This window comes from Dyella sp. ASV21 (assembly GCF_016428975.1).
Lineage (GTDB): Bacteria > Pseudomonadota > Gammaproteobacteria > Xanthomonadales > Rhodanobacteraceae > Dyella.
The window spans coordinates 1-42399 of sequence record NZ_JAELTT010000036.1 but is presented as its reverse complement, the minus strand read 5'-3'; the positions used below and the strand labels follow the sequence as shown (position 1 = coordinate 42399).

Annotated in this window: 25 protein-coding genes and 1 pseudogene; 7 read left to right on the top strand and 19 right to left on the bottom strand. The window is 60.0% G+C overall.

Features of this window, described 5'->3' with window-relative positions; translation table 11 throughout:
* Positions 1-817 precede the first annotated feature (817 nt).
* From JHD67_RS13200 to JHD67_RS13190, 3 genes are read right to left on the bottom strand one after another with little or no spacing between them, the layout of a single operon-like run.
* Positions 818-3034, bottom strand: a complete 2217-nt coding sequence (locus tag JHD67_RS13200) for a hypothetical protein (protein ID WP_199099688.1) — start codon at positions 3032-3034, stop codon at positions 818-820.
* A gap of 14 nt (positions 3035-3048) precedes the next feature.
* Positions 3049-7251, bottom strand: a complete 4203-nt coding sequence (locus JHD67_RS22900) for a DEAD/DEAH box helicase (RefSeq protein WP_199099686.1) — start codon at positions 7249-7251, stop codon at positions 3049-3051.
* Positions 7238-9631 carry a hypothetical protein gene (locus JHD67_RS13190; RefSeq protein ID WP_199099685.1) on the bottom strand — a complete coding sequence of 798 codons (2394 nt, stop codon included), beginning with the start codon at positions 9629-9631 and terminating at the stop codon, positions 7238-7240. Before JHD67_RS13190 ends, JHD67_RS22900 begins: the two co-directional genes overlap by 14 nt.
* 167 nt (positions 9632-9798) lie before the next feature.
* Between JHD67_RS13190 and JHD67_RS13185 the strand changes: the two genes are divergently transcribed.
* Positions 9799-9975 carry a hypothetical protein gene (locus JHD67_RS13185; protein ID WP_199099683.1) on the top strand — a complete coding sequence of 59 codons (177 nt, stop codon included), beginning with the start codon at positions 9799-9801 and terminating at the stop codon, positions 9973-9975.
* A gap of 24 nt (positions 9976-9999) precedes the next feature.
* Here the strand turns inward: JHD67_RS13185 and JHD67_RS13180 are convergent, their stop codons facing one another.
* Complete coding sequence (locus JHD67_RS13180) at positions 10000-11535, bottom strand: N-6 DNA methylase (protein WP_199099682.1); 1536 nt, start codon at positions 11533-11535, stop codon at positions 10000-10002.
* Between the two features lie 856 nt (positions 11536-12391).
* Positions 12392-13285, bottom strand: a complete 894-nt coding sequence (locus JHD67_RS13175) for an Abi family protein (RefSeq protein ID WP_343214358.1) — start codon at positions 13283-13285, stop codon at positions 12392-12394.
* Positions 13286-14321: 1036 nt separating this feature from the next.
* On the opposite strand from JHD67_RS13175, the gene JHD67_RS13170 reads away from it, so the two are divergent.
* Positions 14322-15374: a hypothetical protein gene (locus tag JHD67_RS13170; protein ID WP_199099680.1), complete on the top strand. Its 1053-nt coding sequence runs from the start codon at positions 14322-14324 to the stop codon at positions 15372-15374.
* Between the two features lie 26 nt (positions 15375-15400).
* On the opposite strand, the gene JHD67_RS13165 is transcribed toward JHD67_RS13170, so the two are convergent.
* Complete coding sequence (locus JHD67_RS13165; protein WP_199099679.1) at positions 15401-15757, bottom strand: DUF1428 domain-containing protein; 357 nt, start codon at positions 15755-15757, stop codon at positions 15401-15403.
* 599 nt (positions 15758-16356) lie between these two features.
* On the opposite strand from JHD67_RS13165, the gene JHD67_RS13160 reads away from it, so the two are divergent.
* Positions 16357-16929 carry a DNA-3-methyladenine glycosylase gene (locus JHD67_RS13160; RefSeq protein WP_199099691.1) on the top strand — a complete coding sequence of 191 codons (573 nt, stop codon included), beginning with the start codon at positions 16357-16359 and terminating at the stop codon, positions 16927-16929.
* Positions 16930-17004: 75 nt separating this feature from the next.
* Here the strand turns inward: JHD67_RS13160 and JHD67_RS13155 are convergent, their stop codons facing one another.
* Entirely contained in the window at positions 17005-17385 is a 381-nt protein-coding gene (locus tag JHD67_RS13155) for a DUF5329 family protein (RefSeq protein WP_199099677.1), read from the bottom strand.
* Between the two features lie 260 nt (positions 17386-17645).
* On the opposite strand from JHD67_RS13155, the gene JHD67_RS13150 reads away from it, so the two are divergent.
* The gene (locus JHD67_RS13150; RefSeq protein WP_199099675.1) at positions 17646-19199 is read left to right on the top strand and encodes a phospholipase D family protein; all 1554 of its coding nucleotides are present in this window, start codon (positions 17646-17648) and stop codon (positions 19197-19199) included.
* 20 nt (positions 19200-19219) lie between these two features.
* Here the strand turns inward: JHD67_RS13150 and JHD67_RS13145 are convergent, their stop codons facing one another.
* Positions 19220-20023, bottom strand: coding sequence for an SGNH/GDSL hydrolase family protein (locus JHD67_RS13145; RefSeq protein WP_233171876.1), 804 nt, complete (start codon positions 20021-20023; stop codon positions 19220-19222).
* A gap of 391 nt (positions 20024-20414) precedes the next feature.
* Here JHD67_RS13145 and JHD67_RS13140 point away from each other — a divergent pair, with 391 nt between their 5' ends.
* Positions 20415-23492: a ligand-binding sensor domain-containing diguanylate cyclase gene (locus tag JHD67_RS13140; protein WP_199099673.1), complete on the top strand. Its 3078-nt coding sequence runs from the start codon at positions 20415-20417 to the stop codon at positions 23490-23492.
* A gap of 17 nt (positions 23493-23509) precedes the next feature.
* Here JHD67_RS13140 and JHD67_RS13135 read toward each other — a convergent pair whose 3' ends face one another.
* Entirely contained in the window at positions 23510-24205 is a 696-nt protein-coding gene (locus tag JHD67_RS13135) for a response regulator transcription factor (RefSeq protein ID WP_199099668.1), read from the bottom strand.
* A 104-nt stretch (positions 24206-24309) separates the two neighbouring features.
* Between JHD67_RS13135 and JHD67_RS13130 the strand changes: the two genes are divergently transcribed.
* Positions 24310-24975: a response regulator transcription factor gene (locus JHD67_RS13130; protein ID WP_199099666.1), complete on the top strand. Its 666-nt coding sequence runs from the start codon at positions 24310-24312 to the stop codon at positions 24973-24975.
* Positions 24976-24990: 15 nt separating this feature from the next.
* Here the strand turns inward: JHD67_RS13130 and JHD67_RS13125 are convergent, their stop codons facing one another.
* Positions 24991-28395, bottom strand: coding sequence for a hybrid sensor histidine kinase/response regulator (locus JHD67_RS13125; RefSeq protein ID WP_199099664.1), 3405 nt, complete (start codon positions 28393-28395; stop codon positions 24991-24993).
* A 178-nt stretch (positions 28396-28573) separates the two neighbouring features.
* Positions 28574-29932 carry an amidohydrolase gene (locus JHD67_RS13120; RefSeq protein WP_199099662.1) on the bottom strand — a complete coding sequence of 453 codons (1359 nt, stop codon included), beginning with the start codon at positions 29930-29932 and terminating at the stop codon, positions 28574-28576.
* Between the two features lie 458 nt (positions 29933-30390).
* Here JHD67_RS13120 and JHD67_RS13115 point away from each other — a divergent pair, with 458 nt between their 5' ends.
* Positions 30391-34020 (top strand): transporter substrate-binding domain-containing protein, encoded by a 3630-nt coding sequence (locus JHD67_RS13115; RefSeq protein WP_199099660.1) that lies wholly within the window; start codon positions 30391-30393, stop codon positions 34018-34020.
* A gap of 151 nt (positions 34021-34171) precedes the next feature.
* Here the strand turns inward: JHD67_RS13115 and JHD67_RS13110 are convergent, their stop codons facing one another.
* The 8 genes and pseudogenes from JHD67_RS13110 to JHD67_RS13075 form a co-directional block, all read right to left on the bottom strand.
* Complete coding sequence (locus tag JHD67_RS13110; protein ID WP_233171875.1) at positions 34172-34915, bottom strand: DUF2968 domain-containing protein; 744 nt, start codon at positions 34913-34915, stop codon at positions 34172-34174.
* Between the two features lie 135 nt (positions 34916-35050).
* Positions 35051-37177 carry a TadG family pilus assembly protein gene (locus tag JHD67_RS13105; RefSeq protein WP_199099656.1) on the bottom strand — a complete coding sequence of 709 codons (2127 nt, stop codon included), beginning with the start codon at positions 37175-37177 and terminating at the stop codon, positions 35051-35053.
* Between the two features lie 4 nt (positions 37178-37181).
* Positions 37182-37583 carry a DUF3613 domain-containing protein gene (locus JHD67_RS13100; protein WP_199099655.1) on the bottom strand — a complete coding sequence of 134 codons (402 nt, stop codon included), beginning with the start codon at positions 37581-37583 and terminating at the stop codon, positions 37182-37184.
* Positions 37580-38419: a tetratricopeptide repeat protein gene (locus JHD67_RS13095; protein WP_199099654.1), complete on the bottom strand. Its 840-nt coding sequence runs from the start codon at positions 38417-38419 to the stop codon at positions 37580-37582. The genes JHD67_RS13100 and JHD67_RS13095 overlap by 4 nt, the downstream gene beginning before the upstream one ends.
* Before the next feature lie 2 nt (positions 38420-38421).
* Positions 38422-39378: a type II secretion system F family protein gene (locus JHD67_RS13090; RefSeq protein ID WP_199099652.1), complete on the bottom strand. Its 957-nt coding sequence runs from the start codon at positions 39376-39378 to the stop codon at positions 38422-38424.
* A gap of 56 nt (positions 39379-39434) precedes the next feature.
* The gene (locus JHD67_RS13085; RefSeq protein ID WP_199099647.1) at positions 39435-40364 is read right to left on the bottom strand and encodes a type II secretion system F family protein; all 930 of its coding nucleotides are present in this window, start codon (positions 40362-40364) and stop codon (positions 39435-39437) included.
* A complete protein-coding gene (locus JHD67_RS13080; RefSeq protein ID WP_199099641.1) occupies positions 40361-41725 on the bottom strand; it encodes a CpaF family protein in 1365 nt (454 codons plus the stop codon). The genes JHD67_RS13085 and JHD67_RS13080 overlap by 4 nt, the downstream gene beginning before the upstream one ends.
* Positions 41710-42399: pseudogene (locus JHD67_RS13075) on the bottom strand (fimbrial protein); the annotation flags it as partial. The gene JHD67_RS13080 and the pseudogene JHD67_RS13075, both read right to left, overlap by 16 nt.

The window sequence follows — 42399 nt, the reverse complement described above, 5'->3', positions numbered from 1 at the left end:
CGACTCCACGCGCTTCAGCGCGTCCATGATCTGGCTGTCCGTAAATCTCGACTTCTTCATTCTGTAGAATCCTCTCAACGAGAAAATTCTACTTCTGATCCCGAGGGTTCTGCGGGGGGACTACCCGTCCTCCACCTGCTTTTGCGATTGAGTAATTGAATACTCGGATCCCTTCTTCTTTCAGCCAGCGCGATATTAGGTCAAATCCGACGGGATAGTCTTTTCGCGCCGGCTCTTCCAAGCTTCGAAGAATTAGTGTGCGATCTATCCCGGGCGAGGTGTACGAAAGTAGCTCTCGCAGCCAGGTGGCACCAACATTGTCCAAGAATGGCGTCATGACGACCACGCGCCGAAGAGCAGATTGAACCATGCCATGAAAGGCATGCTCTGTAGGATCAAGGTTGGCCACTCGCCAGCCCAAGTCTGACAGTTTCTGTTCCAAGACACTGGGTCTTGGGGGTTTTGTGAGAACCACCTGCGCCACGGTGGCATCTCTGTGAACCGCGGAGCGATAATGTTCGATGGAATACAAGGCTAGGGCGAGGCGTGGGAATAGCGTCTTCGCGTTGCCACACGCTCGAAAGCCGGATTGCTCTTTACTAATCAGTCCGAGGCTAACTGCCCGAACCAAAAGCTTTTCAGTCGCACCCTCGTCAGTGAGGCTAAGTTGCGCTGCGTCCACGAGTGATCGAGGAGATTGCACCGAGGCAATTGGTAGATCGGACCAGGTATCGAGAATCGAGGCAGCAAGTCCAGCTTGGTCAGCCAGACCTGCGACGATAGTTTGCTCAAAGGCAGTCAGTTTCTGCGTCGACATTCAGGGAGTCGAGGGCTTGATGGTATCCAGGAAACCGCGAATCGGCGAACTGCGTTTGTCGAGGCGCGGCTTGCCACCGATAGATCTCAGAACAGATCGCGAGAGAAGCTTGTTGCTAGCAATGCATGAAGTTTCCGGCATCATCAAGCAGTCTGGGCATGCGCCGCCCCGCTCGGTGCATAGGGAGCCCGTGCCGCAAAGAGTCGCTTTGGAACTCAGCATGGCCGTTAGCATTGAAGAGCCGGCGTTGCGCCAGAGCGCAGAAAGATTACCAAGGTCCATGGTTGTTCCATTCCGGTAGACGACAAATGCCAGATCGGCCGGGAATATGTACTCACCTAACGATCCTAAGTCCAAGCCGGAGTACTCCGACATATGCTTCATTAGCAGATGCGAGTAGCTATGAAGCAGCGTGTAAAGGTACAGGTAGACAGGCGGGGCCGCGGACTCGGGCAAATTGTCTAAGAACGAACTCATTGGCTGCGCCGAACTGAGCAGTCCGGCCCCAATTCTCTCGCCAGCGTTCAAGTCGAACATGTCGGGGCAATCTAGATCTCGCAGCCATTCGAGAACAAGTTCTTCCTTGAGGCGAACATAGATGGCCTCGTTGCCCTGTTGTACGACATACACAGGATATCGCGTGCTGTCATTCTGCCTAACTGGAGGAAACAAGTTTAGACGGACCGGCATGTCCATGCCGCGCTTGTCTCGAAGAATGGGCGCGGATTCCATGCGAGAGTAGCCAAAGCTAAAGCGGCATAGATCGAACTCTCGTATGAGGCCCATATCCTCCAAGCCGAGCTTATCCAAAAGGGAGCGAGTAGCGTCCTGCACCTCGCCGGTCTTGTCCTTATCTTCCGGTGCTAAGTCTTCATCTAGCCTGGTAAAGGATACGTAGGGTTTCTTACCGTTCGTCCTTGTTTCAACATCGAGACGTGTGCTTTTAAGTGCGGCGTGCTCAATGGCAAGGCGAAAGGGGTCGAACTTAGACGCAAACTTGGATTGTCTTTCCCGAATGTTCGATACGACCGCTATCGGGAGATCAATCTTTGGCAAAAGAATCTGCCTTTGGCGAAGGTCATCGACAATGCGTTGCCGGTTATTGTATGCAGTATCAAGGAGTCCCCTCATTGCTGCGCGTAGAGACTCGGGCATGGCGTCGATTTGCAGCTCGATCGTCTGAATTGCGTTACCGGCGGCCAAGTAGTCCAAGAGATCCTTGGTGCATTCGGGTTTTCCGTCGCATGCCCTCCTTACGTCATCCTCGGTAATTGGCTGAGATGCAAAACCGTATAGCCTAGCTATAACGTCCTTCAGCTCAGCATCACGGCCTGGGCGAAGTCGTGTTAGAAGTTGCTGGCTTCCGTCTTTAAAATCGATAAAGAGGTCTGACTTCACGTAGTACGCGCTCGACGCCCGATAGGGGGTCGCCTGCATACGGACTTCGGTCAGTCGGTCGGATTTCATCGCAGGTCCGATGATGCGCAGAGTGTCTCGGTCGTTCTGTAGCCACTTGGGCGATAGCGGCTTGTCGCAGGCGGCACATTCGAAGAACCAGTCACCAATTCCCGCTGAGCGACGATTTAGCCGGAACTGAGAGCTTCCGCAAACGCAGCTGTCATATCGCTTTACGACCTTGGCATCGCGGTCACTCCAGTACCATTGGCCAGGAAATGCAGCTTCCCAGTGGCCCGACCAATGCACGAAGATGACATCCAGCTGCTCCCAGTCACAAACGCTTTTCCTTTTTGGATTGCGGCAGTGGTCGGGCGTCAAGTACTTCAGGTCATCGTCAAGCCTAGCTAATGACTCATAGTCTTGAAACAATCCACAGGTCCTGCACACGAACGTTAGTGGCGCCGGCGTGTACTCCATGTGGGATGGCCGGCAAAGGTAGAAGCGATCTCCGCCGGGAAGCTGAAATTCTGTTCTGGAGGGATCCAGGAGTGCCTGATCGACACACTGGCCAGGGAGAATGCGCGGCTTGGTTGGGTCGCCATCTCTTGCTGACAAGGCGACGTTGAACCAGGCTCGACCGAGTTCGTTTATCCGCTCAAAGATCAAGTCTATAGTCGGCTCTGAGAGCTGTATGGTTTCGCCAGCAGCTGATCGGGCAATGCAGGCACCCATTCCTCCCTCGAAGGTGAAAAAGCTTTCCGGTGCATACGCGGTCGCCAGCTGGTTGCGGGACCGGTTCATCGATTTTGCCTTGGCCACTCTAATTGTCTCCGTCAGCTACGAGCTTCGGTGGCATTGTCCGTCGAGTCGATGTCAGCCCCTGAGCCACGCCGTATGAAGGTCATTGCTCGTGCAGTCACCCCATCTTTTACGAGCTTGTAAGAAACATCCAAGCGCGACTCATGGATCAGCCCAGGCTGATCTACGTCGCGTAGCGATGTCATCGGACGGAGGAGGCTGTTACGGGCACCGAAGAACCTAACCAGCGGGGTTGAGTTGACCAGCCGCTCGACATCAAGATCCTGCTGGTAGTGTGTTAGTTGCCCTTTCAGCATTGATCGATAGTAATTCTTGCCCTCAGGAGAGGGCGAGAATGATAGACCGAGCGCCTTCTCCATAAACGCCTCAGTGGCTTTCATGTTGGCCGGCAAGGCTAAGAAGTCGCGTACTTCGGCTGCCATGGAATACGTGTAGCTATTTCGCTTCTTGTCGTCATCAGCTGCGCACAGGAGCTCGATGGCGTTTATGCCGCAAACGAACTCTTGGAAAAAGCTCGGCATTACGCGAATGTGGGCATTCTCCGCCCAACGATCAACTGCTGCTGGCAGAATCATTCGCTCGAGGAACCGGTGGAAGATGTCATGAATTTCGAGAACAAATCGATCTCGATATCGTTGAGGAACTGGGACCAGCAACGAAAAGCCAACATGGGTGCGACCCACACGTGATGAAGCTTGGACGTACTCAGCGATGTCGGACGGGATGCCCGCGAAAAACATCGCATTGAACTCTTCAACGTCAACACCGTGAGATATGGCGGACGTGGCAATAACCGACCGCAGGGTCTCGTTTAGCTCGGGAAATGGCTCTTTGGTTCCAACGCGGGTTTCGGCGCGTCGGACTATGTCCTGAATGTCTGCAGCTGAAACCGCTCCGGAGATGAGCTCAGAGTTCAGTACATGATCCGGGTATCCCTGGTCACGGTGAAGCTTCTCGAATTGTACTCTTTCGGTGTCAATAACCTGGTCGCCACCCTTTTTGTTGGTGACGTAAGTCAGGGCGATGCGGTGCAGGTTCACCAATGTAAGAAGCGTTGCAGCATTAGCAGCGGTCAGGAGCCGAGCGAATTGATTCTCCAACGGGCCAGGTGATACCCAGCGGACCAATTCTTCGCGCGCGGCTTCTTCCTTGGCTGCATCTCCGCTACGAAGGGACTCATAGAGCGCCGTGAGCATGAGATGGTAGTGCCCAAGGACCGACGCCATCGCTACTGTGTGGCGGTGTCCATTGGTCAGAATGGACGCGTAAACGCGCGCCCAGTGACTCCGCAGTTCCACGTCGTCGACCGCAATGGCGGCCCGCTCTGCGTCTTCAGGGGCGTCGTTTGGCTGAAGAGGAGTTGCGTAGAACGAATCGTAAAGAGTTGGCCCCGGGTACGGAAACTGCACTGTGTTGTCGCGCTGATAGAGGTTGCGCATTTGCCTCTGTGGTTCGCTAACAGTGGCAGATGCTGCGATAACCTTGATCTTTCTGCGCGCCGTTGAGTTTGGCTCAAACGCCAATTTGCCCTTTAGCAGGGGGGCAAGTTGATCGAAACCTGCTTCAAGGGCGGATTCGAACAGTCCAGAGAACGTACCGAGCGACTCATCAAGGAGATGTGCTTCGTCCTGAATAAGTAAGGCTGGGAAAGGATCAAAGAATCGAATGTCCCCAGAAGAATAGGACGGAAACAAGGGGGCAGTGCCATTGCCAGGATGGCCATCCCAGTCCTTAAATTTCATCGGCACATACAGTCGATCGCTCGCTATCTTAACTAGCGGGGCAAAACCGAACATCGCGAAGAATCGTCGGATAGTACCCTGCGACTGGCCGATGGCTGCGAGTTTATCGACCGTACCAAGAAGAACTGATGGGGCTAGTTCATAAATGTCCTCGTCAACAATGTAGAAGGGCAATGGGGTCGGCTTGGTGAACCGAGCGTTCCACGAGCAAATTTCCTTGGGTGAAGAACAATAGTGACCCATTGCATTGGACCCACTACCGGAATGTCGTCGCAGAGCGAGCAAATTGCCATTCCTGCTTCCACAGAACGGGCAGGACGATAGCTTCAGCCAACGCTCTCGAGCACTCTTGTAGGGCTGGATTTCTAATTGCTTGGATTCCTCGCTTGGAAGGACCTCGTTATCGCAAGGGACCTCGTCGTATCCTTCATCCGAGTGCCAATTGGGCGTATTGCTTCCGCCCACCCAGAATCCCAATGAAAACGGGTTGCCGGGGTGCCCCCGCGAGTGCCGAACCTCCTCGGCAGCACCCATTGTGGTGAAGGTTCGGCGTGCCTGTTGAAGCGTTAGCAAGCGCAGCGGGTAGCGCATCAACGCCGTCACGCCTCTGTCCTTACCCCTAAGGCGGTCAAGGAAGAGTACGTATACAAGAAGACCAAGGAATGCCTCAGACTTGCCGCCGCCGGTCGAGAAATACAGCAGTGTCACGGCATTGGCGTTCTTAGCAACCTCAGGCGTATAAAAGTCGTGGAACTCCGGAATGCGCGTAGCGAATGCAGGAATGGACGCGAGGATAAATGCGAGCTGGAATAGCCGCCAGTCTTTATAGCCCTTCGACCTGGCCACTTTGGCCATGGCGGTATTCATCGATATCCACGCCTCGAACGGGATTCCAAGCGAAGACTTCTGCGGGCCAGGTCCACTCCAACTTGCGCGGGATTTCTCGAGGATTTCCAAGCCGCAGCGAATGGCTGCTAACTCCCGACGCCACGCCGCGAGATCAAGATGGAGCTTCTCGCGTTCTGCTGCGATTTGTTCGGCGGCATTGGGACCCCCTACCCCATGATCCACCGGGTGCTGCTCAACTTCCGTAAGCCATGCTTCGTAGGCCGCAATGAGTGGCCACAGACCATTCAAGCAATCCGGATGCGATAACTTTTCGATATCGCATTGGATCGCGCCGTCGGTCGGCCGGATTCTGGGAAGCACATAGCGGGGTGCCCAATTAGTCTTGAGTCGGTGTAGCGAGCCCTCGGTGGTGAGGGTGACGCCACCGTTGAACCCTAATGCTGGATACTTCAAATATTGGTTATAGCGATAGGACGGTTTGACGCGATCGAGATGCAGGAATTTGTGATCGGCAGATGGCACATCTACGACAACAGAAACCTGAAAAAGTGAAGGCTCAAGTTCCTTAAAGTTGGCCTTTGTCAGCGGTGTCGTCCAGTTCTCTAATGCCACATGGATGGTCGTGCGGTCTTTGTCGATTGGATCTTGCGCAGCCTGAACAACCCAGCGCAGCTCAATCTTTGGTATGACAACTGGAAGGTTGGAGGTGCGTACCCTATCCAGGTAGTTCTTCCAGTCACGGACGTCAGACGGCAGCACTCGGGTCCGGCGGTATCCCCAAGTCTTTCCGCCCGTACTGGGATCTGTACTCGCTGCCCAATCTGAAAGCTGCTTATTGATGGCTTCGTTTAAGGCATCGGTTGCTCTTTTGGCGTCGTCTTCTGCCGTCATCGGCGTGAAGTCGAACGAAGGGAGAGCGAGCTCGATGCGCAACCATTTCGGTGGAGGTGGGATGTCTTCCGCCAACCTGTCCGGTGTGCTTAGCTCCGCGGTGATCTCCTGAATTGGACGTACTTCGCTCTCGTCCGCCTCTTCCAAACTCGCTTCTTCTACACCTTCGGCCTCGGTGCCTTCGCGCTCCGACGCACGATCGAGCCGGTTGTCGAAGGGTAGTCCCATTGACTCGTAGGCGGCCCTGCGAGCCTCATAACTCCTCATTGCCCAGTCCGGATGGGATTTGCCGCCAGGCAGCGCTGCAATGAGCTCGGTTAGTGCGTCCTTCACCTTGCTGCGGACAGTGGCGCGTGCCTCTCTGGTTAACGGAAAAGTCGCCTCCAGACGGCCTCCAGGTCCAACCTCTTCCTCAGTAGGTAGGATGCGGACATATACCGCGCCGGTTAGCGATACCCCAAGCGAAGCGTCCTTGGCGGCCGCCCGAATCTGGAAATCCATACCATGCGCGCTTATGCGAATTGGATCCGCTTCCTCGTCGCCGCCGCGTTCTTCTGCGGGCATCGGTACGATGAATTCTGACATCAGCGTGGCGCTGGGTTTTGCCCCGTAAATTACCTCATAAAAACTGCCGCGGCCGGCGAGTCGTGCGGACAGATTATTAAGCAAGCTATCAACCACCGCCTCTTTGTAGGCAGGGTGAATGCCGTGCGAGTTCTCACTAAGAATGGACACTTGTCTTTCCCTTTGGATGCGAAGGTGGTTCCACGCGTTCCACTCTATAGACGCAACGCAGCGCTTCCTGCTGGAGCTCTTGAATGACGTCCTTTGGCACCTTGCGATAGGCGACAGCGCTCTCTGGCTGGAAGAGGATTTCGGCGTATCGAGCTACTAGCTCGCGGCCAAGGTACTGATTTAGGCGTCGCGCGCTGCGGACAAAGGTCCAATGCTGCTCGGCTTCCTCGTCACCGATACCCAACGCTCGACAAAAGACCTTGAAGTAGCTTGAGTCTTTCGCCGCGTGGGGTCGCGTATCATCTTTGGCCTGTAAGGCGAGCCAGTAGTAAACACGGCCAAGTCTGCAGCTTTCAGCCCTTGCGTCGAGCTCGATCATCTTCGCGTGAATGTCGCGCGCGAGGGCAGACCGCCTCTTGGCGCCAAACAGTAGCGCACAACGCCTTTGGACATCGTCGTGATACAACTTGAGCAGCATACGTACTGGATCGACGATTGAGTTCACCCCGGCGCTATTCAGCTGGAGAGACGATTCCACCTTGGCACGAAGCTCGTCACTCATCTCGAAGACGAAATCACCAGGTTGAATAGTGCTCGCCAACGAACGCCTGAAGGGCGGATCTTCGTCGGGTAGGTAGCGATAGACCCATGAATAGGCGTACGTTCTTCCGCCGCCTTCCAAATCAAACTTGTAATCCGCTTGCTGGTCGCTCTGTCCATTGCTCTGAACGCCATCAAGCTTAAAGGTCATCGACATTTCGCGAAGCTTGCCGATATCAATTGGATTGGGGACCTCGGATAGTCGTTGTTCAAGTTGCTGAGCAAGCAGTCCGATGCGCCCTCTATAAGCTTTGAACGCTTCGATCTCCTTCATGGACTTCAGCGTCTTGAGGGAAGATTCGGCCTGCTGATAAGCGACCAGGATAGTCGTTCCGTGTGGAACATTTGAATTTGTAACTAGGATGCGAAGAACGTCCGCATTTATGCCGACAAAGGCAAAGTGTCTACCATTCTGTTGATCAGCTGGGATTCTGTTGATTGTTGCTAGCGTATGCCATTCCATATGCGGCTCTACTGCATCCCAATCATTCGCTAACTTGCGCTGAAGGAAGCGTCGGGCTAGCAACACATACTTATTGCTTGGAAGAACAAGAGCAAATGATTGACGGCGGCTCGTCGAATGCTTTTTAACCTCGACTAGCAAGCGCGACGCCAAGGGAGTTGCATCGCTCCAGTCATCAATTAGCTTTTCGGCACGTTTAATGACGTCTTCCACCTTGGGGCGGACGCTGTTCAACGATCCGGACGCTAGCGCCGTTTGAAGCGCCAATTTCACTGCCGTCCAAGAATTATGGTTGCTGAGTTTGTCGAATCCTTCCTCCGTCGCTGCGGCGCTCAGATCCGTATATCCAGCAGGCATGTTGGATAGGCGAAGTATGTACATACAGGCCTGCAACAGCGCTTTATGAGCAGGATCATCTTCGCTTCCGGCGAAAGCCGTGAGTCGCTGAAATGCGAGCGCAACTTGAGAAGCATCGCGATCAACAATGCACACGCTGAAGTTTGAGTTGCTTCGTTGAGCGGGCTCCCAGTCGGACGGAACTGGTTGGGCCGAAAGCAGTGCCTCTTGTGCTTCCGCTGCCCATACCTTCGTTGAAAAATCCAGTTTTGAGTCAGCCATCCTGGCGCGAAGGATGAAAAATGTCTTCGGGTCATCGGTAACGATGACAGCACCGGCTTCGTCCATGCCAAACTTTCTTGCGGCGAGGAGGAAATCGGGGATATGCATGGAAGCGCTGTAATCAGAGCGGGCTGATGCGTCGGTGGCATCTAGAAGAAGTACTTCAGGGCGCCCCTGAGCACCTAGCGCATTAAGCGAAGTGCGCCATGTTGCTCGCTTCGCCGCATGATGCATAACAAGTAGCGCTCCCGGAGCCTTTGCGGGTACGCCCCATTCCATGTTCACCTTTTCTCGAAGGTGACGTCGAATTGCCAAATTCTTGACTTTCGATAGCGTTCGTTCGAGGGGATTGGCTGCGGCCGCTTCCCAGGACTGATTACTCCGGCTAAAGACAAAGGTGGGAATCAGTTCTGCCAACGATGGATCTGATATTTGTTGGTTGTGCTGATCCAGGTCGTTGAGTGCGGACAGGGCCGCGAGAAATGCTGGAGATGAAGTGTGCGTTTCCAGTTCGTGCGAAGCGTTGCCACCCATGACCCAAAGGCTGCAGAAGAGCTTGTTGAGATCCCTTCGATCGGCGAGAACGCTATGAAGGGGTGTGCGGCAGGCGTAGTTGCCTGGATAGAGCAGGGTTCTTAGGCCCCGCAGATCCTTTGCAAATACTCGCTCGATATTTGATAGCGCATGAAGTAGCGGCAAACCCGCAAGCTTGGCAGGCCAAGCGAGGCAAAGGGTAATACCACCATGGTCCGCAGCAGTAAGCAGCGTGTTAACCAGGTCTCTTGCCCATGGCTGTAGCGTAACGGGCTCACTCGAGGTACGCGCTTTGTACCGTATTGAAGCATCACCTGATCGAGCATGTGCCCATGGCCGATCTGGTCGAACCGGTTGATCCGGCACGTCACGCGGAGATATCGCAGGTGGCTTACATTTCGGCGCTCGTTCTTTTGGCCCTGTCGAGCGCAACGATATTTCTTGCACACGCTCACTGGTCTTGTTTCGGGCCTTGGCTCGATCCGATTGGCGTTCCGCTAGAGATCTGAATTTGGCCATTGCAAGCACTCAGCTTAGTTGGCGGGGCCTGACACGTCAGATAGGTTGAAGGCACGCTTCACGGCTTCTTCCATAGTTACCCTCTCAGCGAGGGCATCTTTAACAGCCTGTGGATCTGGCAGCGACAACTGATTCAGTTCAAATGCTGAGACATTGGTAGCGCCTGAGATGCAACGAAAATTCCGGTCCACTACATATGTGCTGAGCAAGCTCGCCAGTTTGGTGGGCGAGAGAAGAGGCTTATCGCTCTTGGCCTCGACTATGACGACATGGTTCTCGCCGATAAACCCTCCGTGCCTCCTGTAGACCTCAGGCGACACAGCAGCAGCAACTAGGCGTCGCGGCTGATCATTCGACGTGACACGCTGTATCACGACACACGGTGACGACACTACGGAGGTGTGCTTTTTGTCGCCCATGTCTACAAATCGGTGCTCACCATCACGGGCTGATATGGAATCCAGTTGAACGGCCTTTCCTGGAACGATATCTCTCGACCAAAGCAATGGCATGGCAGTACGGGCCTTGGCTTTTCGCACTTCCTGTTGTGTCTCGTATTTCGGGCGTTTGTCTCGATTCCAAACGTAAGCGCCAATTCGGACTCTGTATCCATAGTGAGACAGTCGAAAAGCTGTCGCTGATGCGGCTTTAAGTAAGGGCACGTCAGTGGTTGCACGCGGAACTGGCCAAACCGCTCCGTTGCTTGGCAATAGGCACTTTCCTACGTTCCTGTACTGGCCGGAACTTGACACCACTGAAACACTAGTCTGCAACCGAGCTTTCTCAGAGCGCCGGCGCAGAACTGTCATGGCTGTTTCTTGCTCAACATCAATAAATATGCCCTGTCTGTCACTGACCACTCCGATGTGCTCAATCACCGAATTTCCAATGAGAAACTTTCGTAGGCTCGTGAAGTGCTGGCCGGATAGAAAGCTCGTCGGCGTGACTAACGCCGCATGGCCACCGACTCGGAGAAGTCGCACACAAAGGGCGATGAACAAGCAATAGAGGTTCGGCTGACCTTCAATGACTTCAGCATATGTGCCTCGCAAAGGTTCCAGCTCCGCGGCTTTCATCTTGCGATAGGGGGGGTTGCATACAACGACGTCAATTTTTCCCAAACATGCACGAAGTCCGCTTAGCGAATCAGTCCGGCGAACTCGGAAAGACGGGGAGTAGCCCGTCTTCTGGATATCGTCGTGAAGTGCCATGCATAGGAAGAGCTTGGAAAGCTCACAAAGCGTGGCGTCGAGATCAGTTCCCGAAAGGTGTTTTTCTATATGTCTGAGTACCCTTAACGGCTTGAATCCGCGCTCCTTTAGGGCGGCACGCATCCTCAGGGCTATGGGGGCTAGAAACGCGGCACCACCGCACGCTGGGTCCATGAAGGACTGGCGGCCAAAATCCACCCCTTGTGCATCCAGGTCGTTAAGGAGACCTTCCGTTAGCGATGCGGGTGTAAAGAACATCGCTAACTCCTTCTGATAGCCCTGGGTAGTCAACAGAGCGTACGAGGAGCTAAGCCAGTATGTGGCGTCGAGAAAACTCATGCCGCGTAAGATCGCTACAAATTCTGCAGCCTCTGATTCGGCGGCGAGTTCTTTGGAGTAGCGAAGGGCCGGCTTTCGGAGTGCAGGAAAGGCTGCTCTGCACCAAAGGTGCGAGAGTGTCCCTACAACGGTTGCAGCGTCGCAGTGATGTCGCTCGGCTACCTGACCGAGCGTGCGAATGCGTCGTGTGATTGAAACCTTGGAGAAGGGAGCTAGCGGTTTGTCGGGCACCGGTTTCCCCTACCCGAACACGATGCCCAAACCGTCGATGCTAGGTACCGGAGAAGGGCGAGGCCCCCATGGTCGTCAAGTGCCTTGGATGTTGGCGCGTACCGGTTTGGGCGGATGATTTGGGAACTAGCGGTGACAGGCCGTTGAGCTCGGAGCTTGATTCTGGGCGGCGCAGCGCATTGGGGGAGTTCGTCACCCGCCGTAACCCTATCCAGGGGTGCGCACCGGGCTTCAGCTTCCCTGACCTCGGAAACGGTTGGTTTGGCCATTTAGGTTCCTTCCCCTGGGGCACTTAAGTAGCAGGCCGTTTCGATAGAATAACCGCGGTTCTACGGTGGTGACACCCCCTATTGTTGGGTGGCTTGACCCTGGTCCGAGCCCGGGCACGCTCCGCTGTCACGGGACTCTAGGACCTCGATCTCAAGGCAACTGTATTGAGCCCAATCGGCCCATGGAGGTCGTAGGTATGGCTAGGGCAGTGAGGGGTGCAAATTTCTTGGGTCCGGGGTTGCGGGTAGCGTCTTTCTGCCCAGTATGGGTGCTTCGCCCCGTTTCATTGCCCGTGTCACTGCTCGCTACGATGAGAATCTGTTGCTCAGGTACTGGCCCTTGAGCCGCATATGAATCAGTGCCACAGGGGATGGAATTCCCAATTTGCAGGCGCCCCGATGCGCTGTAAATTACTTTGATCAGCTAGCAGCGGGCGAAGGATCGCGTTGACACTTCCCCGCCACCTGTCTACATCAATAGCGGTGTGAGATAGCAGTGCGTGCAAAACACACAGCATAAAGAATGATCGATCATTCGGGATCAGATGCGGCATGTTCTGCCAACTACCTGACCGTGGCCGCTTCGGTCGTACACCGAAGACGCGGTTCCACAAGCGTCCGTGGTGCGCACAAATGTTGCGTACGACTGCCACTGCGTGAATCCAGCTCTCAAACGTTACGTCCGCGAGGCCGAAGTGTGATGCGACGTTCCACTTGTCCTTGCCGTGCATGGCTTTTACGAGCTTAGATAGCGCGCCAAGCGACATGACTTCGGAAGCCATCCATATCGGTAGATCTGGGTAGCCGTCATACTTCCTTCGATAATGATCGATGAAGGTCTCGCGAGCTCGAGTCACCTCGTAACGCACGCCGTCGAGCCAGTTCGCGTGCCAAGCCTGCGTTTCGTTAAGGTTGAGGTGGTCGCAATGGGCAAACGCGCCATATGCGTGAGCCAACTCGTACGTGACAGCCGTACGTACGGCGACTTCAATGTGACCGATGGCTTCCAGCATAAGATGCCGCAATGCCTGATCAAACTGATAATACTCGACTGCTTTGCCGAACGTAGAATCGGCCTCGAAATGATCGCTGCCTGGCGTCCTTAGGGGAAACAGGTATCCCATGAGGCGGTAGTAGCCCACTCGGCGTAAGTACTGCGTCGCGAGCTCCGGGTTATCTATGACTAGCCCGCGCTGCGTCATGAGCGCAATTTGGTCGGCGAAGGTAAGCGCGCCTTTCGTATATTGCACGGTGCCTCCTTGCAATAGGCAAAAAAAACCCGCCAAATTGCGCTTTTCGACGGTGTTCTGTCGCAGAGGCGTGGCGGGTGTGTTAGGGAAATCCTAACACCGACCCCGGTTTTTGCAAGGTTTTTCGTTCGTAGGGGGCGTCTGGGTTCAGCATCGTGAGGTCTCCCCCCTCCCTGGCGGGCGTCATATGGCCAATTAAACTGGGGGAAGCACACGAGATCTGGTAGCTACGGCCTTCGTGTCAGCTGGCATGGGGCCCGCACCGCCCCTCGTCAGGGTGGCAATTCGACCGAGAAAACGGCCCTTCGCGCGCGAGCTATCGTCTCAGCCTCTGAATGCAAAGGAGCGAAAATCTATCCTTTAACCGGGGCGAAAAATTGGCCTTTAGCGAACACCCATGTGGCTGAAAGCATAAGTTGGCCGTTTTGGCCAACTTATGATTGAACGTAACGCATTGTTTGGCCGCGTGTAGCCGCGAGCATGAGCCCTCGCGCCCGGTGAAATCGCCAATTCACCGCGCCGCTTTTAACGTGTCCAATCGACGCTATCGGCCACATCGGAATCTGAACGACATGATGCTAGGTGTCCGGTGGCTTACCACCCTCTTGTCACCCTCCGGCAGAGGCAACAGACGCTAGATTTTGAGTCCGTCGATCTAGCCCAGTAACTCGCACGCTGTCTTCAAACGAATGGTCCAGACGAGAGATCGTAACCTCCGGTGGCTCCTGCTCCTCATCTAGGCAGGAACGGCTGTTGGGACATTTGCCCTGAATAATCTTCCTGTCAGGGCCACTCGGAGGGGGTCAGACCAATGGCACATCCACCGTACCCGGCTGACAGTTAGCCTCCGTTTTTTGCTATGCGTAGGATGTCGATGCTTCTTCGAAACCTTCTCCCCCTAGCATGTCTCACTCTTACTGCATCCATGAGTGTTGCGGTGCGCGCCGTCGATACCGCTACCTCTGCGCCTACCCGTGTCATCATCTTGGGAGTCGATCACGCCGCTCAGTTGGTTGCGCGTGGGGATCAGCCCGCTATGCTGGACGCATTTCTTGATCGTGCGAAGCCAGATGCCATCTGTGTAGAGAGGGCGCCAGAGGCATTTGCACGCAACGACTTCTACGAGTTCACCTACGAAGTCCAAGGCGTCGTAGTGCCCTATGCGCGACGCAACGATGTGGATCTGTGCCCGATCGATTGGACTCCTTCGCGCGATGATGAGCTACTTGGTTTCGGGCTGGATCTGGAAACGCCTCCCGAGCTGCGCCCAAGGCAAGGCTTTCAGCAGTTTCTGACTTTTCCTGATGCAAAAAAACTAGAGCGTCGTCTGTACGACGCCGACGATCGAGCCAACCTCAGCAAAGTCGACCAGTGGGCCACGCAAGCCGCACCTAAGGCAGTCAATGATCTGCCTCGCCGACTGTATCTGTATCGAACTTACATGCAGGCCAAGCGGGTGGCCCAGGCAGCACATGCGCGCCAGGGCGCCACCTTGGTGGTGGTCGTTGGCGAGTTCCATAAGCATGATATTGAAGCCATCCTGGCGGACGACAATACGATACGGATCGTCCAGCCATCCACGCTTGGTGTACCACACGAAGCCGAAGTCGAGCAGCACAATCGCCGCGAGTATCGGCTGGCTGTAGCCAATTTCAACCTGCTTGGTGAACAGGCGAGCACGGGCAATCTGGATATTCCTTGGCTACGGGTTCTGATCAACCAGTTGTCCCTTGAGGACGATAGCGCAGAGGTACAACTTCTCGCGACCCGGCTTGATCTGCTGGAACATCGCATCGATGCCACGGAGGCGATTGCGCGTTACAGCCGTATCGCTGCCGGCGATAGTGCTCACGCTTTTACGTGGAATGGCGTGCAGGATCGTAGCCGAGTCGACTCTTACTTCGATCCCTTCGGCAACCTCAATGTGCGTCAGCGTGCTTGGCTTGAATCGGCACGGGAATCGTATCGACTGGGTGACACCGCGGCCGGCGATTTGCTACTGCCGCGAATCAGCGAAGGATTGAGTCCGCGCAAGGCCGCGCAGCTGCATGCTTACTGGCAACGCGAGCTACTGATCAAACGCGGCTAGGCATGGCGGCTAGAATCCGCACCTACCTAGCCTGGCAGACTGACCACTGGCACGAAGCCGCCGAAGATCATGCGCTTTCCATCGAAAGGCATGGCGCTGGCAGCATCCATGCGCGGATCTTTCATCACTTTCTGCATGCCGGCATCGCGGGTGGCCTTGTCGGGCCATTCAATCCAGGAGAACACCACCGATTCGTCTTGCTTTGCCTGCACGGCACGGCGGAAATCGGTGAGCTTGCCGTCGGGCACGTCGTCACCCCAGCACTCCACCACGCGGATGGCGCCGAACTCCAGGAAAATGGTGTCGAAAGTACGGGCGTATCCGATGAATTGCTCGCGGTTGGCATGTGGTACGGCGATCACGAAGCCATCGATGTAGGACATGGCAGTTTCCTTGGGGAAAGGGCGACCGCCATGGTCGCCTTCATGCATGCGACGAACGAGCAGGCGCGGGATCGACACAGGCCCGCTCATCGCTCCGGTGCCGCAGGAAAGCGCAACGGACGCTTCTTTGGCGTGAAGGCATGCCTCACAGCGACATGTCTTACTACCGGTTACCCGCCGACCTTGATCACGACCTTTCAGCTGCGTTTGCCTTGATGGCCAAGCTAGATGCGGCCGTGGGCCTATACCCAGCGCTCCAAAGGCACGAACAACGCACCGATTTCATGGAGCAAAGGGCGCGGTATGAACCAGGACGAGTCGCACTGGTCAAGGGTCTGGTCGTTGCGAGTGCAACGGAGGGAACGGCGGGTGGGTGAACGATGATGTCACCTACCTTCGACGCTCGCCGCCGGGTTGCCATCAGCGATGGGGTGGAGGCGCTCGCGCGTCCCTATGGCGGCCCGCCCGTGCACCGCGTAACCAGGACTCGCGCCGGTGTCGGTGGGCACGTCGGGTTACCATGGGGTTCTTGATGGCACGGGCGGAGCCGGTGTATGTCGCATGGGGTGGATTCCGCCGTGGCGTGGCCGGGGCTGTTGTTGCCGCGCTCGTTTTTCGAGCGGCCGGCGACGGTGGTGGCGCCTCAACTTCTGCATAAGATCCTCGCCCGTGCGGATGGGCGCGCGGGGCGCATCGTGGAGGTGGAGGCCTATGAGGGCGCGGTGGACCCGGCGGCGCATTCATTCCGCGGGAAGACTCCGAGAAATGCCGTTATGTTCGGGCCGGCCGGGCACATGTATGTGTACTTTACCTACGGCATGCACTGGTGCTGCAACTGTGTGTGCGGCCCGGATGGTCACGGTGTGCTTATCCGCGCGCTGCAGCCCCTGCATGGCGTGGACCAGATGCGGCGCGCTCGACCCGGCGGCATCCCGGATCGCGACCTTTGTCGTGGGCCGGCACGGTTGACGCAGGCGCTCGGCATTACGGGTGCGCAGAACGGTATTGACCTTGTGCACCCGCAGGCGGGGTTCGCCGTGGTGGATGACGGTATGCCTGCACCGGATGCGCCGCTACGCAGCGCGCGCATCGGCATTCGCGTTGCCATCGATTGGCCGTGGCGATGGAGTGTGCCTGGCAGTCGATATGTCTCGGGGCCCTCTCGGGCTTGATGTCGTCGCGATCAGTGATGCATGGCAGGTGAGTTCATTAGCTGGACGCTTGCCGGGGATGGCGGCATCGCTCGATCAAGGCGGCGTTGAGCGGATGCGCTGCAGTTCGGCACGGAGCCACGCCGCGGATGTTTGTTGTCTGCCGTCGCAGTTCACCAGGTACGGCTCGCCACTCACGCTGCTCTGGGTACCGGCGCGTGTGATGAACTCGTCGGTGCTATGCACCTGGTCGAGGCGTTGCAGATAGCGGAGTTTGTCCTCGAGGTGGTTTTCGGCCCGTATGGCGTCGTAAGGCTTACCGTTGCGTATGAACGTGCAATGGCTATGGGCGACGAAATCCAGCAAGGCGTGTATTTCGCGCTGGCTGGTGGCGTTGGACAGGCCCTGGCTTTGGGCCGCCCAGCTCAGGGCTATCAGCGAGGCGGCAAGGACGTGCGGCGATCGGTAGGAGTACACAAGGTGGCCTCGTGGCATGTTGCGTCGGGTATGCCCGGGCTTCATGGTGCTGCCGCGGACGAAGTGCGCTGTCGCATGGCGTTTACACCAGCAGTGATACCGGCAGTGTCAATGCGATGTGCATGCAGAGCCGACCTCCCGGCGTTGCCGGCACGTTGCCGGGCAGTCAGGCCGTAGCAGGTACGGCTGTGCTACATCGGTGGTCGGCGGCCCGAGTTAGTGGCCGAAGCTGGATGGTTCAACCCAACCGGGGTGGAAACATGCGCGCAGTGGGCTGGATGGTTTTGCTGTCGGTGGCGCTGTTGCAGGCCTGTTCGACGTTGCCACCGAGTACCGACAAGGTGGCGACGCATCACCTAGCGCCGGCCAAGGATACGCCTGCGGCGCAATACGCCCACGCCGAGGTGAATGCGCACGGCCAGCAGTCGGGCTTTCGCCTGCTCACGCTCAGCACCAATGCACTGCTCAGTCGCGTGGCGCTGGCCGATCATGCCAAGCATTCCATCGATCTGCAGTACTACATTTTTGCGAACGACATGACCGGTCACCTGCTGATGCAGCACTTGCTTGCGGCGGCAGATCGGGGCGTGCGCGTTCGCATGTTGATCGATGACAACAATTTCGACGACAAGAACCATTTGTTCGAAGCGATCAACCTGCATCCGAATATCGAGGTGCGCTTGTTCAATCCGTTGGAGACACGCAACCCATCACTGTTGTCGCGCGCCACGCAGTTCATGATCGAATGGCAGCGCTTGAATCGACGCATGCACAACAAGTCGTTCATTGTGGACAACGAAGTGGCGGTGATCGGCGGGCGCAATATTGGCGACCCTTACTTCGACGCTGGTAGCGATACGCATTTTCGCGACCTGGATGTGGTGGCGATCGGGCCCGTGGTGCCCCAGGCATCGGCGGCGTTCGATGCGTATTGGAACTGTGATGCGGCCTATCCGCTCAATAAGCTTGCCAAGACGGATATGTCCAATGAGCGTTTGGCGAACGTGCGAGAGACCTTGAAGAAGGACGCGCGCGTATTCGCGCAATCGGACTATGCACAGGCCGCGCTGGATGAGTTGCCCCAAGGCCCCACGGCGGACAAGCGGGGTGAGTGGTTCTGGGGCAACGCCACGCTGGTGGCCGATCAGCCGGAGAAGATCGATACGTCGCGTGATGTGCCGGCGTTGCGCATCGGCCCCGATATCAAGGCGATGCTGGATGGCGCGCAGCACGAGATTTTGGCAACCACGCCGTATTTCGTTCCTGGCGAGGAGGGCAGCCAGCATCTGGTATCACTGGCGCAGAGCGGTCTATCTATCAAGATTCTCACCAATTCGCTGGCATCTACGGATGAGCCGGCGGCGCATGCCGGGTACGTGCACTATCGCAAAGCCCTGGTGGAGGGTGGCGTGCAGCTCTACGAGCTGAAGCCTCAGAGCGGCCAGAGTCAGCAGTCCACGGCGTTGGGCAAATCCTCCGGCATCAGCCTGCATGCCAAGACCATTGTGGTAGACGAGCGCGAGGTGTTTATCGGTTCGCTGAATATGGATCAGCGCTCAAAGCTGCTCAATACCGAGATGGGTGTGATCGTGGATTCGCCCGGTCTGGCGCACGCCATCAGTGATTTCTTCGCAACCGCCACGGAATCGTCCAATGCGTACAAGGTGGCGGTTGATCCTCGCTCGCACCACTTGAGCTGGTCCGCGCAAGAGGGTGGAAAGCCCGTTACCTACCAGCGCGAGCCCGATGCGACCATGAAGCGACGCATGGAGGTGTCGTTACTGCGACTTCTGCCGATTGAAAGCCTGTTATAAGCGCATGGCGCTTCGCTAGCTCAGTGCTCGTCGTGTGGGGGCGATGCAAGCGCTTGGCGGATGGCCTTGTCCGTCAACGGTTCCATCACCTCATAGCCCTTGCGCGTAGGATGAACGCCATCTTTCGATAGGGCGGGCTGCATCGCTCCGGAAGGCGTCGCCATGGCGGTGTAATAGTCGACGTAGATGAAACCTTGGCGCTCGGCATAGCTTTTCATCCATGCATTGAGCGCTTGGATGGTGTCGCCGATGCGCAACTGGGGGCGCCAGGGAAAGTTCGCGGCCGGGGGGACGGAAGCCAGGATCACGCGAATATGGTGTATCTGGGCCAGTTCGGCCATGGTCACGATATTGGCTTCCACTTGTTCCAGCGTGCTGGGACCGGTGTTGCCAGCGATATCGTTGGTGCCGGCCAGAATGTGCACGGCCTGTGGGTGCAGCTCGATTACGTCCTGGCGAAAGCGCAGCAGCATCTGCGCGGTGGTCTGCCCGCTGATGCCGCGGTCCAGCTTGCCTGCGGTGAAAAAGGCGGGGTGCTGTTGGCCCCAGGATTCGGTAATGGAGTCCCCCATAAAGACCACGCGCGGAGCGGCGTTGTCGGCGCGCAGCGCGGCGTTTTGTGCCCGGTAGTGACAGAGCTGGCCGAAGTCATGGGCGAAAAGGTAGGCCTTCCATTGCGTTTCCGGCATGTCGTCCGGGCCTTTAAGACCGGCGCAAGGGTTTGCCGCGATGCCGCTGGCGGTGTCGTCGGCAACGGTGGGGGTGGCTACGGCGCATAGGGCAGCGGTCAGGATCGCGATGGGGAAGATCCAGAGAGGGGGCATGCAGGGTCCTTGGGGAGAAGGCGGCCGACGGGGCTACTTAAGCATTTAGTCCATGGCGGGGCCAGCGGTAGGCCTCCATTGCGATCGATAGTGGGTGCCGATGGAAGGAAACTTGCAAGGGATTCGTATCGAAAGCGCTATGGTCGGCGGGTGGGTCCGCTGGTGACGCCGGAGAAGGGCGGGTTTCTGGTTGCGTTAGCTCAAGTGGGAATGCGGGATGTGGCTTTCGATATCCGCAGGGTGGGTTCTTCCATGGCTTCGCAATGGCTTGAAATCGTTGAATTCCCGCGTTGGCGGGATTGATATGCATCAATTTCCTGGGCCGTGCTCAGGTCGGCCGAAGTCACATTTTGTAAGCTGTCACTCACGGTGCGCTGCAAGGGAGCGAACCATGCGCAGAGCCTGGGGGCTCGTTCTATTACTGCTGAGTGTGATGACGCCGGTCCCGGGCTGGGGCTCCGCGGCGCAGGCTGCGTTGCGCCCGCTGGAGTTGGCGGGACTGGGCGCGCCCTCCTTCACCAACTTCAGCGCGCGCGATGGCCTGCCCTATACAGTGGTGGTGGATGTCCGTACCGACCGCGAAGGCTTCGTGTGGGCGGCTTCCCCCGATGGGGTGTTCCGTTACGACGGCCGGCGTTGGAGCGCGAGCGACGACCCGGCTATGGCGCATGCCGCCGATTGCCTGTGGGTGGATAGCGAGGGCGTGCTGTGGGCGGGGTTCCGCAATCACGGTCTGGCACGCTATGACGGTACGCATTGGCACGTGGAGGACGCGAGCACGGGCTTGCCGTCCAACCAGATTCGTCGCTTCGGCGAAACGATAGACGTCCGCGGCGCCCACACCCTGTGGGCACTGACTTGGGACAAAGGCCTGCTGGTGCGACGCGATGGCCGGTGGCTGGCCGATCCGGACAATGCCGGGCTGCCGCACACCACCGTGCTTTCCATGGCGCAAACCCAGACTTTGGGCGGCGTGCGTCGCCAGTGGCTGGGCCTGGGTACGGCTGGCCTGTGGTACCGCGACGAAGGTACCCACGGCTGGCGACCCTGGCACGCGCCCGGGCTGGACGGCGCCCAGGTGGAGTACCTGTTGCGCACCGAGCACGAGGGGCACGAAGAGTTGTGGCTCTCCGTGTTCGGCAGTGGCTTGTGGCGGTTGAGTAGTGAGGGAATGCGTCGCTGGTCGCGCGAGGAGGGCACCTTGCCGACAGACGAGATCTACGGGCTCGCCGTGACCTCCCTGGAGGACGGCGACCGGGTGATTTGGCTGTCCTCGCGCTCGGGCTTGTTGCGTGTCCATCGTGATGAAGTCCAGGCGTTTGACCGTCGCTATGGATTGGCTTCGAACGTGGTTCGTGGTCTCAACGTATGGCGCAGCCCCAGCGGCAACGATGTGATCTGGATGGCGACCGAGGCCGGTGTATCGCGCACCGTGCTGGGGGTAAGTCCATGGTCCACCGTGACCTTGATGGGCGAGAGCTCCACCGGCGTATTCGGCTTAATGCTGGAGCCGGACGGCCACGGTGGCGAACGCCTGTGGGTTGGCGCAAAAGGGGATGGGCTGGCGTTGTACGAACAAGGGCGCTGGCACAACTTCAGTGCCACCGACGGCACGTTGCCCGAGCCCAGCGTCACCACCATCGTGGCCGCGCGTGGCAAGGCGAGCGGTCACCAGCGTTGGGTGGGCCTGCGTGGCGGCGATCTGCTGCTGATGCAGGATGACAACAGCTTCGAGCCACAGGACGGTCCGTGGCTCAAGGTGAGCAGCCAGGCGATTCCCGACGTGCTGGAGCGGACCTTCGACGGCAAGGAGGAGCTGTGGGTGGCCGCGCGCCAGGGCGGCGTGTATCGCCGCCGCGACGGCCAATGGACGGCGTTCGCGCCGCCGGGCGTTGTCGGCGAGTGGAGCGCGACCAAGCTGCAGGAGCAGATCGATGCGGGCGGGCGCTCGTGGCTATGGGCCACCACCAATCAGGGGCTCGCTCGCTTCGATGGCCAGACGTGGGCGTTGTTCGGCCACGCGGCCGGTTTGCGCGACTCCCTGCTGCTCGGACTCAGCCTGATTCCCGATGCACAAGGGCATCCGGTGTTGTGGATGGGCAGCGTGAGCGGCGGCGTCCAGCGTATGGATGTGAGCGACCCGAGGAACCCCCGCTTGCTGCCGGATACGTTGCCGCCGCCGCCGGACCCCACCGTTTACAGCGCCTTGCGCGATTCGCAGGGGCGCATCTACCTGTGTACCAACAACGGCGTGCAGCAGCTTACGCCGCTGGCCAGCGGCTATCGCTCGCGCGTGTTTACACGGCGCGATGGCATGGTGCATGACGAGTGCAATACCAACGCACAGATGATCGATGCGCATGATCGCTACTGGGCCGGCACGCTGGGCGGACTCACAGTCTACGATCCGCAGCGCGAAATTCGCGACACCCACGCCAAGCCGCTGCGCATTACGGGCACGCATGTGGACGGGCAGGCGGTCGACCCGGGTGTGGCCGGCCTTGAGGTGAGTGCAGGTACCAAGACCATCGAAATCCAGTTTGCGTTGTTGTCCTGGTATCAGGAGAGCGAGTCGCGCTTTCGCACACGTCTTATCGGCCTGGAGGACACGCCGGGCAATTGGACCACGCAGGATTCACGAACCTACAGCAGTTTGTCGCCGGGTTCCTATCGTCTGCGCATCGAGGCGATGGATGAACTGGGCAATGTCAGCGTGCCCGTGGAGTTGCCCATTTTGGTGGCTGCGCATTGGTGGCAGCAACCCTGGGTTACCGCCGCGGGTGGCTTGGTGATCCTGCTGCTGGCGTACGGCGCCACGCAGTGGCGCACCCGCGCGTTGCAATCGCACCGGCGCGCGCTGGAGTACCGCGTGGCCGAACGTACGGCGGCGTTGGATGCTGCCAATGCGCGGCTGCTGGAGCTGTCCTATTGCGACGAGTTGACGGGGCTCGCCAATCGGCGCCGCCTGTTGGAGCGATTGGAGCAGTTTCCGGAGGAGACCACGCCCAGCGCGCAGCACGCTTTGCTTCTGATCGATGTGGACCATTTCAAGAACTACAACGATCGCTTCGGTCACTTGATGGGTGATGAGGCCTTGCGCCAGGTGGCGGCTGCCATGCAGCGATGTGTTCCTGCCGACGCGGTACTGGCTCGCTACGGCGGTGAGGAGTTCGCCTGCCTGCTACCCAACGTCAGCGTGGGGCGCGCTGCTGCGCTGGCCGAGCGTGTGCGCAGCACGGTCGCCGGTCTGCCATCCATCATCGGTGGCACAGCGGGCGTTGCTCCCATCACCATAAGTATCGGCGTGGCTTGTGGCTGCATCGCCAATACCGCGGATGCCGACCGGTTGCTGCGCGATGCCGATATCGCGCTGTACCAAGCCAAGCGAGAAGGGCGAAATCGCGTGCAGGTATGGCAGGCGAATGGTGTGCCATCAGCGGCGCCGAACACCGATGACGCAAAGGCCTAGCTTGTGCGAGGGCCGCGCTAGGCCGCGTTGCCGGTGGGCGTTACGTCATCGGTTTGCGTCGCACCCGATGCTTGGATCAGTCCATGTCGAATGGCGTAGCGGCAAAGCTCCGCGTTGCTGGACAGCGATAGCTTTTTCATCACGGATGTCTTTTGCGTACTCACCGTTTTACGGCTGCGCCCGATTCGATCGGCAATCTCCGTTACCGAAAGGCCTTCGGCAAACATGCGCAAGACTTCGCTTTCGCGCTTGGTGAGACGCACGTCGCTTGCATCGCCTTGCTCCTGGGTACCCGTAGCGGCCAACAGGGCGTTGATTTTTTCCGAAAGAAAACGCTTTCCACCATGGGCCTGCGCAATCGCCGTAGGCAATAGCGCAAAGTCATCGGTTTTGCTGACCAGTGCGTCCACGCCCAGGCCGAGCAGATGTTGAAACGTATTGGCGTGCTCCAGCCCGGTGAGAACGACAACGCGCACCCGGGGAAACCGGCGGCGTAACAAGCTCAATAGCGTTATGCCATCGCCGTACTGGCCGCCGGGCATGGCGTAGTCGGTAACCACCACGTCTACCGCCTGGCGTTGCAGCAAGGCGATCAGTTCGGTGGAGTTGCTCGCTTCGCCGACCAGTTTAAGGTCGCGATGGCGGGAGACGATGTGTTCCAGGCCTGCCAGCAGGGCCGGGTGATCATCGGCGATTGCTACCAGGATGGTCATGAGTATCCCGCCGCTGTGGCTAAATGGAACTGGCTATTTACATAAGAAAATCGCAAGTCGAATATAGCACCTGTACGGCTTATGCCGTCCTTGGGGTGTCCGTCATGGAAGTTTCGCGGGTTCGCGTCGTGGTTGCCGATGACCATCCGGTCATTCGCATGGGCATTGAATCTGCCCTGGGCGAGGTGCCGACGCTGACGCATATCGGATCGGCGCAGAACTCCACCGAATTGGTCGCCCTGTTGGATCAGCAGCCCTGCCAAGTGCTCATCACCGATTACGCGATGCCCGGCGGCGACTATGGTGATGGCCTGGAGCTGGTGGATTTTCTGCGGCAGCGCTACCCATCGTTGGCCATCGTGGTGATGACCGGCATCGAAATGCCTTCGCTCATCCGCATGCTGATGGCCAAGGGCATTCATGCCATTGTGGGCAAGACCGATAGCCTTGCGCATGTGCCCATGGCGGTGCAGGCGGCGTATGTGGGGCGCAAGTACCTATCGCCATCGATCGCGGCCCTCGCGGAGGCAGATAAGGCAAACCAGGTATCGGCATCGTCGATTGCCAAGCTCTCGCCGCGTGAGCGCGAGGTGCTGGCCCTGTTTGTTGGCGGCGCCACCATCAGCGAAATTGCAGCAAGCCTGGAGCGAAGCAAGCAGACGGTAAGCACCCAGAAGATACGCGCCATGGCCAAGCTTGGCGTCAGCAACGATGCGGAGCTGTTTCGTTATGCCGAGGAGTTTGGCGGAACCCCGGGAGCCAGCCGCTGACGCCTAAGGATCGATTTACGCGGTGGCTCGGCGCTCATAGCGATCAACCAGATGCTGTAAGTCATCGCGCAAAGCCACCAGTTCTTGCTCCAAGCCCGCCAGGCCATCCTCGCGCAACTCTTCTTCCAGTTCCGAGCAACGCTGCGCGATGTCCAGCTCTCGCAACATCAGCAGCGCACCTTTGAAGGAGTGCACGGCATCGATCAACGTCCCCGTGTTGCCGTTGGCGAGGCTGGCGTCCATCGCGGCGATGTCTTCGCGGGCGCGCTGCAGGAAGGCATTTCGCACCTTGTCCGATAGCATGGGGGCCGCCGACGGCGTGCCGTTGCTTTCGCTGGGTGCGCTGGCCTGACCATGCTGGGGAATCCAGCGGCGTAGTGCATCGTCCAGTTGATCGCGCGATAGCGGCTTGAGCAGAAGCTCTGATAGCCCCGCTTCCTTGCATTGCAGCTGCTCGCTCGCCAGCGCCGATGCGGTGATGGCGAGAATGGGAATGTCGCGATCCTGCTGGCGCAGGGCATGAGCCAGCTCGTAACCGTTCGTCTCGGGCATGTTGAGGTCGGTGAGCACGGCCCGGTACACGCCAGGTTTCCATCGATCGAGTGCGATGGCGCCGTTCTCGGCCTCATCTACCGTATAGCCGAGCGATTCAAGTTGCTCGCGTAGCAGTTCGCGGTTGACGGGATGATCCTCAACCAACAGCACCTTGCCTGATTCCTGCTGCGCCGGCACGGGCACCGCGGTAGGTGTCGGTTTGGCGACGTCACCGCGAACGGCTTCCAGGAGTGCCTCGCCGGCGTAGCAGGAAACCTGTACCTCATCCCCCTCGTATCGGGGTGAGAGCGGCCCATCGGCTTTTGCGCGTACAACACGCGCCAAGTGGCCAACGCGCTGCTCATTGAGGATAGGCACCGGCAGGGTTTCGCCCCCGACGATCAGCAGTACCCAATCGTCCGGCATGTCGGGGGGAAGCTCCGCCCAACGGGCCGCCAAACTTACCTTGGCGCCCTTGAAACTGAGATAGCCGCCTAGCTCAGTGCGCCATTCCGGCGCCGACGCCAACACCGCCACGGCGAGGCCGTGCAGCGGAGCCTCTTCGCGTGCGGCACGGGTATGGACAACGGGTGTCAACGGTATATGCAGGCGAAACACGCTGCCCACGCCAAGCGTGCTGCGCAGATCCATGTGGCCGCCGAGCAAGTGGGCAAGCTGCTGACACAGCACCAAGCCGAGGCCGGTGCCGCCGTAGCGCTGGGCGATGCTCTGGTCGGCCTGGGAGAAAGGTTTGAACAGGCGGCGTTGTTGTTCGGGCGTAAGGCCAACGCCGGAGTCGAGTACTTCAAAGCGAACCCAGGTACGGTCATCCGGTGCGGCATCGTCGCGCACTACGTTGACCGAAATGCGTCCGGACTCGGTGAACTTCACGGCGTTGCTGAGCAGGTTGTTGAGAATCTGGCTGATGCGGTGCGCGTCGGAGACATAGGCACCGTCCAGCGTCGGCGCGATGTGGAAGTACAGCGACAAGCCCTTGCGTTGGGCCTGCGGGGCGAACAACAGGGCTGCCGCTTCAACGACCTGGCGTAGTTCGAACGGTGCGGGTGCAACGTCCATTTGCCCGGCTTCGATCTTGGAGAAATCCAGCACGTCGCTGATGATGCTTAGTAGCGCGGTGGCCGATTGCTGGATACGCTCCAGCCGGGCGTGTTGACCGGCATCGAGCGGGCTGTTTTCCAGTAGCTCAAGGTGGCCAAGGATGCCGTGCAGCGGCGTGCGTATCTCGTGGCTCATGCTTGCCACGAAGGTGGATTTGGCATGGCTGGCGGACTCCGCCGCCAGGCGGGCTTCCTCCGCCGATTGCCGCGCCTGTTCCAGGTGGTGTTCGAACTCCAGCTGGGCGGTGACATCGTGAAAGGTGCACAGCCACGCGGCATGCTCGCGATATCGGGCCGGCGTCGCCACTACTTTCAATTGCCGCAGGCTGCCGTTGGGCCAGCGCACCGAGAATGGCCACTCCTGGTCGAGCGCCCCCTGCGCGCCGCGAAGGCGTTCGATCAACAAGGCAAAAACGGCATGGGGTGGTGCGAAGTCACGGTCACCGATGACATCGTCCATGCGCTTGTTCTTGACGATGACGGACGGTGCGCTTGCGTCTACCAGGCACATGCCCACGGGCGACGCAGCGATGATGGTGCGGTTGAGCGCTTCGCTCTCGTACACCATGGCCGCCTCGGCAAGCGCGGGTTTCACTGAGCGGCGGTCAATGCGTAGAAGCAGCAACCACAAGCCGGCGATGCCCAGCGCCGCGGCGCCGATGATGCTTAGCAAATGCGTCGATTCGCTGGCCCATAGATCCTTGGTCGTATAGGGGTGGATCAGCAGCCAGTCGGTACCGGGGAGTGCGCCGATCACGGTGGACACGCCGGCCTCGTGCCACGACATGCGGCCGTTGGCGGCCAGTTGCGCGGCGTGATCATGAATGAACGAAGCGACCTGTTCGCGACGGGTGGGCGTGAGTGGTGCCCCGGTGGAAAACAGCGTATCGCCGTCGCGCGTAATAATGGCGAACGCGGCGGGGGCGACACGATCCAGCGTGGCGCTGAATTTGGTCAAGGGCTGAAAGAATACGCGGCGCAGGTATTCCTGTTGCCCGGAACGCAAGCCGACACTGGTGAACAGAGACATTTCACCGGTCAGCGGATTGCGCGCAAGGGTGTAGATCGTGCGGCCGCCGTGGGTGGAGATGGCGGTGGACGAGGCGCGCTGCTCGGCATCGATAGCCAGAAGGCGATTCATGACTTCATCACGCGAGTTCGCATGCAGCGTGCCGAAAAGCTGAGACTCCTCGGAGATGCCGCTGATGAGAAACACCGACTTCGTCGGGTCGTAGGCGAAGGCCAGTGTGTTGGGGTTCTCGATAAACAGCGTGGTCCAAGCGGCAAACAGCGAATGCTGCCGCGTCAGGCCCAAATATCGGGAGATATCTGATACCGGCAGCGTGGCGTCCGCGCGCTCGACGATCAGCCACGGGAGCGACTTGCTACCGCCCGCCGATACCGATAGCGAACGGCCGTTGGCGTTGAAGGACGCCAGCAGTGCCTCGCCATCCTGTCGAAGTCGTTCTTGCTGATCGGTCCACAACGCATCGCTGATATTGGCGATGGCCACATTGTTGTTGTCGGTCTGCCGAAGTTCCGCGCTTAGCGAGGACTGGCCAATGCGGAAGAGATCCCATTGTTCGGCGGCAAAATCTTTCATGGCCGAGACCACGCCAATGGCCGCCATGAGTACGATCAGTGCGGTGAGCAGACCTCCGCCGCCCCAAAGCGAACGGCGTTGATGTCGCCGCAACGCTTCCACACCCTCCCGGTCATCGACGGGAGGACGTTCGGCGTCCTGGCCGGAGGGGTATCGCTCGATCATGCTGACCTCGCGTTATGGCATAGGGCTGGCGTCGGCAGAATATCACCGAGGGCAGCGCGGAATGGTCTGAATTCGGCGTGCAGGTTCAGCCGTATCGCATACGCGCCTGGCGGGAGCACGGGGTGGCCCGGGCGCCCGCCAGGCCGCTGCTATGGCAGCGGCCGCGGTAAGCGCCAGGTTACGAGGAGGTGTTCTTGCCGAACAGCTCCAGCATGGAGGTGGTGGCCACCTTGGTGCCCACGGGAATGGCCTTGAGATCCACAATGAAGTTGGGGTTGTGGGCGGAGTAGGGCAGCATCTTGCCTTCCTTGCGTGCCTTGGCGAACACATCGGGGTCCGCCACGCCGACAATCAGGAAGGTGAACGGAACGTCCTTATTCGGCCCCAGGAGCAGGTGCACGTCCTCCGAGCCCGTGGCCGGAGGAAGGTTGGTCACGACGTTCTTGTCGCCCAGTAGCTGGCGCAAAGGCACTGCCAGGCGATTGGACAGCGCGTCGTCATTGATCAGGGGCGTGGAGCTGCCTTTCATGGTGATCACCGGCAACTGGTTTTCCGGCATGCCATAGGTACGCGCAACGCCATTACTGACGTTGCGAATGCCTGCAATCATCTGCTCGCGTACCTTGGGGTCGTACCAGCGAAGGTTGGCCTTGACCAGGGCGGTTTCCGGGATGACGTTGTTGTCCACACCGGCCTGGATCGAGCCTACCGTCAACACGGCGGTTTGCTGTGGTTCGATCACGCGGCTCACGATGGCCTGGTATTCCACCACGGCGTACGCAGCCATCAGTACGGGATCTTTGGTGAGCTGCGGCATGGAGCCGTGTCCACCGACGCCCTTGAAGAGGATGTCGATCTGGTCGGTGCCCGCCATCTTTGGACCACCCGAACTCACCACCATGCCGAGTGGGCCGGGCGCGGTGTGCATACCAATGAAGTAGTCCGGCTTGGGTAGCCCGTACTTGGTCCACAGCCCATCATTCACCATCGCCTGCGCGCCTTCGATCAGCTCCTCGGCTGGCTGGGCCACCAGGATCAGCGTGCCGCTCCATTCCTTTTTCATGGAGACCATGGCTTTGGCCATGCCGAGCATCCAGGTGACATGGGCGTCGTGACCACACATATGCGCCACCGGCGATTCCGTGCCATCGGCACGCAGTACGCGCTCCTTGCTGGCGTAGGGCAGCCCGGTGGCTTCCTCCACGGCATTGGCGTCCATATCCGCGCGATACATCACGATGGGGCCGGCACCGTTCTTCAGTACCGCGACCACGCCGGTCTTGCCAATACCGGTCTTGACGTCGAAACCGAGATCCTTGAGCTCCTTCGCCACGATGGCAGCGGTGCGCTTCTCCATGAAGCCCAGCTCGGGATGCTGATGAATATCCTTGAAGATCGCGGTCAATCGAGCGGTATCGCCGTCGATTTCCTTGTTGGCCTCCTGCATGAGCGGAGGCGGCACATGCGATTGCTGCGCCCAGAGCGGCGAAACCGTAAGCGTAGCGATAAGCGCAAGAGCAAGTGCGTGGCGTGACATGGTGGAGCTCCTTCAGTGTTGCCGGCAAAGGATCAACTCATGCTGGACATGAGCGTGCGTGAGGCCAACCAAGTATTACGGGAGCAAGTGCAAGGAATTGTCTGCACAACAGTACTCCATAAACGTTCTGTGCCTACATCCTTGCTTGGAACATGCCACGGCTTCGTCTTCAAGCGACGCAAACTTCCCTCGCTGTGTCGCGCTGGCAAATCGCAAGCTTTGCCTCAGTTTGGCGAGATGGTTCATTCAAATAGGAACTTCTCGCGCTGCATCGTTGATGCGGGCTGCCGCGCCGATTTGGTCCTGGACCTACGTGTCTATCGCGGTACCTGTCTTTCAAGTGAGGTAATTGCCCACGCGCCTAATCAGAGAATTCTCATGGAGCTGCCAGTGGTAGGCCCATAAGCTCATGCCACCTCATTCCGTCCCCTTCGGGAGGGCGCCCTCTTGAAGCGCTCATGAACTCAATGGCTGTCATACGTGAACGGCTATTTGTCGGGTTGCTCGGCGCAGGCCTGGCGAGTCGCTGCTTATCGCCTGCGCGATATGTCCTAGCGTTCCTGGCCTTCTGCCTGCCGCTGGCCTGGGTGCACGCGACACCTGCAGAAGGTTTGTCGCTGGAGCCGCAGGAACTTGCCTGGATTGAGGCCCATCCGGTAGTCAAGGTGGGCGTTTTTGCGGGTGACAATTTACCGGTGGAATCTTGGGTGGCCGGGCGCGCCGAGGGAATGGGCGTGGACTACGCGCGCCTCCTCGCCCGGCGACTGGGCGTGCAACTGGAATTTCTTCCTTACGCCCCGGGTAGCTATGAATCGTCGACGAGTTCCGACGAAACCTTGCCCTTCGACCTGCTGTTAGGCGAGCCCATCACAGCCGACGGCTCCCGGCGGTTCAACTACCTCAAGCCGCTGATCGATGGTCCACCGACCATGGTGACCCGCAAGGACGCCAACACCATTCGCTATGAAAGCGATCTTGCGCACATGCGCCTGGTCGTCGAGCGCAATTTTCCTTCGTTGGCCGCCGAGATCGGTGCTCGCCTGCCGGAAGCGACCTTGCTGTTCGCCAACGATGGTCAGCAGGCGCTGGACATGCTCGTGTCCGGTCGAGCGGATGTCTACATCGGGGGTACGCCTGAACGTACCCAAGTTCTGGTGAGTCGACGCAAGGTCGACGATGTAAGCATTATCTCCCCGTTGAATTTCAGCTCCACACAGATCGCGCCGGCTGTACCAAGGGAGCGTGCGTTGCTGTGGCAACTGTTGCGCAAGGCCGAGGCGGATATCTCCGCGAGCGAACTGGCCCAGCTGCGTGCCAATTGGGGTGTGGATGACACGCCGGCTGGCGGTTCCGCCACCCTTCCTGGCCTGAGTGCGGAGGAAACGGACTGGCTGCACCACTTGAAGCCATTGCGGCTTGGTTACGAAGTCAACCGATATCCCTATACGTTTGCCAATAGCAATGGCGAGTTCGATGGCCTGGCTCAGGACTACATCGAACTGATCAGCAAGCGACTCGGTGTGGGTATACGGCCCGTTCCCGCGCGTGACTGGCAAGAGCTGATCCGCATGGTGCAAGCGGGGGAGGTGGATATGGTCGCCGCGGCCATGCCGGATGACTTCCTCGATAGCGGCATGCTCTTTACCCGGCCTTATGAACATTTTCCCGAAGTGATCGTAACGCGCTTGGGCGCGCCACCTGCTGTGCGTTTGGAAGATCTGGCCGATCGATCCGTAGCGCTTCGCGAGGGGCCGGGTCACCTGCCACTTTTCCGTCGACTGCTATCGCGCAGCCGTCTTTTCCCCATGGCGAGCAACGAAGATGGTTTGGCCGCCGTCGCCACGGGTAAGGCGGATGCGTACATCGGTACCCTGCCTGCGGTGGATCCGTTGATCCGTGAACGCTTTGGCAATCTTCAGGCGGCCGGGAAGACGGGTACAGATGAAGGCCTCGCGATCGGTGTCGCGCAGGAGTACGCACCCCTGGTTCCGCTGATCAATCGCATGCTCGTCGGCATGACCGACCGGCAGCGCGAAGAGATGCGCAACCGTTGGCTGCGTATCGCTTATCTCTATGGCGTGCCATGGGCGTGGGTGCTGATGGGATCGTTGGTGGCTACGCTGGCCGTTGCGGTCGTCGTGTACTTCTATACGCGCTTGCGCCGACTGATGCGGGCAAAGCTGCTTACCGAGCAAGAGCTAGCCGATCAATTGCTCTTTCAGCAGGAGCTGCTGGAGGTGATGCCGCATCCCGTGTTCGTCAAGGACCCCGATGGACGGTACATCGCGGTCAATCGAGCCTATGAGGCGATGCATAACTGCACGCGCGCTAATCTGATTGGCCGCACGGCGGCCGAGGCCGGCCACCTTTCGGCGACCGAGGCCCTTTGGGCGCAGGACCTCGACGCCAAGCTGATGGAGCAAGGCGGCGAGATCTCGCTGCTGTTGGATAGCGCGCCACGGGGAGAGGGTGAGTCGTCGTCGCAGGCCATGCTGTTGTGGTCGCGTTGCTTGATCGATACCCGTCAGCAGGTGATCGGCCAGCTTGGCACGATGGTGGATGTTACGAATCTGCGCGATGCCAAGGCAGCCGCGGAGGCCGCCGTCACTGCCAAGGGGGCCTTCCTGGCTACCATGAGCCACGAGATACGCACTCCCATGGCTGGCGTGCTTGGCCTGATCGAACTGATGGCGCTAACCACCTCCGATCTGGAGCAGCGACGGATGCTCGTCATGGCCAAGGATTCGGCAAGCGCACTGCTGCAGATTCTGGATGACATCCTGGACGTGTCTCGCATCGAGTCCGGCAAGCTGGTGCTCGATGTGCAGCCGTTCGACCTACGCGCACTGGTTGATGGGGTGGTTGGCGTATTCACGGCAGTGGCTCGCCAAAAGGGCCTTAGGTTGTACGCCACGCTCGACCAGCGGCTGGCCGGCGAGTATCGGGGCGACGCCGGTCGCGTTCGCCAGATCATCACCAATCTGTTGAGTAATGCACTCAAGTTCACCGAGCGCGGTCACGTGGAGCTGCGCGTGGATGTGCAAGGCGACCTGCTGAATGAACAGCGCCTGCGCATTGCTGTGTCCGATACGGGCATCGGCATTGCGGAAGAGCAGCTGGCGCTTCTATTTCAGCCCTTTACGCAGGCCGAGGTATCCACGGTAAGGCGCTATGGCGGCACCGGGCTCGGTCTGACCATTTCGCGCCAGCTCGCGCGACAAATGAATGGCGACATTCGTCTGATCAGCGCGGAGGGCTTGGGCACACAGGCCAGCTTTGAAGTGACATTCGGCGTGGAGAGCAATCTCACCATTCAGCCGCTTCTGGAAGGGCGCGGGGCGGTGATCCATACGCACGATGCACTACTGGAACGTAGCTTGGCTCATGCACTGGCCGCGTTGGGAATGACTCCCGTAGGGGGCGCGCGCGATGGCGCCGCCTCGCCGATGCTCGGTGGCTGCGACATCGTGTTCATGGATGCAAGGGCGACCTCAGAATCTGCAGTGCCCCCCCATGTTCCCGTGGTGCACTTGAGCGAGATACCCGATCCGCGAGGGTTCTATCGCGAGGAAGGCTTGCTCATGCTCAGCGGGTATCCCCTCATGTGGCACGCGGTCCAGGATGCCTGTCATGCGGCGCTGGGGGGCGAGGCACCTGCGGTAGAAAATGTGGCTAACGTAGCCGCAAGCCGGCGAAAGTCACGAGTGCTGGTGGCGGAGGATCACCCGATCAATCGGGCCGTGATTGCCCATCAGCTCGAGCGCCTTGGCTACGAGCACAAAGTGGTGGAGAACGGCCAACAGGTGCTTCAGGTCTTGGCGCACGAGCGCTTCGACATTTTGCTCACCGATTGCCACATGCCCGTGATGGATGGCTACGTTTTGACGCAGCGAATCCGGGATATTGAGCGTGACATCGGCGTGCACCTGCCCATCATTGCCCTGTCGGCCAGCGTGCAGCGCGAACAGGTGCAGCGCTGCTACGACGCAGGCATGGACGATTTCATCGCCAAGCCCGTGCCCCTGGACGCGCTGGAAGCCACCCTGGCCCGCCATCTGGAGAAGCCCCGTGAGGCAGTGGCGTTCTAAGGAAAACTTTCTGAACCGGGCTGTTGTCGCCACGATCTAAGCGGGGCTACGCCATGCTGCCCGATGCTGGGCTGCAAATGTCCACGGAGGCACCCCGCGGCAACCGCGCGTGAAGGCGGTGCCGTCAATGGGCGACCGCGCTGGCGCGCGATCAGGGAGAGGCAGGGGGCGCGGGTGGCGCGGGCGGATTGTTCGGCGGCGTGGTTGTTGCGGGTGCCGGCGCCGGCGTGGGCAATACCAGGCTCGGGTTGGACTGCATCGATTCCAGTGCGCGGATCTGCTGCTTCACCGCATCGAGCTGGCTGGTGGTGGTCTGCAGGTCAGCCGTGAGTGCGGCAGCTTGCTGGCGCGCCTGCTGTTGCTGCTCGGCCACTTGCGCAGCCTGCTGCTGCTGGTTGGTGGCGTCTTGCTGCAGTGTGCGCAAGCGGCGCTCGTTCTGGGCGATCATGCGCTCGGCGTACTTTTTGCCGGCATCCAGGCGCATGGTGTCGATCTCTACCTCGCCCAGCGACTGCGTCTGAGTGACGAAGGTGCGATACAGCCCCTCGGCTTGTTCGAAGGAGTCGGTCTGGATGACGCGCCAGAATTCCTTGCCATGGAACAGCACGACGTAATAGCTCAGTGTTTCCGGTCGGAACAGCAGGCTGGCGCCGTAGGTGCTGTTGTAGGTGGTGCGCACTTCGGTCAGCTGGTGCGAATCGATCAGCTGGCGCAGGTTATCCACCGTGCTCGCCGGCACCTTGTTCTCGGGCGCAGGGGCCGCTTGCGGCGCGGGCTGAGGCGCAGGCGCCTGGGCGCTGCTGGTGGTCGGTGCGCTGGCGCAGGCCGAAGTGGCCATAAGCACCAAGGAACCGATCGCAAACAGCACTCGTCGTTGGCTCGCGTGGCGAGTCATGGCCTTCATCCCGTCTTCCCCTCGGTTTTGCCCGGTACCGTAACCCGTCGCGACGCGATGGTTACGCGCTTGCCGGGACATCCGGCACAGTCTAAGGGTCTGTTCCCGGGGGTCAAGAGGCGTCTGTCGCAGTGTCTAGTAGACCAGCTGTACGCCACGGCATTGCAGGGAGTGCAGCGTGACCGTGCTTACCCCCAACTGGACGCCCAGCGTGTTGTTCAGCAGGGGAGTGAGGATCTGTGTGCCGATCTGGTTCAGGGGCCCCTGCAGGGCCTGTACCACGAACGCGAGCAGGGCGATCACGCTGTTGGGGGTGCCCCCCGTGGACGTACCGTTCATGGCGGTCTGGATCACGTTGATACAGGGCGCGGAGCCGAGCAGGCCCAGCGTGCACGTGGTCTGGTTAAGGATGTTGCCCAGCAGGTTGGTCACGCTGCTCAGCAAACCCCCGGTGTTGTTGAGCAGGCCGACCACATTGAGGGTAAGGGCGCTGCTCAGCAGGCCACCGGTCTGGGTGCCCACCTGGTTCAGGAAAGTCTGCAGGCCCGACGTGGTGGACGACAGCTGATTGAGCGCCGCGGTCAGCTGGCCCGCGTTGCCCCCGGTTGTGCCGGCGCTGGCGTTGTTGTTCCACAGGTCATTGGCCAGTGAGCCCACGATGTTGCTGCTATTGCTGGTGCCACCCTGGGTCACCAACACCGCCGTGAGGGCATTGAACAGGTTGCTGACCGTAGTGCCAATGGCGAGCGGGGTACCGTTGGCAGGGACGTTCTGCGTCTGCCCTGGGGAGAACGTCGCCGAGCCGCTGGCCGGCAATGCCCCAATCACGAAGTTGCTGTTGACGTTGGCGACCGTGACGCCTGACGCCTGGATCAGCAGCAACTGATGCGGCGTGCTGGAGCCGGGAATCTGATCACAGGTGCCTTGGGTGGAGAAGGCGCTGGCCTTGGTGAAATTGCCCACGCAGGTTTTGAGCACGGAGGAATTCACCGCAATCGTGGCCTGCCAGTTGCCGCTGCTGTCCTTGGTGGTGCACAGGCCGGTGAGCGTGGCCTGGGCGTTGACCAAATCGAGGGCAATGGGGATGTCCACCTTGATGGTGGTCTTGGCCAGCGCGCTGAGCAAGGTGCCGATCAGCGGGATACTGTTGGTGGAGATCTGCGGGTAGACAAAGGCGCGTATCTGGGAGGTGGACGCCGTGGTGCCCACGCCGCCCACGCCGATGGCGGGTGGCTCGATGACGCTGGCTGCCGCGGTGACGTTGACGGGCGGAAGCGAGATTGACGTATACGGCACGCTGACCGCGTGGTTACCCGTGCCCACCCCGATCGCCGTGGCGATCACCTGCAGCGCATTGACCTTGGCATTGAGCGCGGTCTGCGCGGCGCTATCCGGCGCCACGATCTGCGCGAACAAGCCACCGGGCGCACTGCTTGTCGAGCCCAGCGTAACCGTGCCGGGCGCGGTTCCCAGCGAGGTGGTGATGGCGTTTACCAGGCTGGCGTTGGCGCTCAGCAGTTGCTGCTGGCCGGCGGCATTCACAGTAGCGTTGAGCACGTCGATCAGTGCGTGCGCATTCAACGAGGAAGCAAGCAGCTGATTGAGCCCGCCAACGGTGATATTGGTCGGTACGGATACGCCTAGCTGGTTAAGCAAGCCGGAAGGCGTGATGGTCGCCGTAGCCAGGCCGTTGTAACCCACCAGACTGGCGCTGGGTATGTTGATGCCGATGCCTGCCAGCAACTGCCCCAATGGGGCCGCGCCGCTGAAGTTAACCAAGGTGCTGCCCACGGAGAATACGGCGACCGGTTGCAAGCCCATGGCGACGGCTTCGGCGTTTACCGTCGGCAATGCACCGGAGCCGAAGATCGGCAACACGGGGCGTGAGGCCACTACCTTGACGGCGTTGGGCGTATTGCTCCCGGTGGTGGCCGCGAAGTGATCGGTGATGCCGCTGTTGGCCACCGGGTCCCAGGTGCCGCAGTTGATGGCCAGCGTCCCGGTGAATCGATTTTCGGTGGTGGCGTTGCCGCGTGCGGCGCTGTTGTCGGTGTTGCCGCTGTTACAGGCGGACAACTGTTGCGCCCCGGCCAGCGCGGCGAGATCGGCCACCTTTTGCGTATCGCGTTTGGCCCAGTACAGATAGCCCACTTCGACCAGCCCCAGCATGGCAGCCAGCGCAATCATCATCAGCATCAGCGATATGGCGGTGGCGCCGCGCTGCGATAGGGCGTGTCGTGGTACGGGCGAGGGCGCGCGCATGGCGTCACTGACCTCCGGTGCCGGATTTGCTGCTCGGCACGGTGGTGTCGAAGAACACCGGAATCGGGTGTTCGAAACTCTTCAGATAGCGCACGTAGCTGGCGGAGGCTTCTTGCCCGGGAATGGGCAGCAGCTTGCCGGCCTGAGTACCGTCGGCCTGCATGGCCAACAGCATGCGCGTGGTGCTACCGATAGCGGTGGATGGCGCTGCGGCGCTCTCGGCGGTCGGCGCGGCGACGGCGGGTACAGGCGCTTCGGGCGCGGCGGTGACCGCCGTCGATGGCGTGGGGGCCGTGGGCGCCAGCATCTGTCCGGTGAGCGGCGCTTGTTGGGCCTGGGCAACCATGGCTACGCCAGATAGGCAGAGGGCCAACACGTACTTGTCGCGCAAGGGAAAACGGATCATGGCCGGGCCTCATAGGGAGTGGCGTCGGAAGTGAAGCGCTGCAGCATGCTGGCGGGGACGTCGCTGGGGCGCGTGACGTTGGTGCTTGCTGCCGTAGCGCTGGGCTTGCCTCCGCTGGCGGGAATCGCGCTGAGCGGCTTGCGCAACGCGAGCTGCGTGGCGAGCCGGCGCACGCTGGCGCGACTGGTGTCGGACAACTCCCCGCGTTGCATGATCGCGTCTGCCCGGCTGCTGTCGCCACTGAGCAGGGCCCATAGCGCGAGGTTGGCGATCACCTTGGGATTGGTGGGGTCCAGCTCCGCCGCCATGGCGAGCGGATCCTTGGCTGCGTCGAGCTGCCCCGCATTCAAGCGGGCATAGCCAAGGTCGCTGAGATAGTTCGCATTGACCGGTTCGAGCGTGGTGGCTTTCTGCAACGCCTGTTCTGCTGCGGCGGTGTTGCCCTGTTGGGCATCGACCAAGCCCAGCCCATGCCACGCGGCGGCGGCATCCCCGCCGCTGAGCAGGCCGCGATAGAGCGTGCGAGCCGCGTCCAACTGGCCCGTCTGACGCAGCGCATCGGCCTGCAACCGGCGAAGTTCTGGCGTATCGCCGAAGCGCTGGCGGTACGCGTCGATGTGCGCCAGCGAGGCGTAGTAGGCGCCTTGCTGCTGCATGGTGCGAATCAGGTCCATGTAGACCGTGCGGTCATCGCGTGCCGAATTGCCAGGCCCGACCAGCGAAGGCGTCACGGCATGATTGGGGTAGCCGCCCAGGGTCTTGCCGCAGCCGTTGAGCCCCGCGAGGGCTGTCAGCGCCAGCACGCAAGGGAGAAGACGGAAAGGTCGAACGGTCATCGTCAGTGTCCCCGGAACTTGGTCATGGAGTCGATCAGCGAAATGATCGCCGGACCGGACAGCACCAGCATCAACGCAGGCAACAAGGTAAGCATCATCACTACGGTCATCTTCACGGATAGTTTTCCGCTCTGTTCTTTCATGTAGAGCTTGCGCTGCTCGCGCATGCGATCGACGAACTGACGCAGCGGCTCCTGCACCGCGCCGCCGTGCTCGTGCACTTGCACGATGATCTGCACCAGTCCACGCATGTTGTCGTTATCGAATTCGCACAAGCGATGCAGCGATTGCTGGCGCGTACGTCCACGCGCATAGCTGACGTTGGCCTCGCGCAACTCGCGCGCCAGGATCGGCAGCGCCTCGCGGAAGCGATCGCCCACCATCTGCATGCTCTGGTCGACGCTGAAGCCCACGCCTTGCAGCAGGCGTAGCAGATCGACCAGCAGCGGCAGTTCGTCGTCCACGCGTTTGCGCAGCCGGCTTGCCATCACCCCCAGCACGAGCTTGGGGGCGATCAGGCCAAAGGCCAGCGCGCCTATCACCACCAGCAGAAGGTCGAATCCATTGTGGGGCGCAAACCACAGCAGTGCGGGAATGGGCGTGAGCGCGGCGAGCGCAATGCGCAGGCCAAGAAATACCGCGCGACCCTGCGGCGTATTGCGATGGATTTGCGCGAGCAGAAGCCGGTCTTCCGGTGTGATCAATGCCTGCCCGAGGCGCCCACTTTCGAAGCGTTCGCCCAGGGCCCTAAGCCAGGGAATGGCGTGCTGCCACCAGTGGACGCCGCTGCTGTCCTCCGGCGTCGGCGCCACGACCACCGGTGGTCCGATCAGTGCCAGGTCGATCGCCTGCGATTCGCGTCGCTCCAGGCGATGGCGTCGCCACGCTTCACGCGCAAGCAAGCCCAGACCTGCCAGCAAGGCAAGCACGGCGCCCGCAATAATCCAATCGATGTCCACTACGCATCCCCCGTGTCACGATGCCGATGTGCGCCAAAATCGATGCATTCCCTCGGCTACAGTGACTTTGCCAATCGATAAAGCAGGAACCCCCCGACAAGCTCCAGGCACAGCGCGCCCAGCAGGAGCTTGTGCCCCAGCTCGGTGTGAAACATAGGCATGAAGAAGCCCGGGTCGGTCAAGGTCATGAAGGCCGACACGGCCACCGGTAGCAGCGCCAGTACCCAGGAGGACATGCGCGTTTCCGAAGTGATCGCCTTCAACTCCTGACGTGCGTGGCTATGGTCGCGCATGAAATCGCTCATGCGCTGCAGGATGTGGTCCGCGCGTCCGCCCACACGAATGCCGATGCCCAACACCGAATGCAGCAGCGCGAGTTCCTCCAGTGCATAGGGACGCGAAGCAGTGGCCAGCGCCTGATCGAGATCGACACCGGCATGCATGCCCTGCAAGGTACGATCAAGCACGCCACGTAGCGGCATGCTTACCGACTTGGCGGTGCTCTGGAAGGCCATCGGAAGGCTATTGCCCACGCTCGTCATACGGATCATGCCGTCCAGGAAATCGGGCAATTGCGCCAAAAGCAGGTGTTGCTGCTTTTCAACGCGACGCCGCAGCCATAGCCACAGCAGCGCCAGATACAGGCCAGCGAACAGTGGGAGTGCCCACGCACTGCCAATACGCCACCAGGCCAGCAGCACTAGCAGTACGCCCGGCACGGCCATCGCGATATAGAGGCGGGGATTGGCCGGCAAGGCGGCTTTCAATAGAAAGCCATCGGCGCGCTGGCGCCACGCGCGCTTGCGCGCGCCTGGCAGCGGCGGTGGCAGGCTGCGCGGTTCAGGGCCGCCGTGACTGACCAGGCGTGCCTCGATGCTCTCCAGGCTGCGTCGCTGCAATAGGCGCAAGCTACCACCGGACCACAACACCAGGGCGCCGGCGAGCAGCAGCAGGACGATGCTGAAGAGCGCCAGGATCTGGATCATGGTATGAACCCGCCGGCCTGCCGCAGCATTTGCCGGAACGGCTCGAGCTTGGCCGTATGTGGTTGCAGGCCCAGGCTGAGCCAGCGATCCACATCCTTGCCGTCGCGATCCACGAATGGGTCGTGCCGATACATGTCCTGGGTGGTGATGATGTTGTCGCCCACGCCGGTGACTTCGGTGATGCACGTCACCACGCGGCGGCCGTTGCTCAGTCGGGCGATCTGAATGATGAAATCCACCGCGCTGGCGATCTGCCGCCGCAAGCTGGCTTCACTGCCCTGGAAACCGGCGAAGCCTGCCAGCATCTCAAGGCGGTAAAGAGCATCGCGCGGCGAGTTGGCGTGGATGGTGGACATCGAGCCGTCATGCCCGGTGTTCATGGCCTGCAGCATTTCCAATACTTCGGTGCCGCGCACCTCGCCCACCGCAATGCGGTCGGGGCGCATGCGCAGGCTGTTGCGTACGAGGTCGCGAATGCTGACCTGTCCGTCACCGTCAAAGCTGCCGAGGCGGCTTTCCAGGCGCACTACATGGGGATGGTTGAGGGCCAGTTCGGCGGTGTCTTCCACCGTGATGACGCGATCGCTGTGTGGAATGAAGCTGGCCAGCGCGTTGAGCATGGAGGTCTTGCCCGAGCTGGTGCCGCCGGAGACGATGATGTTGCATCGGCCAAGCACCATTGCTTCCAGCAGGGCGCGAATCGGGCGGTCGAAGGCACCCTTCTCGAGCAGTTCGTCGGGAGTAAAAGGGTCTTTGCGGAACTTGCGGATGGACACGCACGGGCCGTCCACCGACAGGGGTTCGATAATGGCGTTGAGGCGGCCGCCATTGGGCAGGCGCGCGTCCACCATCGGGTTGGTATCGTCCAGGCGGCGGCCGAGCGGCGCCAGGATGCGGCGCACGATGCGCAGCAGGTGATGGTTGTCGCTGAAGCGGATGTTCTCGGGTTTGAGGATGCCGCCCCGCGAAACATAGACGTGGTCGTAGCCGTTGATCAGGATGTCTTCGACCGCCGGATCGAGCAGCAGGTCGTCGAGTGGCCCGAAGCCGGTCAGCTCCTTTACCAGCGCGCTCGATACCTGTTGCATTTCCGCTTCGTTGACCGGAATGCGCCACTCCTGCACGAAGCTGGCGGTTTCGGTCTCCACGTACTTGACCACCGTGTTGCGCGCCCATGAGGCCAGGTCGATGCGCTGGTCCTCGATGCGGTTGAGCAGGTACTCGTGCGCGGCGGAGAGCACATCCTGGAACTGCTGGGTGTGTTCAAAAGGGAGGTGCGCGGCATCCAATCGCGATGAAACGTCGGCGCGCCGCAGCGCGGCTGCCAATTGTGCCGCTGGCGAGTTCAGCGGTGTTTCCATAAGGATCCCCCAAGCCGTTGGGTCAACTGTTTCAAGGGCGATGCGGAAAGGGTGTGGTTCACGCGCAGGCGGAAACGTGCCATCAAGGGTGCAAGCGCGCGTACGTACGCATCCGTGGGTGCATTTTCATGCAGCAACGTTCCTTGATTGGCGCTGGTGCGAAGTGCGCGGGAGCGATCCGGCAAGGTGGCGAGTACGGCCTGGTGGAAGCGCTCGGCAATGCGCGCGGCGCTCAGCCCCGTATCTTCGTCGTAGCGATTCACCACCAATGAAACGCGCAGGTCGCGCGGGCCGGCTTGTTCGAGTTGCTTGAGGCAGCTGTCCAGCGAAACCATCGCACCGATGGTCTGGTCGGTCAGCAACCAGATCTCGTCCGCCATCTTCAATACGCTTTGCGCTGTCTGGTCAAGCTGGCGGTAATCCAGGTCGCAGAGCACCAGGTCGTACATGCACAGAAGACGATCGAGCAGCGGCACCACCTCGGCACCACCAAGGCTGGCGCCGTGCTCCTTGCCCGGGCCGAGTACGGCGGCGCCGCTGGCGTGGTGGGGCAGGGCAGTGCGTACCAGGGTGGCATCGATACGGCCAGCGTGACGCAGGGCGTCGTCCAGGTGGAAATCCGCGCGCAAGCCCATGTATAGGGCGATGTCGCCACGGGAATGCCCCAAGTCGAG

Coding starts and splice junctions, on each gene's coding strand:
- JHD67_RS13140 (WP_199099673.1), top strand. CDS start 20,415: ATGCGCAGAGCCTGGGGGCTCGTTCTATTACTGCTGAGTGTGATGACG.
- JHD67_RS13115 (WP_199099660.1), top strand. CDS start 30,391: ATGAACTCAATGGCTGTCATACGTGAACGGCTATTTGTCGGGTTGCTC.
- JHD67_RS13170 (WP_199099680.1), top strand. CDS start 14,322: ATGCTGGACGCATTTCTTGATCGTGCGAAGCCAGATGCCATCTGTGTA.
- JHD67_RS13085 (WP_199099647.1), bottom strand. CDS start 40,364: ATGATCCAGATCCTGGCGCTCTTCAGCATCGTCCTGCTGCTGCTCGCC.
- JHD67_RS13180 (WP_199099682.1), bottom strand. CDS start 11,535: ATGAGTTTTCTCGACGCCACATACTGGCTTAGCTCCTCGTACGCTCTG.
- JHD67_RS13145 (WP_233171876.1), bottom strand. CDS start 20,023: ATGCCCCCTCTCTGGATCTTCCCCATCGCGATCCTGACCGCTGCCCTA.
- JHD67_RS13080 (WP_199099641.1), bottom strand. CDS start 41,725: ATGGAAACACCGCTGAACTCGCCAGCGGCACAATTGGCAGCCGCGCTG.
- JHD67_RS13135 (WP_199099668.1), bottom strand. CDS start 24,205: ATGACCATCCTGGTAGCAATCGCCGATGATCACCCGGCCCTGCTGGCA.
- JHD67_RS13120 (WP_199099662.1), bottom strand. CDS start 29,932: ATGTCACGCCACGCACTTGCTCTTGCGCTTATCGCTACGCTTACGGTT.
- JHD67_RS13095 (WP_199099654.1), bottom strand. CDS start 38,419: ATGACCGTTCGACCTTTCCGTCTTCTCCCTTGCGTGCTGGCGCTGACA.
- JHD67_RS13105 (WP_199099656.1), bottom strand. CDS start 37,177: ATGCGCGCGCCCTCGCCCGTACCACGACACGCCCTATCGCAGCGCGGC.
- JHD67_RS13150 (WP_199099675.1), top strand. CDS start 17,646: ATGCGCGCAGTGGGCTGGATGGTTTTGCTGTCGGTGGCGCTGTTGCAG.
- JHD67_RS13100 (WP_199099655.1), bottom strand. CDS start 37,583: ATGATCCGTTTTCCCTTGCGCGACAAGTACGTGTTGGCCCTCTGCCTA.
- JHD67_RS13165 (WP_199099679.1), bottom strand. CDS start 15,757: ATGTCCTACATCGATGGCTTCGTGATCGCCGTACCACATGCCAACCGC.
- JHD67_RS13125 (WP_199099664.1), bottom strand. CDS start 28,395: ATGATCGAGCGATACCCCTCCGGCCAGGACGCCGAACGTCCTCCCGTC.
- JHD67_RS13110 (WP_233171875.1), bottom strand. CDS start 34,915: ATGACTCGCCACGCGAGCCAACGACGAGTGCTGTTTGCGATCGGTTCC.
- JHD67_RS13185 (WP_199099683.1), top strand. CDS start 9,799: ATGGCCGATCTGGTCGAACCGGTTGATCCGGCACGTCACGCGGAGATA.
- JHD67_RS13130 (WP_199099666.1), top strand. CDS start 24,310: ATGGAAGTTTCGCGGGTTCGCGTCGTGGTTGCCGATGACCATCCGGTC.